The 57,671-nt window shown below is 45.0% G+C and carries 47 protein-coding genes (1 of these 47 running past the window's edge); 10 read left to right on the plus strand and 37 right to left on the minus strand.

The window, feature by feature from the left end; genetic code table 11:
- Positions 1–124: 124 nt before the first annotated feature.
- The 5 genes from B5G33_RS07795 to B5G33_RS07810 are packed head-to-tail and all read right to left on the minus strand — an operon-like array spanning position 125 to position 6,165.
- Positions 125–1,051: a Cof-type HAD-IIB family hydrolase gene (locus B5G33_RS07795; RefSeq protein ID WP_087417235.1), complete on the minus strand. Its 927-nt coding sequence runs from the start codon at positions 1,049–1,051 to the stop codon at positions 125–127.
- Complete coding sequence (locus B5G33_RS07800) at positions 988–1,353, minus strand: MGMT family protein (protein ID WP_087269662.1); 366 nt, start codon at positions 1,351–1,353, stop codon at positions 988–990. The genes B5G33_RS07795 and B5G33_RS07800 overlap by 64 nt, the downstream gene beginning before the upstream one ends.
- A gap of 1 nt (position 1,354) precedes the next feature.
- A complete protein-coding gene (locus B5G33_RS21885; RefSeq protein ID WP_242974583.1) occupies positions 1,355–1,966 on the minus strand; it encodes a 3'-5' exonuclease in 612 nt (203 codons plus the stop codon).
- Positions 1,881–3,536 (minus strand): ATP-dependent helicase, encoded by a 1,656-nt coding sequence (locus B5G33_RS07805; protein ID WP_242974586.1) that lies wholly within the window; start codon positions 3,534–3,536, stop codon positions 1,881–1,883. Before B5G33_RS07805 ends, B5G33_RS21885 begins: the two co-directional genes overlap by 86 nt.
- Positions 3,517–6,165 carry a DEAD/DEAH box helicase gene (locus tag B5G33_RS07810; protein WP_087417236.1) on the minus strand — a complete coding sequence of 883 codons (2,649 nt, stop codon included), beginning with the start codon at positions 6,163–6,165 and terminating at the stop codon, positions 3,517–3,519. The genes B5G33_RS07805 and B5G33_RS07810 overlap by 20 nt, the downstream gene beginning before the upstream one ends.
- Positions 6,166–6,413: 248 nt before the next feature.
- Between B5G33_RS07810 and B5G33_RS07815 the strand changes: the two genes are divergently transcribed.
- The 3 genes from B5G33_RS07815 to B5G33_RS07825 all read left to right on the plus strand — a co-directional run bounded on the left by B5G33_RS07815 (position 6,414) and on the right by B5G33_RS07825 (position 7,543).
- Complete coding sequence (locus B5G33_RS07815; RefSeq protein ID WP_087269257.1) at positions 6,414–6,743, plus strand: PadR family transcriptional regulator; 330 nt, start codon at positions 6,414–6,416, stop codon at positions 6,741–6,743.
- Positions 6,730–7,278 carry a DUF2812 domain-containing protein gene (locus tag B5G33_RS07820; RefSeq protein WP_087417237.1) on the plus strand — a complete coding sequence of 183 codons (549 nt, stop codon included), beginning with the start codon at positions 6,730–6,732 and terminating at the stop codon, positions 7,276–7,278. Before B5G33_RS07815 ends, B5G33_RS07820 begins: the two co-directional genes overlap by 14 nt.
- Before the next feature lie 88 nt (positions 7,279–7,366).
- On the plus strand, positions 7,367–7,543 hold the full coding sequence (locus B5G33_RS07825) for a DUF6440 family protein (protein WP_087269253.1): 177 nt from the start codon (positions 7,367–7,369) through the stop codon (positions 7,541–7,543).
- 90 nt (positions 7,544–7,633) lie between these two features.
- Here B5G33_RS07825 and B5G33_RS07830 read toward each other — a convergent pair whose 3' ends face one another.
- From B5G33_RS07830 to araA, 16 genes are all read right to left on the minus strand, one after another.
- Positions 7,634–9,358 (minus strand): IS1096 element passenger TnpR family protein, encoded by a 1,725-nt coding sequence (locus tag B5G33_RS07830; protein ID WP_087417328.1) that lies wholly within the window; start codon positions 9,356–9,358, stop codon positions 7,634–7,636.
- Positions 9,359–9,874: 516 nt separating this feature from the next.
- Positions 9,875–10,537, minus strand: coding sequence for a V-type ATP synthase subunit D (locus tag B5G33_RS07835; protein ID WP_087269247.1), 663 nt, complete (start codon positions 10,535–10,537; stop codon positions 9,875–9,877).
- A gap of 14 nt (positions 10,538–10,551) precedes the next feature.
- Positions 10,552–11,922, minus strand: a complete 1,371-nt coding sequence (locus B5G33_RS07840; RefSeq protein WP_087417238.1) for a V-type ATP synthase subunit B — start codon at positions 11,920–11,922, stop codon at positions 10,552–10,554.
- Positions 11,923–13,689, minus strand: a complete 1,767-nt coding sequence (locus B5G33_RS07845; RefSeq protein WP_087417239.1) for a V-type ATP synthase subunit A — start codon at positions 13,687–13,689, stop codon at positions 11,923–11,925.
- Positions 13,690–13,709: 20 nt separating this feature from the next.
- Entirely contained in the window at positions 13,710–14,030 is a 321-nt protein-coding gene (locus tag B5G33_RS07850) for a V-type ATP synthase subunit F (RefSeq protein ID WP_087269239.1), read from the minus strand.
- Entirely contained in the window at positions 14,023–15,000 is a 978-nt protein-coding gene (locus tag B5G33_RS07855; RefSeq protein ID WP_087269237.1) for a V0D/AC39 family V-type ATPase subunit, read from the minus strand. Before B5G33_RS07855 ends, B5G33_RS07850 begins: the two co-directional genes overlap by 8 nt.
- Before the next feature lie 27 nt (positions 15,001–15,027).
- A complete protein-coding gene (locus tag B5G33_RS07860; protein ID WP_087269234.1) occupies positions 15,028–15,621 on the minus strand; it encodes a V-type ATP synthase subunit E in 594 nt (197 codons plus the stop codon).
- A 54-nt stretch (positions 15,622–15,675) separates the two neighbouring features.
- A complete protein-coding gene (locus B5G33_RS07865) occupies positions 15,676–16,152 on the minus strand; it encodes a V-type ATP synthase subunit K (protein WP_087269231.1) in 477 nt (158 codons plus the stop codon).
- Positions 16,149–18,185 carry a V-type ATP synthase subunit I gene (locus tag B5G33_RS07870; RefSeq protein ID WP_087417240.1) on the minus strand — a complete coding sequence of 679 codons (2,037 nt, stop codon included), beginning with the start codon at positions 18,183–18,185 and terminating at the stop codon, positions 16,149–16,151. Before B5G33_RS07870 ends, B5G33_RS07865 begins: the two co-directional genes overlap by 4 nt.
- Before the next feature lie 33 nt (positions 18,186–18,218).
- Positions 18,219–18,527: a hypothetical protein gene (locus B5G33_RS07875; protein ID WP_087269225.1), complete on the minus strand. Its 309-nt coding sequence runs from the start codon at positions 18,525–18,527 to the stop codon at positions 18,219–18,221.
- Between the two features lie 182 nt (positions 18,528–18,709).
- Positions 18,710–19,948 carry an ABC transporter substrate-binding protein gene (locus B5G33_RS07880; RefSeq protein ID WP_087417241.1) on the minus strand — a complete coding sequence of 413 codons (1,239 nt, stop codon included), beginning with the start codon at positions 19,946–19,948 and terminating at the stop codon, positions 18,710–18,712.
- 138 nt (positions 19,949–20,086) lie between these two features.
- Positions 20,087–21,124, minus strand: coding sequence for an AI-2E family transporter (locus B5G33_RS07885; RefSeq protein WP_087417242.1), 1,038 nt, complete (start codon positions 21,122–21,124; stop codon positions 20,087–20,089).
- A 50-nt stretch (positions 21,125–21,174) separates the two neighbouring features.
- Positions 21,175–21,849, minus strand: a complete 675-nt coding sequence (locus tag B5G33_RS07890) for an RluA family pseudouridine synthase (protein ID WP_087417243.1) — start codon at positions 21,847–21,849, stop codon at positions 21,175–21,177.
- Between the two features lie 1,266 nt (positions 21,850–23,115).
- Positions 23,116–25,410, minus strand: a complete 2,295-nt coding sequence (locus B5G33_RS07895) for a hydratase (RefSeq protein WP_087417244.1) — start codon at positions 25,408–25,410, stop codon at positions 23,116–23,118.
- A gap of 163 nt (positions 25,411–25,573) precedes the next feature.
- A complete protein-coding gene (locus B5G33_RS07900; protein ID WP_087269211.1) occupies positions 25,574–26,662 on the minus strand; it encodes a PucR family transcriptional regulator in 1,089 nt (362 codons plus the stop codon).
- A gap of 192 nt (positions 26,663–26,854) precedes the next feature.
- Complete coding sequence (araA, locus tag B5G33_RS07905) at positions 26,855–28,360, minus strand: L-arabinose isomerase (RefSeq protein WP_087417245.1); 1,506 nt, start codon at positions 28,358–28,360, stop codon at positions 26,855–26,857.
- Positions 28,361–28,574: 214 nt separating this feature from the next.
- On the opposite strand from araA, the gene B5G33_RS07910 reads away from it, so the two are divergent.
- Positions 28,575–29,447, plus strand: a complete 873-nt coding sequence (locus B5G33_RS07910; protein ID WP_087417246.1) for an AraC family transcriptional regulator — start codon at positions 28,575–28,577, stop codon at positions 29,445–29,447.
- A gap of 94 nt (positions 29,448–29,541) precedes the next feature.
- On the opposite strand, the gene B5G33_RS07915 is transcribed toward B5G33_RS07910, so the two are convergent.
- On the minus strand, positions 29,542–30,654 hold the full coding sequence (locus tag B5G33_RS07915; RefSeq protein WP_087269202.1) for an ABC transporter ATP-binding protein: 1,113 nt from the start codon (positions 30,652–30,654) through the stop codon (positions 29,542–29,544).
- Between the two features lie 285 nt (positions 30,655–30,939).
- Here B5G33_RS07915 and B5G33_RS07920 point away from each other — a divergent pair, with 285 nt between their 5' ends.
- Positions 30,940–31,194, plus strand: a complete 255-nt coding sequence (locus B5G33_RS07920) for a hypothetical protein (protein WP_242974587.1) — start codon at positions 30,940–30,942, stop codon at positions 31,192–31,194.
- Positions 31,195–31,229: 35 nt separating this feature from the next.
- Here the strand turns inward: B5G33_RS07920 and B5G33_RS07925 are convergent, their stop codons facing one another.
- The gene (locus tag B5G33_RS07925; protein ID WP_330396663.1) at positions 31,230–31,667 is read right to left on the minus strand and encodes a helix-turn-helix domain-containing protein; all 438 of its coding nucleotides are present in this window, start codon (positions 31,665–31,667) and stop codon (positions 31,230–31,232) included.
- A gap of 111 nt (positions 31,668–31,778) precedes the next feature.
- Between B5G33_RS07925 and B5G33_RS07930 the strand changes: the two genes are divergently transcribed.
- Positions 31,779–32,033 (plus strand): HPr family phosphocarrier protein, encoded by a 255-nt coding sequence (locus B5G33_RS07930; RefSeq protein ID WP_087269195.1) that lies wholly within the window; start codon positions 31,779–31,781, stop codon positions 32,031–32,033.
- 161 nt (positions 32,034–32,194) lie between these two features.
- Here the strand turns inward: B5G33_RS07930 and B5G33_RS07935 are convergent, their stop codons facing one another.
- The 3 genes from B5G33_RS07935 to B5G33_RS07945 form a co-directional block, all read right to left on the minus strand.
- The gene (locus tag B5G33_RS07935; protein WP_087417248.1) at positions 32,195–33,544 is read right to left on the minus strand and encodes a glucose-6-phosphate isomerase; all 1,350 of its coding nucleotides are present in this window, start codon (positions 33,542–33,544) and stop codon (positions 32,195–32,197) included.
- Positions 33,545–33,606: 62 nt separating this feature from the next.
- The gene (locus tag B5G33_RS07940; protein WP_087269657.1) at positions 33,607–34,365 is read right to left on the minus strand and encodes a hypothetical protein; all 759 of its coding nucleotides are present in this window, start codon (positions 34,363–34,365) and stop codon (positions 33,607–33,609) included.
- 166 nt (positions 34,366–34,531) lie between these two features.
- Positions 34,532–35,233, minus strand: a complete 702-nt coding sequence (locus B5G33_RS07945; protein WP_087417249.1) for a 5'-methylthioadenosine/adenosylhomocysteine nucleosidase — start codon at positions 35,231–35,233, stop codon at positions 34,532–34,534.
- Positions 35,234–35,377: 144 nt separating this feature from the next.
- Here B5G33_RS07945 and B5G33_RS07950 point away from each other — a divergent pair, with 144 nt between their 5' ends.
- Positions 35,378–35,623: a TIGR03905 family TSCPD domain-containing protein gene (locus B5G33_RS07950; RefSeq protein ID WP_087269187.1), complete on the plus strand. Its 246-nt coding sequence runs from the start codon at positions 35,378–35,380 to the stop codon at positions 35,621–35,623.
- Positions 35,624–35,725: 102 nt separating this feature from the next.
- Here B5G33_RS07950 and B5G33_RS07955 read toward each other — a convergent pair whose 3' ends face one another.
- On the minus strand, positions 35,726–38,944 hold the full coding sequence (locus tag B5G33_RS07955) for a UvrD-helicase domain-containing protein (protein ID WP_087417250.1): 3,219 nt from the start codon (positions 38,942–38,944) through the stop codon (positions 35,726–35,728).
- A 201-nt stretch (positions 38,945–39,145) separates the two neighbouring features.
- Here B5G33_RS07955 and B5G33_RS07960 point away from each other — a divergent pair, with 201 nt between their 5' ends.
- Positions 39,146–40,510: an MATE family efflux transporter gene (locus tag B5G33_RS07960; RefSeq protein WP_087417251.1), complete on the plus strand. Its 1,365-nt coding sequence runs from the start codon at positions 39,146–39,148 to the stop codon at positions 40,508–40,510.
- Between the two features lie 64 nt (positions 40,511–40,574).
- Here B5G33_RS07960 and B5G33_RS07965 read toward each other — a convergent pair whose 3' ends face one another.
- The 6 genes from B5G33_RS07965 to dapF form a co-directional block, all read right to left on the minus strand.
- Positions 40,575–41,801 (minus strand): peptidylprolyl isomerase, encoded by a 1,227-nt coding sequence (locus B5G33_RS07965; protein WP_087417252.1) that lies wholly within the window; start codon positions 41,799–41,801, stop codon positions 40,575–40,577.
- 107 nt (positions 41,802–41,908) lie between these two features.
- The gene (gene mfd, locus B5G33_RS07970) at positions 41,909–45,457 is read right to left on the minus strand and encodes a transcription-repair coupling factor (protein ID WP_087417253.1); all 3,549 of its coding nucleotides are present in this window, start codon (positions 45,455–45,457) and stop codon (positions 41,909–41,911) included.
- A gap of 3 nt (positions 45,458–45,460) precedes the next feature.
- A complete protein-coding gene (pth, locus tag B5G33_RS07975; protein ID WP_087269172.1) occupies positions 45,461–46,078 on the minus strand; it encodes an aminoacyl-tRNA hydrolase in 618 nt (205 codons plus the stop codon).
- 10 nt (positions 46,079–46,088) lie between these two features.
- A complete protein-coding gene (locus tag B5G33_RS07980; RefSeq protein WP_087417254.1) occupies positions 46,089–47,042 on the minus strand; it encodes a TIGR03943 family putative permease subunit in 954 nt (317 codons plus the stop codon).
- A gap of 27 nt (positions 47,043–47,069) precedes the next feature.
- Positions 47,070–48,182 (minus strand): CobW family GTP-binding protein, encoded by a 1,113-nt coding sequence (locus B5G33_RS07985; protein WP_087417255.1) that lies wholly within the window; start codon positions 48,180–48,182, stop codon positions 47,070–47,072.
- 172 nt (positions 48,183–48,354) lie between these two features.
- Positions 48,355–49,197, minus strand: a complete 843-nt coding sequence (gene dapF / locus B5G33_RS07990) for a diaminopimelate epimerase (protein WP_087417256.1) — start codon at positions 49,195–49,197, stop codon at positions 48,355–48,357.
- Positions 49,198–49,399: 202 nt separating this feature from the next.
- Between dapF and B5G33_RS07995 the strand changes: the two genes are divergently transcribed.
- Positions 49,400–50,440, plus strand: coding sequence for a threonine aldolase family protein (locus B5G33_RS07995; RefSeq protein WP_087417257.1), 1,041 nt, complete (start codon positions 49,400–49,402; stop codon positions 50,438–50,440).
- A gap of 138 nt (positions 50,441–50,578) precedes the next feature.
- Here the strand turns inward: B5G33_RS07995 and B5G33_RS08000 are convergent, their stop codons facing one another.
- From B5G33_RS08000 to B5G33_RS08020, 4 genes are all read right to left on the minus strand, one after another.
- A complete protein-coding gene (locus B5G33_RS08000; RefSeq protein WP_087417258.1) occupies positions 50,579–51,622 on the minus strand; it encodes a type II TA system antitoxin MqsA family protein in 1,044 nt (347 codons plus the stop codon).
- A 337-nt stretch (positions 51,623–51,959) separates the two neighbouring features.
- A complete protein-coding gene (locus tag B5G33_RS08010) occupies positions 51,960–52,955 on the minus strand; it encodes a dipeptidase (RefSeq protein ID WP_087417260.1) in 996 nt (331 codons plus the stop codon).
- A 15-nt stretch (positions 52,956–52,970) separates the two neighbouring features.
- Entirely contained in the window at positions 52,971–53,876 is a 906-nt protein-coding gene (locus tag B5G33_RS08015) for a putative manganese transporter (protein WP_204247348.1), read from the minus strand.
- Positions 53,877–54,056: 180 nt separating this feature from the next.
- Positions 54,057–57,095, minus strand: a complete 3,039-nt coding sequence (locus tag B5G33_RS08020; protein ID WP_087417261.1) for a glycoside hydrolase family 2 TIM barrel-domain containing protein — start codon at positions 57,093–57,095, stop codon at positions 54,057–54,059.
- A gap of 251 nt (positions 57,096–57,346) precedes the next feature.
- Here B5G33_RS08020 and B5G33_RS08025 point away from each other — a divergent pair, with 251 nt between their 5' ends.
- On the plus strand, positions 57,347–57,671 hold the 5' portion of the coding sequence (locus B5G33_RS08025; protein WP_087417262.1) for a flavodoxin. It continues 152 nt past the right edge of the window; the window shows 325 of its 477 coding nt (coding positions 1–325); its start codon is at positions 57,347–57,349; its stop codon lies off the right edge, out of view.

Raw genomic sequence — 57,671 nt, forward strand, 5'->3', positions numbered from 1 at the left:
GTTTAGCTAATTATAGCAGAAAACAGGAGATTCCGCTTAAAAATTTCCTGCAAAATCTGTAAAAAATAAAGTGTGATGGAATTTACCTCTTCACTGGAATTTAAAATTTCAATTTAGCAAATTTTTATAATTCAAAACTTTCTATACCCAGCAATTTTTCAATTCCCCAGGCCACCCCGGCTCTGTCATTGGAAGGCGCGATCCAGTCTGCTGCCCTCTTACACTCCGGAGAGGCGTTCTCCATAGCAATCCCTATCCGGGCATAAGCAAGGAGCTCTTTATCATTGTCCCCGTCGCCAAAAGCCGCCAGGCCTTCTCTGTTTAAGCCCAGATATTCCAGCAGGAAACGGATTCCTGCATCCTTTCCCGAATCTCTGTGAGAAATCTCCAAAAGCTGAGGGACCGAAGAAGTAATATACACATCTTTTACATTTTCCTGAAGAGTTTTCCACAAATCCCTCTTCTTTTCCTCACTTTTCACCACAATGTCCAAACAGTCCAGCTTATCCTGGTTTTCCCTGATAAAGGTTTCCATATCTGCCACAGGCTCCCTGGTACTCTGGATATATGGAATAGCTCTTTCACTGGCCCCAAAGCTTACCGGGTCCTCCACATACTCTTTCTGAGCATAGGGCTTTCCCTTAATAAAAGCCTCAAAAACTACCTCTTCCTTCTCTGCACAGACCAGAATCTCGTTTACGGAATCACCGGAAAGCCTGGACTGTTTCAGACATTTTCTGTCAGAAAGCCTGTACACTGCAGCTCCGTTAGATGTGATCCCATATTGGATACCTTCAATTTCCAGAATGTCCTTTGGCAGAGAATCCAGGGACCTGCCACTGGCCGCCACTACCTGTATTCCTGCATCCAGAGCCTTCTTTATAGCCTCCCGATTTCTTCTGCCAAGTCTCCCCTGAGGGTTTAAAGTTGTTCCATCTAAGTCTAAAGCAATACATGTAATCTCCACTTGTTCCACCTCTTCTCCTGTCAGATTCCTCTCTTTTGAAATTCTTCCCGAAAGGCTTCTGCTTCCTCCAGAGTATTTTTCCATTGATATCGTTTTAAATCTACTTTCCACCCTTTTTCTGTCAGTCTGACCTCCACCCCCTCCTGCTCCAGAAGAAGTTTCTGCATATCAAAAGTCTCAAAGGCCGCCGCTCCTGACAGAATCCCCTGGGCGTTTACCACCTTATATGCGGGAATATCCTCCCCCATGAGATTTCTCCCCAGGCCATATCCCACCTGCCGGGAATTTCCCGGTTTTCCGCAGAGCAGGGCAATCTGTCCGTAAGTGGCTACTTTCCCCTGAGGAATGCTTTTTAATACCAGGGCTCCCCTTTTATAAAAATCCATTTTACTTTCCATGAGTCTCACCTGTCTCCTGAGAAAGGAACTCTATCTCTCCCAGAGCTTTCAAAAACTGTTTCCGTCCATAGCCAGGGAATTCCACCTCTACAGTCAGTTCATTTTGAGAGAGCAGTATTCCCTCCCCATACTTTCTGTGACGGACCCTTGGGCCAGGTACCACATTCCCAGTTTCCCTTTCATCTGGTTTCTCCGAAAGTTCTTCTCTTCTGCCCTCTGGCTCAGCATCTGTATTCCTCTTGTCTGGAGCCAATTCCTTTTCTGCTTCTTTCTTCTTCCGCAGTTCTTCCCGGACTTCTCTTCCCAGTTTTCGGAGATTTTCTTCCCCTCTTTCCCTCCTGACGTCTTCCTCCCAGTCCAGAAGCTCCGGAGGGATGCCCAGAAGATACCGGCTTCCTTCTCCGAAAACTCCCGGCTCTCTTGGGTTGACATAATAAGAAAGTTCCAGCTCCTCTTTTGCCCTTGTCATGCCTACAAAAAACAGCCGCCGCTCCTCTTCCTCCTGCTCCATAGTTTTACAGCGAAGAGGAATCAGCCCCTGATTCACACCGATCAGATATACCCGGTGAAACTCCAGTCCCTTTGAGGCGTGGAGGGTCATCAGCCGGACGCCCTTTAAAGATTCTTCTCTCCCCCATGATTTCTCCAAGGTCCATGCCATAGAGGGCCCCATCATTTAAAAAAGCTCTGGTCCCTTCCCAGAGAGACAATTCTTTTTTCTCACAGTACACTCTCAGCCATTCCAGAAGTTTCCCTGCCTGTTCTTCTCTTTCCTTATAGCCAGCCGAAGTGGGACCAAAGGCTTCTCCAAGACCGAAATAATCAAAGATTTCCCTCCACTTGGGAATCTTTGTCTGGCTGGAAGACCAGGCCTGAAAGCTTTTCATCTGCTCATATAAAAAACTCTTCCCTTTTCCCTCCTCCAGAAGGTCCCGGACTTTCTTTTTCGTAAGCTTCTCCCCGAATCCCGGATTCAGCAGCACCTCTTCCCCTGTCTGCCGGTCTCTGGGATTTACAGAAAACCGAAGGATTTTCACCACCCAGTCCAGGGCAGGAATATCCTTTACCGTCTGTTTTACCGAAATCTGATAAGGAATTCCCCTCTTTTCAAAAACCTTCTCCAGAAGCTCCCCCTGCCTCTGAAGACGGTAAAGGATTGCGGTATCCTCATAGCTCTCTCCTGTTTTATGTAAACTTTCAATCTGTTCCGCCAGATATTCTGCCTCTGTAAAAGGGTCATACTGCCGTTTTACCTTAATAAGCTTTCCCTCTTCCCGGCAGCCCTGGATCCTGGTTCCAAACTGCCGGAAATGGTTAGCCGCTTCCAGAATCCTTGCGTTAGAACGGTAATTTACCGGCAGGGAAAGTTCTTTTGCCGAAAACCTCCTTTTCAGGGCAAAAAAGGTACTGTCGCTGGAGCCTCTCCAGCTGTAGATTACCTGGTTTGGGTCCCCCACGGCAAAAAGCCTGGTCTCCTCTCCCACCAGAGCTTCCAGAAATTCCAGCTGGAGGTTATCGCTGTCCTGGATTTCATCTGCGATCACCCAGGCGGGGTGAAAACCTTCCTCTTTTATCAGCTCGGTGCTTACCAGAAGCAAGTCCGAAAAGCTCATTTTGTTCTCCCGCTGTTTCTCCTGTTTCAGCAGAGGGTACAGCCGGAACAGGTCGTCCCCATACCTGGAAGCTTCTCTTCCTTCCAGATAAGCCTTGTATTCCTGCTCCAGGCGCTTTTTCAGCCGGTTCTTATATTTGATATTCAATTTTTCTTCTTTAATGATCCTCTGGGCCAGCTCTGTTTCTTCTTCAGGTTCCATTACAGAGAAGTCCCTGTCCCAGCCGGCTTTTTCCACAGGGAGCTTTTCTTTTAAAAGCCTCAGGCCCACGCTGTGAAAGGTTCCGAACCCGGCTCTCTGCTTCGGAGAAAGTTCTGGCCCTCTGAGCAAAAGGCGGCTGAGGATCTCCTGGGCTGCCTTGTTAGTAAAAGTCAGCACCAGCATATCTTCCAGAGGCACTTTTTTCTCTAAATAAAGATACAAAACCTTTGCAATGAGCACCGTGGTCTTCCCGCTGCCTACATTGGCATTTACCACACAGGCCGGACTGTCATCCAGCACTGCCTCCTTTTGGTATTCATTAAGTTTTTCCCAGTCCTTATTCTCCCTTGTCTCCATATTTTCTGCGCAGCCTTCCTTTTATCTTTTCTGCATTTTCCCGGTCTTCCTCTGCCCGGACTTCTATTTTCATATCAGAGGGGCACACCGCATGCCATCTCAGGGTGTTCTCCAGTTCCCTGAGATTCTCTCCTTCCAGAAGCCAGTCCCGGTAAAATCCATTTTTCACCGTAAGTACCAGAGTATGGTCCTCCACTCCTACCTCCTGGATAGTTTTTAAAAAGTCTCCCCCCTTCTCTCCGTTTTCTTTCACGCTCTGGCAGAACTCCTGCCACTGTATAGGAAGAGTAAAAAACGAATATTCCTTTTCCATTACCGGCCTGGCCTCTTGTTCCGGCACTTTTACTTGTTCCGGAGGAAGGCTTTCCTCCAGGAGATTTTCCAGGCCCCACAGAACCATGGCTTTATCCAGGGTATAATCTCCCACGCAGGCGGGGCAGCCATCCTCGCAGGAACATCCCTTTACCATATGAATGGCCTTTTCCAGGATTTCAGGTACCAGATCATAAATTTTTTCCGAGTATCCCAGTCCCCCCTCATACCGGTCATAGATAAAGAGGGACACCTTTTCTTCCTGGAAAATATCCGGTATTCTGGCATTGTTGGAAATCACTGTATCAATATCTGAACTTTCTGTCATAGTCACCATCATGGCAGCATTCTTTACCGCAAAGGCCAGTCCCTCAAAATGGTTATTCAGCATCAGCTCCCCACTTTTCGCAGGCACCAGCAGATTTCGATAAACTCTTGTGACATTCTCCGGAATATGGATCCAGGTACTCTCCGTATCATAATCCTTCCGCAAAGGCCTTAGGAGGCTTACATAGCCCAGATTCTGATGATTATGGAACTGGAGCTTCTTGTACATGGAGATGACTTCCTCCACGTTAATATCCCCAAAATGGATCCTGCACCTTCCCAGCTCTTCCTCTCTGAAAGTCTGAAGGATCCTGGTCTCCTGGGTCCCTGAGGGTACCGTGTAATAATTTCCGGAAAAGGGAACTCCATAGGCGGTCCTGGACTCCAGATCCAGCTTCAGCACCTCATACAGCTCCCCTTCATGGATATATACCGCTCCCGGGTAAAGCTCATGGAAAGCCTGGGTTTCATCCATCTGAGTAATCTCCCGGTTTTCCTTTTCAAGAAGCAGCTTATATCTGGACTTGTCCATATTCCGCAGACTGTAGTCCCCTGCTGGAAATACCTCTCCCGCCCAGGCAAAACGTCCAGCCATACTCTCCACTTCTCCTGCATTTAAAAGCACCGGGATAATCTCCCCCAGATCCGGAAAAAGGCCCGCATCATCTAAAGACAGGGGCATCTCCGCCGCAGCCGCCCGGATATGGGCCAGTTCAATGAGAAGATTGTCCGGGTCCACAATAGCATTTTCGCTGCTTTTGGAAAACAGCCACTCCGGGTCCAGAGCAATATACTGGTCAAAAGGCTGATTTTCCAGGATAAGATAGTTTACGCATTTTTCCCCGTTTCTTCCGGCTCTTCCCGTCTGCTGCCAGAATGAAGCCCGTGTTCCCGGATACCCTGCCAGTACCGTACAGTCCAGACTGCCAATATCAATCCCCAGTTCCAGGGCATTGGTAGATACCAGGCCGGCCAGTTCTCCTGTGATCATTTTCTCCTCAATGCTCTTCCTCTCCACAGGGGTATATCCCCCTCTGTACCCGGCAATTTTCCTGGAAATCCCGTTTTCCTCCATTTTATCTCTGGCTTCCTTCAGGATAACCTCCACATTTCTCCTGGATTTTCCAAACACAATAAAATGATGATTCCCTGCTGCCAGAGCCGGTACCAACTCCGCTGCCAGCCAGGAGGCCGGCCTTCTGCCGTAAATCTTATCATTCTTTCCCTTAATTTCCGGTGGAAGGAGCAGCCGGTATTCTTTTTCTGGAGCGGCTGACCCGTCCTTATCCACCAGAACAAATTTTTCCCCGCAGATCCTCTCCGCCAACTCTGCGGGATTGGCAATGGTGGCCGAACTGCACAGGAATTGAGGTTTTGATCCGTAGTAGCCGCAGACACGCTTCATCCGCCGGAAAATATTGGCCAGATGAGCCCCGAAAGCACCCCGGTAGGTGTGGAGTTCATCAGTGACCACATATTTCAGATTGGAGAAAATAAAGTCGAACCCATAGCTGCTGTGATTTGGAAGAAAAGCAGAATTCAGCATTTCCGGATTGGTCAGGATAATGTTGGCACTTTTCCGTATCCTGCTCCGTTCCGCCTGCATAGTATCTCCATCATAAACCCCAGCGTTGATCCGTCCATTTCCGAAATATTCCAGAACAGGCTGCAACGCCCGGTACTGGTCGCTGGCAAGGGCTTTGGTAGGATAGACAAAAACTGCTCTGGTCAGAGGATTCTTTAAAATCTCCTGGAGTACCGGCAAAAGAAAGCTGAGGGTCTTCCCACTGGCCGTGGAAGTGGTGATCACCACGTTCTTTCCCTCCCGGGCCCTCTCAAACATTTCTGCCTGATGGCTGTACAGGCTGGGAATTCCTTCCAGTTTCAGAAACTCCCGGATATCCGGATGGAGAGAAGATGGAAACTCCTGAAAAACTGCCTTTCGCTCTGGCACGGTCTTCTGATAAACGGTAAAGTTTTCTATATTCATATGCGTCCTCCTTCTCTCCTGGTAAACTTCCGATGTTTTGCTCACAAATTTACTTATATAAAATTCAGTATATCGAAAATCCCTTTCTCTGTCCATACAGGAAAAAGCCGGAGAAAGCAGCTGCTCAGATCAGAAAAGTTCCATTTTCAGTTGACATCTATATATCCCAGTGCTATATTAAAATTATAATATCGCAGTGCGATACATCGCACTAAAAACTATTTATCTAATCTCCGAGGTGACCCTATATGAATACACATATCAAAAAAGTCTATGTACCTATGACCGAGACCGGGTTTTATATCCTGCTATGTCTTCTGGAAGAATCTCATGGATACGGCATTGTCCAGAAGGTAGAGTCTCTGACCCACGGAGAAATACGTTTAAGTCCCGGAACCCTTTACGGCAGTCTCTCCAAAATGGAAAAAGACGGCCTGATCCAATTCATACGGGAGGAAGAGAAACGGAAGATCTACAAGATTACAGATTTAGGAAGACAGGTCCTGGACCTGGAAATGAAACGGATAGAACGGCTGTATCAGAATATGATGGAGGTGCGTGAAAATGAAAGATCGTAAAATAAAATTCCGGTATTTTACTATTATGGAATGGGAAAAAGAGCAGGACTTCCTCCGCCAGGAGGGATTAAAAGGCTGGCGTTTTACAAAAGCCACATTACTGGGGATCTATCACTTTGAGAAATGCGAGCCGGAAGACGTGGTTTATCAGTTGGACTATAATCCTGACGGAATTGCTCACAAAGAACAATATGTCCAGATGTTCCAGGACTGCGGCTGGGAATATATCCAGGATTATTTCGGCTACAGCTATTTCCGGAAGCCGGCTTCTGAAATGGCCGGGAATGAAGAAATCTTCTGTGATGACGAATCCAGGCTGGAGATGGTAAAGCGGATTTTTCTCAGCCGTATGGTTCCCCTTATAGCCATTTTCTTTTTGCTGATTATTCCCAACCTGTATACCCAAAGTACGAATCATTCCTTAGCAGGGTATGCGCTGAACTGGGGATTCTGGATACTTTTTATCCTGTATCTCTTTCTTTTTCTGGTACTTGGCCGTCAGTTTTGGAAATACTGGAAAAAACTGAGCAGATAAGATTTCCCTCCTGTCCAGTTTCTGCTTTTATCTTTACCGGCAGCAAAAGGCTGGATTTTATTAAAATTTTCATTAAGGAGGACTATCGATGGATCGTTTTAAGAAAGTGTACCGGCAAGGCACTATTGAAGTGGTTGAAATCTGGGTCGATACCGAGACAGGTGTCAATTATCTGTTTCACCGGAATGGGAATGCGTCAGGTTTAACACCATTGCTTGACAAAGATGGCAAACCTGTTGTATCATCTGAGCTTTCTCATAAGTAGGTGCAAGGCCTAGAGCTCACCTCGATATCGTAGAAAAACCGGACAGAAAAGGCAGCCGTCTGGCCCTTTCTGTCCGATTTTAATTTCTCTTTATTTTTTCTTTCTGCCGCAGCAGTACTTATATTTCTTCCCGCTTCCGCAGGGGCATGGATCATTGGGATAGATCTTTTTTGTTCCGGGAAAGGCGACTACCTTACAATCCTTATCCGTCTCTTTCTTAGAATCTGCCAGCACACGGCTGGCATCCTGTTTTTCCGTTCTCATTGCTTCCACCTCATAATCCGTAAATCCCCGGTTCTCCCAGGTGCGGACATATGGCTGCAGATTTTTAATGATCTTTGTCAGCTTTATCTTCCGGCCTTTCCTGGTTTCTTTACAGTATTCCATAGCCAGAGAAGCACATTCTTCCGGCTCTCCATTCTTCTGCAGGGAATCCAGAACCGCATAGTATAGAATTAGACTGTGAGGCATATCCTGATCCATCTCCTCAGAAAAAAATTCCAGCATAGGCAGGGTATGTTCGTCTGGTTCCTGGCATTCTACTTCTCCGTACCGAAGAAAGTCTTCTTTATCCATGGGCAAATAATAAGGCAACTTCTCCTGGTCTTCTAAAAGTCGTACATATAGATCCACTTCTTCCAATTCTTCTTCCATAAGATATCCGTCTTTTACTGTCATTTCCCCGGGATACCGGGCAGCTATATCTGCCAGTTCTTTTGCTGTGATCTTCTTATGCTCATATCCCCGGTAAATCTTCGCCAGATCTTCAAGGCTTATCACTCCGTAAAGATATACAGCGCTTTTACAGTATCCGAAAAGTTCCCAGTGTCTCTCCAATTCCCTCTGAAAACTTCCCGTATAAATTTTTCGGAACTTTTCTTCTACATCTTTTGGCACTGTAAGAAACTCTCCGTCTCTAAGGCCGCAGTAAAAAGACAGGAGAGGTGATACGGAAACCAGTTCTGCCTGGATATAAATCCCTTTTTCCTCTATCGCCTCCTGGAAAAATCCCACTTCCTCCTGGGTTGATTCCGTCAGTACTTTCCTGAACTGTCCGGACTCCAGAAGACTGTTTTTCAGCCACTGGGCCAGCTCTGCCTTTTTGAATCTTGCCGGTTTTGGCAGATTGGCGTCTCGTGCGATTTCCAGAAGATCATCCTTTTTATAATTTTTGAAAACCTCCTCCAGAGACTCTTCCGGCTCTAACTCTCCAAAGTCCTCAAAATTCTCTTCTCCTCCGGCCCCTGCCATAGTTTTCAGGTATTTCCGGAGTTCCTCGTACATTTCCTTTTCACTATAAGGAAGACCATAATCTTCCGGATACGTACTTCCCTCAAACTTCGAGAATTTCATATGGGCCTTTAAATATTCATTGACCTTTTCCATTTCAAAAGGCTCCGCCTGGTCTATCACGTCATAAAAACCCCAGATCCCGCCGCAGTCCTCGATCATATTGGGGCCTTTAAATTTCACTACCTGGGGATAACGCTTATCATAATCCAGGATTTTTTCCACCAGTATGGTATGCTCCCAGTCATCTCCAAAATCATATGTATAAATAATCTTAGCCTTCTCATAAAACCACCGGTCAATCCCTTCCTGTACGGCCTCTTCATCTCCGGCTTCCGAAGGACCATTAAAATAAATTCTTTCCTTGGGGATCACAAAACTAAAAAGATGGTCATGGGTCCAGCCGAATATGTATTCAATCACATTGTCCAGATCTTCAAAACTTATTTTCTCCGGCACGATCACTCTTCTCCAGATGGGAGGGGAACTGCCCTTAATCGTTATCTTTAGTTGATATCCTTTCATAGTCTTCTCCCTTCATATAATTTTAGATTTTTAACTTCCGAATCTGTCCCTATGCCAAACGAAGGACCATGTAAAGTTCCTAATATCGCTATGGTAATTTTCAATTTAGTATTTTTCATATTTTCCTCTGATCCCCCATTTATATATAGAAAACGTCCCCTGTACTTTTCAATATCAAATTAAAAGATTTCCGCTCTGTTATTCATTCATTATATTAGCATACCATTCCTCTGCCCTCAATATCTTCCAGCCATGAAGTCACGGCAAACGCATGAATATGTTTACCAAAAATTTTCTGTTTAATGGTTAGACGGCGATGATTAAACGGTAACTAGCCTGCGGTATTAAGCCCTGCCGTATTTCAAAAAGGGAATAGAAACCCCCAGTGCTGCAGCATATTTTGGGGGATAAAAAGAGCCGCCGCATTAACTAAGAATATTCTCGACTTTAATGCAACAGCTCTTTCATTTTTGTCCCAGTCCTACTGTCTCGTATCCGGACAAAATTTTATCAATTTTAGTATTCTCTATCTTTATAATGATGAGCCTCTTCCAGCATCATATCCTTTACCTTCATCAGACGGATCTGGGTACTTCTCTCATTCTCGTCCAGTTTCATGGTAATATATTTGATATTCTCCTGGGTCTCCGGAATGATCACATGTTCCAGAGCGTTTACCCTTCTTCTGGTCTTCTCGATCTCCGCCGCCATAAGCTGGCAGGATTTCTCTACCTCGGCCAGGCGGAGCATATCCGGAAGGATATCTGCCAGAGATTTTACTGCATCATCCAGATCTCCGGAAGTAAAAGCAAATCCGTAAGAATAAATGTCGTTTGCGTCTGCGGTCCTGGTCCTGGTCTTAAACACCGGAATATCCACGCTCATAACATTTTTCTTACTGGCTTCCAGATATACCTCCTGTTTGGGAGACATAAGAGCCGTGTTCAGGATCTGCTCTGACATTCCAGCTTTGGCAATGACAAAGTTCTTGTTGGCAGACAGGATCCCTGCCTCCACTTTCTGTCTGAGAGCCATATTCTCCCTTACCAGATCCAGGAACTGACGCATCAGCTCATCCCGTTTATCCTTTAAAAGTTTGTGTCCCTTGGTAGCCGTTACCAGCTTTTTCTTCAGCCTGGTAAGCTCCATCCTGGTAGGATTCACCTGGGTAGCTGCCAAAGCCGTCACCTCCTTTATTTCCCATAGTACTGATCAAGGAATTTGTCGTCAATACGTTTCAGCTCGCTTCTTGGAAGAATGGATAACAGCTTCCAGCCAATATTCAGGGTCTCCTCAATATCTCTGTCTGTATTGTATCCCTGGGATACATACTCCTGTTCAAAGGCGTCTGCAAATTTGGCATAGATCAGGTCAATATCGGAAAGAGCTGCTTCTCCTAAGATTACCATCAGCTCCTTGGCTTCTTTTCCTCTTGCGTAGGCTGCGAACAGCTGGTTCATGGTATTGGAGTGATCTGCTCTTGTCTTTCCTTCACCGATACCTTTATCTTTCAGACGAGACAGAGAAGGAAGTACATCGATAGGCGGTGTAACGCCTTTTCTGTAAAGCTCACGGCTTAAGATGATCTGTCCCTCTGTGATATAGCCTGTCAGGTCAGGAATCGGATGGGTCTTGTCATCCTCAGGCATGGTCAGGATAGGGATCATGGTAATACTTCCCTTTTTGCCCTTCTGTCTTCCGGCTCTTTCATACATGGTCGCCAGGTCTGTGTACATATATCCCGGATATCCACGGCGTCCCGGTACTTCTTTGCGGGCTGCAGAAACCTCACGGAGGGCGTCTGCATAGTTGGTGATATCTGTCAGGATGACCAGTACATGCATATCCTTTTCAAAAGCCAGATACTCTGCAGCAGTCAGGGCCATTTTCGGAGTGGCGATACGCTCAACTGCCGGGTCGTTAGCCAGATTGATAAAAAGCACAGTTCTGTCAATAGCTCCGGTTTCCTTGAAACTTTCTGTAAAGAAGTTAGCTTCCTCGAAAGTAATACCAAGAGCTGCAAATACTACGGCGAAATTCTCTCCTGAACCTCTTACCTTGGCCTGTCTGGCAATCTGGGCTGCAAGCTGAGCATGAGGCAGACCGGAAGCTGAGAAGATTGGCAGCTTCTGGCCCCTTACCAGTGTATTCAGACCGTCAATGGCGGAAACCCCTGTCTGGATAAACTCTTCCGGATAGCTTCTGGCCGCCGGGTTCATAGGAAGGCCGTTTACGTCTCTTCTCTCATCAGGAAGGATTTCCGGACCATCGTCAATGGGACGGCCCAGGCCGTCAAATACACGGCCCAGCATATCTTCCGATACGCCCAGCTTCATGCTCCTTCCCAGGAACCGTACCTTGCTGTTGGAAAGGTTGATACCTGTAGAGCTTTCAAAGAGCTGTACCAAGGCATTGCTTCCATCAATCTCCAGCACCTTGCATCGTCTGGTCTCTCCGCTTGCCAGCTCGATCTCTCCCAGTTCATCGTAATGTACGTTCTCAACTCCCCGTACCAGCATCAGAGGGCCGGCAACTTCCTGTATGGTTCTATATTCTTTTGGCATTTAGAAGCCCTCCTTTCCTAATACATTGGATATTTCCTTGGCAAGCTGGTCCATGATATTCTTGTATTCCTCATCCAGCTTATCCTCTAAAGTATATTTAAAACGTCCGATTTTTTCTCTTACTTCCAGTTTCACCAGATCCTGAATGGAAGCGCCCTGGTTAAGGGCTTCCACACCATGGTCATAGTATGCCAGCACCAGCTTCATCAGCAGATACTGCTTTTTCAGAGAACTGTAGGTATCTACCTCATGGAACGAGTTCTGGTGAAGAAAGTCCTCACGGATGGATCTGGCTGCTTCCATCTTCAGCCGGTCACCGGCAGAAAGGGCATCCATACCTACCATCTTTACGATTTCCTCCAGCTCTGCCTCTTCCTGAAGAAGGCTCATCATTTTCTGGCGGTCAGACATCCAGTCAGAAGCTACATTCTCGTTAAACCATTTCTCCATATTGTCCAGATACAGAGAGTAGCTGGTCAGCCAGTTAATAGCCGGGAAATGTCTCTTATAAGCCAGGGAAGAATCCAGTCCCCAGAATACCTTTACAATACGAAGGGTAGCCTGAGATACCGGCTCGGAAATATCTCCTCCCGGAGGAGACACGGCGCCGATTACGGACAGGGCCCCTTCTCTCTTATCCTTGCCCAGAGAAATTACGTGACCTGCTCTCTCGTAGAACTGTGCCAGACGGGAACCCAGGTATGCGGGGTAGCCTTCCTCACCGGGCATCTCTTCCAGACGGCCTGACATCTCACGGAGAGCCTCTGCCCAACGAGATGTAGAATCAGCCATCAACGCTACCGAATATCCCATATCGCGGAAGTACTCTGCAATGGTGATACCTGTATAGATAGAAGCCTCACGGGCTGCCACAGGCATATCTGAGGTATTGGCGATAAGCACCGTCCTCTGCATCAGGGACTGTCCGGTCTTGGGGTCTTTCAGTTCCGGGAACTCGTTAAGAACGTCGGTCATCTCATTTCCGCGTTCTCCGCAGCCGATATAAACCACAATATCCGCTTCCGCCCATTTTGCCAGCTGGTGCTGAATAACGGTCTTGCCGCTTCCGAAAGGTCCCGGAACGGCAGCAACTCCTCCCTTTGCAATAGGGAAGAAGGTATCAATTACACGCTGTCCTGTGATCAATGGTTTCTCAGGAGGCAGTTTTTTCAGGTAAGGACGGCCCTGGCGTACCGGCCATTTCTGCATCAAAGTCAGTTCTCTGTCCCCCTGGTCCGTAGCGATCACTGCCACTACCTCTTCCACGGTGAACTCTCCTGCTTTGATCTCCTTTACCTTTCCCTTTATTCCGTAAGGCACCATGATCTTGTGGTTCACGATCTGGGTTTCCTGAACGGTTCCGATCACGTCCCCGTTTTCCACCTGGTCTCCCACCTGTACTGTGGGAACAAAATTCCATTTTAAATCTCTCTTTAAAGAAGGAACCTCTACTCCTCTTTTTAAGTTGGTCCCTGAAATCTTCATAATATCATCCAGGGGACGCTGGATTCCATCATAGATACTGGTGATCAGGCCCGGTCCCAGTTCCACGGACAGAGGCGCTTCTGTAGACTCTACCGGTTCTCCCGGTCCCAGTCCTGAAGTCTCCTCATATACCTGGATAGAGGCTTCATCCCCATGCATCTCAATGATCTCACCGATAAGGCGCTGGCTGCTTACGCGGACCACGTCAAACATATTTGCGTCCCGCATGCCCTCTGCGATAACCAGCGGCCCCGCCACTTTCTTAATCGTACCTTTGCTCATTGGAACGAATCACCTGCTTTCTAATTATTACTGAATAAAATATCAGAACCTACTGCCCGCTCTACAGAGTCTTTCACACCCTGAACTCCCATTCCCGTATTCCCGGAAACTCCGGGGATCTGGATAATAGCCGGCAGTACCTGTTCCTGATATTTCTCGATAGTCTGTTTGCACTCTGCTGCCAGGGCTTCTGTGATATAGATGATCCCATATCCTTTCCCTGCCAGAGCTTCTAATTTTTCTTCCGCTTCTTTACGGTTGGCTGCTGGATAAATGTCAAGACCCAGTGCGGCGAAACCGTAAATGCTGTCGTAATCCCCGATCACTGCAATCTTATACATACATATCCCTTACCCTTTCCCGGATAGAATCATCAGAAAAACCATTCTGCTTTCCTGACAAGATGATCCGTACCGTTTTAATCTCATTCTGCCTTGCCAGCACATAGGCCACCAGAGGGCCTACAGAAAACACCTCATATTTCTGCGGCTGCATATCCTGCATCAGACGATTGTCACACCACCGCTCAAAAGCTGAGGGGGACTCTGCAATAGCCTGGCCACCCTGGGCGTAGGCTGTCTGAGACAGATATTCTGTCACCGCCTCTATGCCCCCTGCTGCAGCTCTGGCAAGCTGATCTACATTTAATGATTCACATTCTGCCATTGCACGCTTCATAAACTCCACTGTCTTCCCGGTTTTCTGGGAACGGACGGCAATCCGGATGTCTGCCACTGCCACTACCGATTCTGCATAATCTTTAATGATCTTGTCCCTGGCCTTCTGCCCCGCCTGATAAATAGCATCCAGCGCCGCCCGGTCTATGATCACATCGCAGAGCTGCCCATCTCTGGTATGAAGAAGGGCTTCATAGGCTTCTTTGGCAGGTTCCGCCATGATTTGAGGCAGCCTGGAAAATTCCTTATTCTGAATGATCTCCAGCATCTCCTGGGGAGGAATACTGGTATCCTCATAATAAATATTCGTAGGCCGGCTCCCTTCCGGGGTGCAGGCTTCTTTAATAGCCGCTTTCAGATTATGGAAAAGATTGGGGTAGGACAGCACATCGAATACCGACATATCTACGCCCATCTCCTGGATAGTCTCCCAGGTCTTCTCTTCCTCTCTGTTCAGAATAGCCTCTCCGTTTCCGGAAGTCTCCTGATCTCCCCAGCCTTTTTCTTCCAGAAACTGGATGCACTCTTCCTCTGTGGCACAGCCTATTAACTGATCGATCACCGCCTGGTTAAACAGCTTTGTCTCCAAAGCCCGGATTCGCGCAACCGCATAGGTGTATTTGGTATTACTCAAATCGATTCCTCCTTCTGCGGTTACCGCTTATGAAAATAATACTTCATGAACTTTATCCGAAAGCTCATCTTTTCTGGAATTAAACATTGCCTGGAAACTGCAGTTCTCTTCGATTCCTCCATATATCAGGATAAAACCGCCGTTTATATCTCTGGTTTCCTCTGAAAGGACCAAGGCCCCTCCATTCTCTTTGGCAATCCTCTGAATTTCCTCTTCAAAGCCCTTAGGCATTCGCTCCAGATCTTTTTTCGAAAAGCAGATTTCTCCCGCCTGGCTGGCTGCGTATTTTCCGATCATCTTCCGGATGATCCGGAAATAAGTTTCCTCATCAGCCTCTGCCAGGGTATTGTAGGCTTTCTCCAGCACCTGAGCAATGATCTCCTGTTTGGTTTCCAGAAGTACTTTTCTCTTCTGAAGAGCACAGGAAGATACGGACCGCTCTTCAGCATTCTTTACCTCTGCCCTGGATCTTTCCAGGATGCGGGTACATTCTGCCTGAGCTTCTTCCTGAGCCGCTTCTCTGATTTCCACCGCTTCTTTCTTCGCCTCTTCCAGGATTTCATCTGCATTCTTTTGGGCTTCATCAAGAATCTGGCTCTTCATTTTTTCCAATCCAGTCATTCTCTCATTCTCCCTTTCCTGAACATTTCTTTTATCCGTCTTTCCGCCGACTGCTTAAAGCTGAATGTTCGTTACAGCCAGAATAGAGATCAGAAGGGACAGAATAGCATAAGTTTCTACCATTGCCGGGAAAAGCATGGCTTTACCAAACTGATCCGGTTTCTTTGCTACGATGCCGATAGCAGCTGCAGCTGTCTGGCCCTGGGCTCTTCCTGAAATCAGGCCGACGATACCAACAGGCAGGCAGGCCGCCAGGACCAGAAGTCCCTGCTGAGGAGTTAAATCCAAAACTCCGCCTCCCAGAAGTCCGATCTTGGACAGAGTGATAAATCCTACCAGCAGTCCGTAAATACCCTGTGTACCAGGCAGCAGCTGGATAACCAGCACCTTTGCAAATTTAGATGGATCTTCAGATACTACGCCTGAAGCCGCCTGACCGGCAATACCTACGCCGATAGCAGAACCTGCTCCAGCCAAAAACACTGCCAATGCAGCTCCCAATAATGCATAAACAATTCCTAACTGACTCATAACTGTGTTTCCTCCTTAACATCTACATATTTGGTGTTTGCAAAAAATGGTTCAAAGGGCCTTCCGCCGCCCTCATAAAATTTACCGAAAAATTCCACGTACTGAAGACGGTTTGTATGCACATACGCCCCCAGAAGATTGATTGCCAGATTCATGGCATGTCCTATAATAAATACTAAAATAAATATTATCGCTCCCAGGATGCCGTCTCCAAACATGCTTCCCATCTGGTTTACCACAGAGGCGATAACACCTGTGGCAAGTCCCAGGGCCAGCAGACGCGAATAGGAAAGTACATCACTGAGCCAGCCTGTTACGTTATACACGTCATAAAGTCCCAGGGCCAGGCGTACCACCACATTTTTACTGGAGCGTCCTGACATAAGGACCAGTCCCACGAGACCGATAACTGCCAATACTTTTCCTGCACTGCTCATGACCGGCGGGAAAACGCTGGGGTCCATCTGTGAAATAGAAGCAAACAGGCTGCTCGGTATCAGCATAAGGAGCAGACCGATCAAAAATACAAACCAAAGCACTACGTCACAGAAAAAGTCCAGATATTTCTTATCCCGCACAAGGAGATATCCCTTGATTCCCAATCCGGTGAAAAGGTGTATCAGACCAAAGGCCATAGAAAACAGAAGCAGCTTCATGGGGTCGTTCAAAGGAACAAACCACAGAGCCTTTACTAAGCCTCCTTCGGGAACATCCACATGGAAAAAGGTTCTTGCCACCACATCAATAGCGTCTCCGAAATATCCTCCGAAAAGAATACCCCATATCAAAGTGGAAATTCCCCCATACATAAACAGCTTCAGTGATTTCCTCATGGAGCTGCTCATCCTCGGAAATTTCTTTACCAGAATAAAGCACACTAGGAAGACCAGAAGTCCATAAGCTGCATCGGAAAGCATCAGTCCAAAGAAAAACACATAGAAAAAGGACATAATGGCCGTAGGATCTATCTCTCCTTTAGCCGGCAGTCCGAAGGATTCCACGATTCCTTCCACTGACTCTGTAAACTTATTGTTCTTCAGAAGAACCGGTGCGTCTTCCTCCTCAGGTATTTCCTCCACTTCCATACTCATAACAAATTTTTCATTAAGAGCCTTATCAAGAACCCCTACTGCTTTTTTCGGCACATATCCGCTGATAAGAAAGGTTGATTTGGACTGAGGTAAGGTGCCCAAAACCTCATACTTCTGCGCTCTGGCTCTGAAATAGTCAGAAACCAGCTTCAGATTCGTCCTTTCATAGGCGTATCTCCGTATCTCTTCCTGACAGCTTTCAATTTCTGCCTTCTGTCCCTGTATCTGGCTCAGAAGGCTTTCCTTTGCCCGTGCAGGAACCTGTGCTGTCAGCTGCGAGGGTTTGGAAAAGCCGCCTTTTCGCAGAGCTTCTTCTACCTTTTCTTCGTCTTCTCTAAGGCACAGAACAGCCACGTAAGTACCATCTTTTCCGGCAGACAGGATTGTCACATCTGCTCCTGCCCCTTCAGCATCTCCCTCAAGGATCATCCCATAAATTTCTTCCAGAGAAAGCTCTTGGGAGAAAGTTCCCAAAAGAAAAGCGGTTGTCCTGGTTCCCCGGTAAGCCATAGGCACATCCAGGTTCATCCAGGGTTCCAGACTTTCAATCTGATTTTCCAGCTTCTGGATATTTGCCCTGTATTCTCCGATTTTTTTCTGCTGGCTGATCACAGTAGCGGCCACACTCATGACCTTATCTTTTCGTTCCACTGCCTGCTCAAACACATTTTTGTCCACCAGCTTCTTTCCTTCCAGGCCGGCAAACATAGAGGTCTTTTCCGGCACATACTCTGCCAGAATCCCTAATGCCATATCCGCTGAAGCCGCATTTTTCTCAAACATGCTCCTTGCCGTCTGGGTATTCATTTTTTCAAGGCCATCCATATCCTCCTGGATCTGGGACACCTCCATGACTCCCATAGCCTGTATTTTTTCCAAAATGGCTTTTCTGTCTCTTTTCAGTGCGCAGATACTTACCTTTTGCATCTGCAAAACTGCCATACTTGCATCCCTCCTTTACTTACCGTTTTTTCGTCACAGCAGTTTCTGTATTACACCATCTACTGCTGTCTTTTCCAGCTCACTGGCCTTTTCTCTCAGCCGTCCGGCTTCTTCTCCCGCTTCTTTCTTTGCTGCCTCCATTTTTTTTGCAGCGGCGCTTTCAGCCTCTTTTAAAGCTTCTTCTGCCTGTCGGCTGGCTTTGGCAATCATATCGTTTTTTATCTGGGCAGCTTCTGTTTTGGCAGATTCTGTCATTTTAGCAGCCTCTTTTTTGGCTTTTTCTATAAGTTCTTCTGCCTTCTGCTCAGTGTCCTTGATCACCTGAATCGTGTCCTTTACCAAAATATCACCACCTTCATATAACCTGATATTACTATGGATTATGCATTTTGTCAATTTATTAACAGTTTTTTGCGGCATTTTCCACTACTATTATCCCTCAACCGACGTTTTTTACCCATTCAAAAAGAGAGATTGAACAATTTCTTTCAATCTCTCTCAATTTTTCTATATATTTTAACGGATTACCCATATAAATAACTGCTGTACTCCTCATTTTCCAGATTGCTGCTGTCAATCCACTGGTAACTGGTGTTGATAAAAGTATCCACCTCCAGATTCTGGTCTGCGCGAACGCCTGCTATCACCGCTGCATATCCCATACCGTAAGGATTCTGGGCAAAAAATCCCAATTCCGTGCCATTTTTCACTGCGTTTTGCTGCTGCTCACCGGAGTCGAATCCAATTACTGTAATCTCTTTTCCTGCAGCATCTAACGCATCCAGCACAGCCCCTGACGCATCTTCATTGGTGCAGAAATATCCTTCCACTTCAGGATAAAGTGTAAAAACAGCATCTGCCATCTTTTCCATGGTAAAATCATCATTTTCATGGGAAATATTTACAATTTCTATATTGGGGTGATTCTTGCTGATCTCATCAGTAAATCCCTTTTCTCTGTCCTGACTGGTCTGAGTGCTTTCTGTATGCGTCATCACTGCTATCTGGCCTTCATCTCCTATTGCTTCCGCCATCTTCTTGGCAGCTTCTGTGCCCGCTGCATAATTGTCCGTAGCGCACAGTGCCGAGATAGGTCCGCTCTCCACTCCTGAATCTAACATCACTACTGGAATATCATTTTCCGCTGCCATCTCCAGCTGGGCCTCACAGGACTGTCTGTCAATCGCTGCAATACATAAAATTGTAGGATTCTCGGAAAGCACTGTGTCGATCAAGTCAATCTGCTTTTCTACATCTGAGTCATCCGTGGGTCCGTCAAAAGAAACCATTATCTGATCTTCTCCCGTATACCCCATTTTTTCGTTAAGAGCTTTTACAGCATCCTCTATTCCGTCCCTGACAGTTGTCCAGAATTCATCTCTGGTACTCTTTAGCACTACAGCAATCCTGCTCCCTGCCTCTGGCGTCAATTCTTCAAGTGATGTATAGTCCACGGTTCCTGCCTGGTCTTTAAGAACCGACATAGTCAGGTCTTCTGTCATATCCCGATCCTGGCTGTCTTCCTGGTCTCCGGCTTCCTGATCCTCTTCTCCAGTACTTTCTGCGACCTGGGCATTTTCTTCCTTTTCAGCGGTTTCTTCCTGGCTCTCTTCTGGTTCCTCCTGGGAATCCTGTGGCTCCTGGGATTCTTCTGCCCCAGTATTTTCCTGGGCAGCTTCAGATTCCGGTTCCCTTTCTGCGCAGCCGCTGATCATTCCTGTGGTCAGCATGATACACAGAAAGGCCGCTATTGCCTTTTTCATGTTTTTACCCTGCCTTTACATGTTTATCATCCTGTTCAAAACTACGCTTTCATTATACACGAAACTTTTTATTAGTCTATAAAATTTCACATTGTTTATAAAAATTTTTTAAAGTCTTAGAAAAGTCTTTGTAATTATTCATTCCCGCAGCAAATCCCATTCCCTGAATATTCCATATAAAAGCAGAGCGGACAGTGGCCCCAGCACAAATCCGAATCCCCCGTATAGGATTACTCCCAAATATACCGAAAGAAGGACCAGCAGGGGAGAAAGTCCCACCTGGCTTCCTATAAGTCTTGGTTCCAGGATCTGCCGGATTCCTGCCGTAAGGATATAAAGCAGAAAAAATCCAATGCCCACAGCCGTTTTCCCCTGAAAAAGCAGAAATATCCCCCCAGGTATAAGAAATGTCCCAGTCCCCAGTATCGGCAAGGCGTCCATGATTCCCGTTGCCAGCCCCCAGCCAAAGAAGTATGGGACTTTCAGCATCCAGAATCCGGCAATACATATCAGACTGATCAAAGAGGTAATTTTAAACTGGGCTTTTAAATACCCTTTGGTCCCCTCCAGTAATTCTCTTCCCAGTTTTCCCGCCTTTTGAAAAAATCTTTTTTTCTCTAAAACACTCCTGATTTTCTCTCTTTCCTGGAGAAATAAAATAGCAGAAACAATTCCTACGATAAATGCGCTCAAAACTGTAATGCAGATTTTTACTGAATCCATTGCATGGTTCATGCTTATCCCATCTTCCATAAGATAGTCTTGAAACTCTCCCACCTGCCTGAAAATAAAATCTCTGCTTTCCACAGCCGGTATACCGGTAAGACTTTCCACACCCTGGCAGCACTGCCCCACCAGCTCTACTGCTTCGGCTTTTATCTGAGGATAGTATTTCATACAATCCCCTATTTTACTGGTTACATACTGGGCTCCCATAAGTAACAGTCCTATTCCTATAACTGTAAAAACCAGGATAAAAAAGCCGCCGAATCCGCTTTCTCTGATATGGAGTTTTTTACTCCACCTCTTTTCCGCAAAATATCGGGCCAGAGGATGGACAGCCTCTGCTAAAAGCCAGCCCATGAAAAAGGGGAGCATTACAGGAAAGACATATTTCATGCCCAAAATCACTCCTGCTATAACTCCCATTTGCAAAGCAAGTTTCTTTATTTTCATCTGACCCTCACCCCATCTCTTTTTTCTTAGTATAGGGAAAGAGCAAATACTTATACTATAGGAAAATTCCCATCTGGGTTTACCTGAAATTCCATCTTTTTCCCGGTCTGGGGATGACGGAAAGACAGCTTACTGGCACACAGCCCCATTTCCTTCCATTCACCTTTGCCATCTTCTTTTTCGTTATATTTTGTATCTCCTATGATTGGAAAGCCAGCATGAGCTAACTGTACCCTGATCTGATGATGTCTTCCGGTCTTTAAATCAATTTCCAAAAGACTTTGGCCCTCTTTTTCTTTCAAAACTTTATATTTCAACACAGCTTTTTTACTGTTTTTTGTTTTCTCTTCCACAACCCTGGAAAAATTGCTCCCAGGGATTTTCTCCATCTGGTTTTCCAGTGTTCCCTCTTTTTCTTCTGGCACTCCCTGGACACAGGCCAGATAAGTTTTTTTCATCTGCCCTGTCTGCACCTGCCGACTAAGGCCGGCGGCACTTTTCTGATTTTTCCCAAATACCAGGATTCCCTGAACAGGCTGGTCCAGTCTGTGAATGACTGCCAGATAACTGTCTTCTCCTTTTGTAACCAGATAATTTTTTATCCAGCTTTCCAAATCCATCATTCCCGTTCTTCTGGTCTGAACTGGTACTCCTCCTGGTTTCCTGCATACGATAATATCTTTGTCTTCATATAAAATTGTTTCTTCGATACTTAGCCTTCCCATAATACCTCTTATACAACTATTTTTTCACAAAGGAACAACCGCCATATCTTCAAATTTTTTCCGATACAACGGTTGTCCTAATGCTCTTCTTTATTCAATTTTTAAACCTCGTTTTCTTGCTTTCTTTTCTGATACTTTTCTTTAAAGATATTTTCTTTATTCAGTATCAATATTCTGATTGATGCTCTTTTAAATTTTCTTTAATATCAGTATCATTTGTATGGTTTTTAGTTACCATGTATCTTTATTTTTATCCCCTTGATAAATTCTATTCAGAACTTATTGAAAGTTTTATATCAATCTCTATATAGGATAATAAAAAGTTTCCAACAAATAGTTCGGGCTATTTTGTTTTTCAAACATTTCTTTATATATTTCTTATCAGTGTATCGAATCTTCTTCCCTAAGATTCTCGAATACAACAGGCTTATTTCTACGAATACAACTCATCATATCTTCTCATCTCTTCAACTTCTATACACTTTCAATTGATATATAAATACTTTGTTTTTTTAAAATATATTTCTTTACATATATTTTAAAATCTTTCTATTATTTTTGTGGTAAATATTCAATATGAGGACATCCTTGATATATTTACCTGAAACTTTTTATCCTATCTCTTTTCTGCTTTTTAAGGATTCTTCTGATTATTCTCTATTTCAGGTCTTTCTTTAGGGGAGTAATGTCTTACCACTCTCATATTGATAATTTGATTCATCCGTTCCCATTGGACTAAACCTCCTTATCTTTATTAAAAAACCTTTCACCAAACTTTTACTTTTTTCCTTGGACGATTAACTTTTAATTATTATCTATAAGTCTTATTTTGTATTCTCCATACACCTAAAGTTTTATAAACAACAATTACTTTTTAATCTTTATTCCTTGTGGCCATCTTCAAAATTGATTTCTCGTTTCTAATTTTGAAATGGTTATGAAGTTTTGATTTGGTGTTTTGTTTTTTGTTGATATTATAATACAACACAGCCCGAGATTTGTCAACCTATTTTTCAAAAAAAGTTTTATTTTTTTATATTATCTTTTCCATATTAATTTATGCTGTAAATTAAATGTACTTCTTCAAATTATATATACAATTATAATATTTTTAAAAATGCTGAACTATCTCAGAAAGAAGTCCCTGGAGAGTTTCTCTCCATCAACAGAAAACCGCCGCATAAATGCTGCTGAAAGTTCTTCTGCTCCAGCTCTGCTTTATACGGCGGCACTCTTTTGTTTATTGTTTTATGGTCAGTCTGAAAATCATTTGCCGGATCTGTAATAGTTGATCAGACATCCCTCCAGAATGATTTCTCTCTCATCTTCTGTCATGTCTCCCAGGCCCAGTGTAAATTCTTTCATCTGATCACCTACTGTATAGACTTTGATCTCTTTTCTTCCCTCTTCTACCGCTCTGCGGATATCCGGAATAAAGAGATAATCCCCTTTCTCAAATGGAAGCTCTCCTTCCGGAATCAGGAAAGGAAGCATGCCCCAGTTGATCAGGTTTGAGCGATAACGCTTTGTCGCATATTCGTTGGCAATATTGGCCCATCCGCCCAATACTTTCTGGCAGGAAGCTGCCTGCTCTCTTGCAGAACCGTCTCCAGGTTTCACTGCAAAGATCGTACTTCCCACTCCTGTATTGTCCTTATCGGCATCCGGATAAGACTCTGCAATCTTGTCCCACACCGGTTTCAGCTCTGAAAAAGCATCTGCCGGGTTCTCTCCTGCTTCTCTGGCTTTTTCTGCCACCTGAACTTCTTTGGCAAGCCCTACGTAGTCCGGGTCTTTTCTGGAAAGAGCAAACTCTGCCAGCTTCAGCGGGTTGGAACGGTAAGAAGAAGTTTCACCAGATGGGATCAGCTCATCGGTAGTTGTTACCGGATCATGAATCTCGGAAACGACTTTCAGTACAAGATTATCTGTAAGTCCAGGCATTTCCGGCCAGTCTTTAATATTGGGACCAAACTGGATCTCTACTGTAGGATCTGCCTTTCCTTTGCTGTCGAACACTCTGTTTTCATAAATAGTCTTGTCGAAGAAATACTGGGGATGTCTGTATTCTCCTGCGAATTCTGTAGCCGGCGTAAGCCGCCCTTTATTTGCTGCTGTAGCGGCGATTGAACGGGCATCCATAAGGGCCACAGAAGAAATCTGGCCGTTCTGTATCTTAGAGCCTTCTCTGTTAGGGAAGTTTCTGGTAGAATGACGGATGCTCAGTGCATTATTGGCAGGTGTGTCTCCTGCTCCAAAGCATGGACCGCAGAAAGCAGTTTTCACTACTGCTCCTGTCTGAAGCAGATCAGCCAGAACCCCGTTCTTGGCCAGCTCCATATAAATCGGCGTACTTGCAGGATAAATGCTTAAAGTAAAGGCATCGGAACCTATGCTTGCTCCTCTGAGGATATCTGCTGCATCACAGATATTTTCGAAGCCGCCGCCCGCACAGCCGGCGATGATTCCCTGCTCTACATACAATTTTCCGTCTTTCACTTTATCTTTCAATGTATACGGAATCTTGCCGTCCAGGCTGACCTGGGCTTTCTTCTCCACATCATCCAGAATATCCATGAGATTTGCGTTCAGTTCTTCTATTGTATAGGTATTGCTTGGATGGAAAGGCATGGCGATCATTGGGCGGATCTTATCCAATTCCACATATACAAGACCATCGTAATAGGTCACTGCCCCAGGATTCAGTTCTTTGTAATCCTGGCCTCTTCCATGGATATTATAGAAGTCTTTCACAGCGGAATCTGTCTTCCAGATAGAGGAAAGACAGGTAGTTTCTGTAGTCATAACATCAACGCCGATACGGAAATCAGCACTGAGGTTTTCTACGCCTGGGCCTACAAATTCCATTACTTTATTTTTCACATAGCCGTTTGCGAAAACAGCACCGATAATGGCCAGCGCCACATCCTGAGGTCCTACGCCGGGAACCGGTTTTCCGGTGAGATAGATTCCCACTACTTCAGGACATTTAATATCATAGGTTCTTCCCAGCAGCTGTTTTACCAGCTCCGGTCCCCCTTCTCCCATGGCCATAGTACCCAAAGCTCCGTAACGGGTATGGCTGTCAGAGCCCAGGATCATTTTTCCGCCTTCTGCCAGGATTTCTCTTGCAAACTGATGGATAACCGCTTGATGAGGGGGTACGTAAACTCCGCCATATCGTTTTGCACAGGTAAGTCCAAACATATGGTCATCTTCATTAATAGTACCTCCTACTGCACAGAGAGAGTTGTGACAGTTGGTCAATACATAGGGAATCGGGAATTTTTCCAGGCCTGAAGCTCTGGCTGTCTGAATAATTCCCACGAAAGTGATATCATGGGAGGTGAGCTTGTCAAATTTAATCTTCAGTTCGTCCATATTGTCTGAAGTATTATGAGCTTTTAAAATAGAATAGGCAATGGTATTCTTAGCAGCCTCCTTCTTATCCAGGGCTGTTTTACCATATTTATTCTGAATGATCTCTCCGGCCTGAGGGCTGTCCGGCAGAAGTTCTTTGCCATCGATCAGCCACGCACCACCGTCGTATAATTTTATCATGATACTTTCCTCCAATTTCAAAGGTTTTCTACTATTATAGAATCTATTGCTTTAAAAAGCAAGCAGTTTAGCACAATAAATCATTTGTATACAATAGTACAATCCTCAGGGATAAAGAACAGCCCGAAAGCAGAACTCCCCTGTCTCCGAGCTGTTTTCCTGGTTACATATCCTGTTTTTTCATAAAGTCCATATAACTGGACACCATAAGGGCAATCTTAAATGTCAAGGCATCATCGAATACTCTGATATCAAGACCTGTGCTTTTCTGGATTTTCTCCAGCCTGTAAACCAGCGTATTTCTGTGAAGAAACAGCTGCCTGGAAGTCTCAGAAATATTCAGACTGTTGTCAAAGAATTTGTTGATAGTATTCAGTGTTTCGTCATCCAGAGCGTCTGGCAGCTTTCCTCCAAATACCTCTTTTATAAACATTTCGCACAAGGGCATAGGAAGCTGATAAATCAGTCGTCCAATGCCCAGATTGTTGTATCCTACGATTGTTTTGTCTACGTAGAAGATTTTTCCTACGTCCATGGCCATCTTGGCTTCTTTGTAGGATCTGGATACATCTTTGATTTCATGGATAATATTTCCATAGGAAACACGGACCTGGGACATGGCTTCAGCATTGAGCATGTCTACAATGGTATTGGCAATCTTGTCGATTTCCTCGTATCCCTCGTTTTCCTCCAAACTGCGGACAATAATGATATTCTTTTCATCAATGGCAGTAATAAAATCATTTGTTCTGGAAACAAAAAGATTTTTCAGGATTTCCATAGAATCCTGGTCCTTCTCATTTTTGGTCTCTATAAGCAGGACCACCCGTTTTGCTTCAACGGCAATGTGAAGCTTTTTTGCCCGATTATAAACATCTACTAAAAGCAGGTTATCCAGTATAAGATTCTGAATAAAGTTTGACTTATCAAAACGCTCTTTGTACGCTACGATCAGATTCTGGATTTCAGCAACCGCAACCCTGCCGATCATATATGCGTCCTCATTGCTTCCCTTTGCAATAAGCACGTACTCTACCGCCTGATTGTCAAAAATCTTAAAGAAATGGTATCCTCTCATCACCTGACTGTCAGCCATGGAATCTGCAAATGCTCTCACATCTCCGAAGTCTTCATTTTCCACAGGAAAAGTTGAAGAATTTACTTTCCCGTCAACGTCCATAACGCACAAATCTATTCTGGTAATCGTCCGTAATTCATCTAATGTTTTCTGTATAATTTGACTTGAAATCATGTTTTTCTCCTTTATCTGGCTTTTCACGAATCTTTTTACTTATAATAATACCGTATTTTTTTTGAAATCGCAACAGAACCTGAGGAGAAAATCTCAGATTTCATATCAATCCAATATCTGTCCATTTATACACAGTACCGGGAGGCCGCCTTTATGCAGGCAGTCTCCCGGTCTGTAATGTACTTATATTTTCTAGATATGAAGTCTGAATGCTGCTGCATTCCAGCGGAGTTCATTTTTGAAATCTCTAATATTTGTGTCTTTGTCAATATATACTGCTTCGATACCCATTGCGGCTGCCCAGTCACCCATCTGTTCTGCAGTCAGATCATAGCTGAAAGCTGTGTGATGAGCTCCGCCGGCCAGTATCCATGCCTCGGCTCCTGTCTGCAGGTTGGGCTGTGGTGTCCAGAAAGCTGTAGCTACTGGAAGTTTCGGCATTGGTTTCTCTACTTTCTTGCAGTCTACATCATTAATGATCAGGCGGAATCTGTCTCCCAGGTCAATCAGGGAAGTAGCCACTGCTTTGCCTGTCTTAGAAGTAAATACCAGTCTTGCAGGATCTTCTCTGTCTCCCATAGAAAGAGGCTGGCATTTAATGCTGATAGGACCCTCTGCGATGGTCGGGCAGACTTCCAGCATATGGGCTTCCAGAATTCCTTCTTTTCCCGGAACCAGATTGTAAGTATAGTCTTCCATGAAAGAAGTTCCTTTGGCATCTTTCTTGCCCTGTGTCATGATCTTCATCAGGCGTACCATAGCTGCTGTCTTCCAGTCTCCTTCGCCGCCGAATCCATAGCCTTTTTCCATCAGTCTCTGGATAGCCAGACCTGGAAGCTGTTTTAAGCTGCCCAGATCTCCGAAGTGGGTTACAATGGCCTGATAATTCTTTTCTTCCAGAAATCTTTCAAATCCCAGCTCAATCTGAGCCTGAACAGCAACATGTTTTTTGAATTCTTCCGGATCTCTTCCTTCCAGGAGAATATCATATTTGCTGTAGTATTCTTCAACCAGAGCATCTGTGTCTGCTTTAGACACAGCTTCCACTGCTTCTGCAATCTCATTTACCGGATAAGCGTCTACTTCCCAGCCAAATTTGATCTGGGCTTCTACTTTATCGCCTTCAGTAACAGCTACATTACGCATGTTATCTGCAACTCTCATAACACGGATATGGCTGCTTTCAATAACACCGATAGCAGTCCTCATCCAGGATGCGATTCTCTCCTGAACCTCTTTGTCATCCCAGAATCCTACGATTACTTTTCTTTCAATTCCCATGCGGCTCACAATATGTCCGTACTCTCTGTCGCCATGAGCTGCCTGGTTTTCATTCATAAAATCCATGTCAATGGTGTCATAAGGAATCTCTCTGTTAAACTGGGTGTGAAGATGGAGTAAAGGTTTTCTGTACTCCTGAAGTCCCAGTATCCAGGATTTTGCCGGGGAGAAAGTATGCATCCAGGTAATAACACCAGCACAGTTTTCATCGGCATTAGCCTCATTGAAAGTCTGGCGGATCATAGCATTTGTCAGCAGGGTAGGTTTCCATACTACTTCAAAAGGCAATACCCCTGACTTATTCAGCCTGTCTACAATAATCTTAGAATGTTCTGCCACATGGTCCAGGCACTCCTGGCCATATAAATCCTGTGAACCTGTACAGAACCAGAATTTGTACTCTTTCATTTTTAACATAATGTTGTACCTCCCATTTCTTTTATAAAATCACAACGTACCTTGATATGATTTCAGTATATCTCCTGCTGAAAAAAAGAAAAGAAATCTGTTACTTGTTTATGGACATTTATTATCTTTTTTGTTACAGTGAACTTAACCTATCTATTCAGGGCATCCGTTTCTGCCCTTTTTGTAAAGAGCGGCAAATTTTCAGAAAGGCAGGTATCTTTTTATGCTGGCTAATTTTGAACTCAGGGAAAACAAAGGCCGGGACAGCGTATGGGCAGGAAGATATGAAAACCTCCACAATCTTCCCCACTGGCACATGGAATGTGAATTGTTGTATATAGAAAAAGGACAGGTTACAGTTTCTCTGAATAATACTGTCTATGAGCTGAAAAAAGGAAATGCTTTCTTTATTGACAGCAGAGAAATCCACTATATCAAGGGAAGTCCATCCAGTATTACAGAAATCATCATGTTTGACTCCAGAATCCTGGTAGAGATTGCTCCTGGCCACAGGCCCCAGCATCCTCAGCTCTCTCCCCATTCTTTTATAGCAGACTATTATCGAGAAATCAAAAAAGAACTCTCTCTTCAGGAACGGTATTTTGACCTGAGGGTCCGCAGCCTGCTGACCTTGCTGATGCTGGATATCTTCAGAAAGGAGCCTCTGGTCCACCGGGGAAAAAGCAGAGACAACACCTCCATGGAAAATTACAAGAATCTCCTGGGAGAGATTGAAGAAAAATGCAGCTACATCACTTTTGAGGACGCCGCTGCCTTTATGGGATTATCAAAGCCCTATTTTTCACGTTTTTTTAAGACGGTTTCCGGTATGACTTTTTCTCAGTACCTGAACATCATCCGGCTGGAAAAAGCCATCTATCTTTTAAACCACAATACCAGGCAGCTCTCTATTACTGATATTGCCTCCTGCTGCGGATTCGATACTATCCGGCATTTTAACCGGGTATTCCGGGAATTGACCGGTTTTTCTCCCAGGGAGCTTCCCGAAAACTATATACTTACCTCCCATTCTGTAAAAAGTATGGGGAAAAATTTCAATCCTACTCTCCCCAGCTCCCTGCTCCTGGAAGATTAAAAAAATATAAAAAGGGAAGCAGGTATGCCTGAGCATCCTGTTTCCCTTCTCTATTGGCATCAACGGAATTCCCCGTTGGTATCCATATTCTTTTTTAGTTTGTGATAACCTGCTCTGTCTCTTTGTCGAAGATGTGGATTTTTTCCATATCCAGAGCAAATTTAACTGTATCGCCAGATCTTGCTGTTGTACGAGGATTAACTCTTGCTGTCATAGAGAATCCTTCTGTATCAAAGTACAGGTAAACTTCAGCGCCAAGTAATTCGTAAACAGTGATCTTTCCTTCGATTACGCTGTTCGGGAATGCCTGGATACGAGCTTCGTCATCGTATACATGCTCTGGACGAATACCCATAACAACTGTCTTTCCGTCATATCCGCCGTCAATAAGAGCTTTCTTCTTGGAAGCTGGAACATGAAGAACAGTCTTGCCAATCTGAAGCTGAACATCGTCGCCTTTTACATGAACAGTTGCATCTAAGAAGTTCATCTGAGGAGATCCGATGAATCCTGCAACGAACAGATTGCAAGGAGCGTTGTATAATGTCTGAGGTGTATCAACCTGCTGAACAACACCGTCTTTCATAACTACGATTCTTGTACCAAGAGTCATAGCTTCTGTCTGGTCATGGGTTACGTAGATGATTGTAGCGCCCAGTCTCTCATGCAGTTTGGAAATCTCAGTACGCATCTGAACACGAAGTTTTGCATCCAGGTTTGACAGAGGCTCGTCCATAAGGAATACTTTAGGCTCACGTACGATAGCACGACCCATAGCAACACGCTGTCTCTGACCACCGGAAAGAGCTTTCGGTTTACGGTCTAACAGTTTCTCCAGGTCAAGGATCTTAGCTGCTTCTTTAACCATTTTGTCAATCTGATCTTTTGGAACTTTTCTCAGTTTCAGACCAAATGCCATGTTATCATAAACTGTCATATGAGGATACAGAGCGTAGTTCTGGAATACCATTGCGATATCTCTGTCTTTTGGCTCTACATCATTTACTACTTTATCGCCAATCTTTAATGTACCGCCACTAATCTCTTCCAGTCCGGCGATCATACGAAGGGTTGTGGATTTACCACATCCTGAAGGTCCTACGAAGATGATAAATTCTTTATCTGCGATTTCAAGGTTAAAATCCTTAACTGCTTCAAATCCGTTTGGGTAAGTTTTGTTAATATGCTGCAATGATAAACTTGCCATTTTTCATTTCCTCCTAAAATAGTTATATGTCCTGCTTTTGAACTGTACTCAGTATACCCCTATCCGTCTTTTTTTTCCATAGTTCAATTCAACAAAGATTGAGGTGACTCTTAGTAAGCATGGACAAAAACCTCCGCCCCCTTGTCATTTTGACAGTTTTTTGTAATTTCTGTAAGCAATCTGCACAATCAGCTATAAAATGCAAAGAAGCTTTACACTTTACCTTCAGTTTTTTATAATATAGCCGAAAAAGCAAAGAAGAAAGGAAATGCTATGTTTCGCATAATGGGTACAATTTATAAAGATACACATATATTGAAAAGCCTGGTAGTCTGTGATGATACCAAGGACAGCCGGACTAAGAAGGTTTTTCATGCCCTGGATACGATCTGTCATGAATTTGATCTTGGTTCCCCCATCTGGCTGGATGCCAATATTAAAGATTTTCAGAGATTTTCCAAGGTGAGGTTTTCTCAGGACAATTTTATAGAGGTACTGGATTTTGATTATTTCCAGCTGGAAATCATAGAAGAGGACTGAGAGCAGAAATGTGCCGGGACTGTTTCCCAAAGGAATCAACACCCCGGCTTTTTCCATGCGCTCTTTAATTTTGCTTCTTTTCGGAGCGTCTTTTTAGCGGCCGCTGCAATATCCGCGATCACCCGGATTTCATAGTCATCACAGTCGCTGAGAATGGTCTGTATATCCTGTTCAAATACTGCCTTAGACTGTACAACACTGTCTGCCAGCAGACTGTCTACTGATACATGGAGAGCATTTGCAAGCTTCACAATGGTAGATAGACTTACCTTTGTGGTACCGGTCTCAATATTACTGAGATGACTGGGAGACAGATTCACCTTCTCTGCAAGGCGTTCCTGGGTCATATCCAGGCTTATGCGCGCAGCTTTAATCCGCCTTCCTATAGATTTGTAGTCAATACTCATGTCTTCCTCCTTTAAATCTACACAGAGATATTTTAGCCACGGAAATAACAAATTATAATAATCCATATCCGTAAAGTACGGATGCAGATTAAGTTTTTTTCTTGAAACATTTAGATGTTTGCTATATAATACAGGCAAAATGTATATTTATGCAGCCAGTAAAAGGAGGGACAACAGATGAAAAAACAGACCATCACCATATCCGATTTAGAAAAATCCTGTAAACACCCATTTTCTGAATTGGTTGGTACTGCCTGTCGGTTTCAGAGCAAGATTTTATTGTCATGCGGCGAAACACAGATAAATGCCAAGAGCATCATGGGAGTAATGGCTTTTAACCTCTCACCGGGAACATCTATTGATATCATTGCAGAGGGCCCAGACGAAGATATGGCTGTAAAGGCTATTGAGGCCTTTCTGCTTTGTCGCTGAGCATTCTCTTTTCCATAGGAAATACGGGACTGCTGTATAAAATGTAAAATCCCTTAGGATCTTTCATTTTATACTGCAGCCCCGTATTTTTTTAGATAAGGGTGAGCGTCCTCCTGCAGAAATCTCTTCCAGGAAACCTTACACCTTTATACCGCCTTAAATTACAGTCTCTTTAACAGCTCTTCTCTTCTTTCCTCATATCCCGGTTTGCCCAGAAGAGCAAACATATTTTTCTTATAACTTTCTACTCCAGGCTGATTAAATGGATTCACTCCTGTAAGATATCCGCTGATACCACAGGCAAACTCAAAGAAATAGAATAACTGTCCCAGATAGAACTCATTCTGCTCTGGAATTTTCACCATAAGGTTCGGTGTATTTCCATCTGTATGAGCCAGAATCGTTCCATTCATAGCGCTCTTATTTACAAAATCCAGGCCCTTTCCAGCCAGATAGTTCAGGCCGTCCAGATCACTGGCCTCTTCTTTGATCACTACATCTGTCTTGGGCTCTTCAATTGCAAGAACTGTTTCGAACATGATCCTTGATCCGTCCTGGATAAACTGTCCCAGGGAATGAAGGTCTGTAGTAAAGTCTACAGATGCAGGGTAAATACCCTTCTGGTCTTTACCTTCGCTTTCTCCATAGAGCTGTTTCCACCACTCAGCCACATAATGAAGAGTAGGTTCATAATCTGCCAGGATTTCTACAGATTTGCCTTTTTTATGAAGGATATTCCGAACTGCGGCGTAAAGCATAGCATCGTTCTCCTCATATGGAGTATTTAAAGCCAGCTCTCTTCCTGAAGCAGCGCCTTCCATAAGCTTGTCTATAGAAACACCGCTCACTGCGATAGGAAGAAGTCCTACTGCGGTAAGTACAGAGAAACGGCCTCCTACATCGTCAGGCACTACAAAGGTCTCATATCCTTCTTCGTTGGCCAGAGTCTTCAAAGCTCCCTTTGCTTTGTCAGTGGTGGCATAGATTCTCTTAGCCGCCTCTTCTTTGCCATATTTGTTTTCCATCATTTCCTTAAAGAAACGGAACGCAATAGCCGGTTCTGTAGTAGTACCGGATTTGGAGATAACGTTAATGGAAAAGTCTCTGTCCCCGACTACCTCTGCCAGGCCCTTCACATATGCGCCGCTGATATTGTTTCCTACATAATAGATTTCCGGAGTTTTCCTGTTCTCTTTGCTCAGATTGTTGTAGAAAGGATGGCTCAGAAAATCAATGGCTGCTCTGGCGCCCAGGTAGGAACCTCCGATTCCGATAACCAGAAGTACTTCTGAATCTTCCTGGATTTTCTTTGCGGCTTTTTTAATCCTGTCAAACTCTTCCTTGTCATAATCTACTGGAAGGTCTATCCAGCCCAGAAAATCATTTCCCAGTCCTGTCTTTGATACCAGAACTTCTTTCGCTGTTTCTGTCATCTTCTTCATTGCCGCTACTTCTTCTTCACGGACAACGTTTGCTGCCTTAGAGTAGTCAAATGTTACCTTATTTCCCATTTTCATCTTCTCCTTTGCGAAAAATATTTCTTTCTTTAGTTTAGCAAATCCCTATCTGTTTATCAAGTTAGAAATTCTTTAATTACATCCTTTACAATGGCCTCCTCTTCCTTATTCAGCAGATGACTGTATCTGCTGTCTGCAGCGGCAGCTTCCAGGATCCCCTGTTCCATCTGCCTGGCAGCCTTGTCACGGCTGTCTTTGGGAGCCTGGCTTTCTTTCTCCTTTTCCTTCTTTTTCTGGGTCCGGTTCTCACGAGTACCGGAATTCCGGGCATTTTCCAGGGGAATAATCTTTGCCGGCTCCCGCCACCGGTTCTCCACATAGTCCAGAAGGCTTGTCTCTATTACATCTTCCTGGTAGCCTGTACCCAGTACCAGCCGCACAGCCAGGAGAAAAACCTCTGTGCAGATTCCTGCTACCATGGAAAAAGTAAATACTGTGGTCTCCCGCCCCAGAAAAGCTATGGGCTCCAGTCCGGTCTGGGGCGGCCAGGCATATAGAATCTGCAGTCCCACAAATAAAAAAGAGAGGATGAAAGTTCCCCAGGATATATTCTTCATCTGGCGGATGCTCCAGGCTCCTATCTTTCGTCCTCTCATTCTTTTTATTACATAAACCGAAGGGTTCTGTATTCTTGTGTTTTCTTTCAGAAGTTTCTGGTGTTCCAGCATAAAAGCCAGCAGCCACTTGTCCTTTTCCTCTCCAGGCTGCTTCAAATCCTTCAATACTCTTTTGTTGCTGTTATAAACTGCCAGCATACTTATAAGACAGAAAAGTCCCATAAGGCAGGCACCCCAGTAAAAAAACAGGCGCTCCATAATTCCTCCTTGATTTCGGCGGCAGACTGGCGGATATATCCCTTTTTCCAATCTCTGTCCGCTCTTTTTAGGCTTGTCCCCTGGCCGGCTGTAAGGGGAGGCCTTTGGTTTCATTATATAGCGCCTGATTCCTTTTGAAAACAAAAATCGCTCGACAAATTCTTTCCTAATCCAGCAGTCCCATCATGTTCTCTACCAGGCGAACGCTGTGGAGAATAGCCTGTTTTTCAAAGGTTGGATAGTCCATCTGGGCGCTGTCGTCAGCTTTGTCAGAGATTGCCCGGATCACCAGATAGGGAATATGGTTCAGGTAGGCAGCCTGTCCGATAGCTGCCCCTTCCATCTCTGTACAGCTTCCATCGGTAATGGAAATGATCTCTTCTTTTTTCCCTTTGTCAGCGATAAACTGGTCCCCGCTGACTACCCGTCCTTCCCAGACGCCGATTTCCGGATTTACCTGGGCGCAGACTTTAGCCGCCAGTTTCCGCAGTCCTTCATCTGCCGGAAAGGCCAGAGTATCCATTCTGGGAATCTGTCCTGCCGGATAGCCAAACTCTCTGGCATCTACATCATGCTGCATGGTATCTGTGGACAGGACAATGTCTCCAATATTGATCTCAGCCCTGAGAGAACCTGCAATTCCTGTATTGATCACAGCATCTACCTGGAAATCATCTGCCAGGATCTGGGTGCAGATACCTGCATTTACTTTACCGATACCTGAACGCACTACTACAGCTTCATGTCCCTTTAACTGTCCATGAAAAAATTCCATACCGGCTTTTTCTTTAACCGTCACCTCTCTCATCTTTTCCTTTAACATAGCCACTTCTTCTTCCATGGCTCCGATAATTCCTATGACTTTCATTGTATATACCTCTTTCTTATTTTCTTTGTGAACTGTAACCTATTTTACACTTTTTCCTCTGGTTTTTCCACAGCCGTTTTACATTTCTTTCCGCACATGCTATAATGACTTGGTCAAAAGAATGCGGGTAAGGAGGTATAAAACATGGTCTATAAAACAAAAGGGGTCTGTTCCCGTTCTATCGATATTGAGCTGGACGGCGATACCATAAAATCTGTAAAATTCAACGGAGGCTGCAACGGAAATACAAAAGGCATTGCCAGCCTGGTCCAGGGAATGAAAATTGATGATGTGATTGCCAGACTAAAGGGCACTGACTGCGGTGGAAGAGGCACTTCCTGTCCGGACCAGCTTGCCAAAGCTCTAGAACTGGCAAAAGCAGAGCAGTAATTCAGAGTCTGCTCTTTCAGCTGCACGAGATGAAAGGCTGTCCCATTAAGCCTGTTTCCGGACTCCGGCTTAATGGGGCAGCCTTTTGCGTTTATGATCTATTTACTCCTTCAGAAAATTGAAGAGATTCATCTGTTCCCCTGAGATTTCCTGTCTCTGTTTCCCTGCCTTTTCTTTTAAAGCAAGTTCTTCCGGTATATCTTCCAGGAAGGGGGAAGGTTCTTTTGCATAAGTGAGGATCAGCTGGTCTTTTGCTCTTGTCATGCCTACGAAGAAAAGTCTTCTCTCCTCTTCCAGGTCTGTGGGGTAGTCTGCCTTTTCCAGCGGAAGGGTTCCTTCCTGTGTTCCGCAGAGAAATACAAGGGGAAATTCCAGACCCTTAGAGCCATGAAGCGTCATAAGGGTAACAGCCCCGGCACTGTAGTTTTTTTGAGGCCGGCGGATAAGGTCTCCTTCCTCCCCAAGAGACAGGTCACGGAGGAATTCCTCCATAGTAGAATATTGAAGGGCGGTCTGATAAAGTCTGGTCACAGCGGCATTTTTCTTCAGGTTCATGTCCTCCTGCCAGGATTTCAGGATTTTTTCCGGCTTATGTTTCTTTATCTGGGGCAGATATTTTCTCTTTGCCTCCTGGTATACACTGTCCCCCACCTCTGTGTCAGGTAAGTCCCAGAGGAGTTTTAATGCAAGTTCCTTTGTCTGAGGCTCCTCTTCCTCAAGGCTTTTGAAAAAACTGACTGTTCCTCTTACTGCGGAATCCAGCAGAAAATCCCCTCTTCCCACTGTCATATAGGGAATCCCTTCCTGAGACAGACATTTTTCCAGGATTCGGAACTGCCGATGGGTCCTGCAGAGAACGGCAATATCGGAAAAGCTTCTCTGTCTCCGTTCTATCTCAGCCTGAAATCCACTCTGAACGTCCAGCATGTCCAGACCGCCGGTCTGACGGTTAATTTCTTTTGCCACAAAGATTCCTTCTGAGAAATCTGAGGCAGCTTCCACCACCCGGATTTTTTCTCCTTCTCCTCTGTAAGCCCTCAGATGTCTTGCCTCTCCTGGATTGCGGGAAATCACTGCCATAGCAGCATCTACTACTGCGGAAACAGACCGGTAGTTTTCTTCCAGGCAGATCATTCTGGTATCGGGCCTGTCCTCTCTGAGGCGGTTAAAGCACTGGGAATCTGAACCACGGAAGCCGTAAATAGCCTGGTCAGGATCGCCGATAACAAAAAGCTCCCTGCCTCCTTTTGCCCATTCCAGCATAAGGCTGTACTGGACAGGGTTCACGTCCTGAAATTCATCTACCAGGAGATATGTAAATCTTTTCTTATAATCCTGATCCTCAGAAAACCGGGCCAGGCTCAAAGCTCTCAGGAGCAGATCATCAAAATCAGCCAGATTTCTGTCTTTTAAAAGTTTCTGGTAATGGCTAAAAGCCTCTTCCCAGACCCGGTCATTAAATCCTCGTTCTTCCGGCGCAGATTTGTACAGGGAGATTTCAGAAAGAAAGTCTCTTACGGATATCTTCATATTCCAGGTATCTATGGTCTCCTGAGCCAGTTCCTTTACCTGAATCTCATCTGCAAGAGTAAAGTTTTCTCCTTCTTCTTTAAGGATATCCAGGCAGATGGAATGAAAGGTTCCGATCTGAACCTGTTTCAGGGCTCTTTTATTTCCCAATTCCCGCTCCAGACGTTCCCTCATCTCCTGGGCAGCTTTATTTGTAAAGGTCACCGCCGTGATCTCCGAGGGTTTTACTTTCCTTCTCTCTATAAGATAAAGTATCTTTTCGATCAGAGTCTTGGTCTTTCCTGTACCTGGTCCTGCAATAACCGCAGTAACTGGATGAATACTTTCCACTGCTTCCTGCTGCCGCTCATTTAATACAGGACGGGCTTCCACACCTTTTCCCGTCACTCTGTTTTCTTCCATGGCTGAGGAACTTTTGGCCGGTTGTAACTGGTCTGGATTCTGTTCTGGTTCAGCCTGAAGAGCTGTCTTGCTCTCCTCCTGCTCCCCTTCTGTCTGGGAGGATACTTCCAGCCCGAAGCCGTCAAAAAGGCTTATCTGGCCCTGGGTATCTTCAAGTTCACTTCCCCGGAAAAGTTTAATGGTCCCGTATTCTCCATCAAACCCAGGATGACGTTCCACCTGGCCTTCACGAAGTCTCCGGATACCTTCTCCTATAAAGTATCCTGCCTGCCTCTGGATATCTTCCACCGGCACCTTCCGCAGGATCTCAAACTCCGGCCCCAGAGTCTTTAACATTTCTCCATAGAGCCTTTCAGTCTTGGCACTTCCTGCAGAGTGGCCTGTGGCCTGGGCGATCAGCTCAGGCAGGGGCATAAGGGATTCAAAAGCCCTGGCGTTTTCCCTGATAAAGCCTTCCGGGCGGTCTGCCAGCTCTTCAACCCGGTGTTCCACTCCAATCGTCAGTTTTCTCCCGCATACCGGACAGCGGCCCTGATATTCTTTGGTCTGAGCAGGGGAAAGGCAGAGATGGCATTTTCTGTGACCGTCATAATGATATTTTCCTTCTTCCGGGAAAAACTCGATGGTTCCCTCCAGGCCTTCTCCTGTCTGAATGGCCTTCCAAAGGCCTTCATAAGAAAGCTCTGTATCCATCAGATTAGCCTCTCTTCCCAGTTTTCCCGGAGAATGAGCGTCTGAATTAGAAATCAACTGGTATCTGTCCAGGGCAGAAACTCTCCAGTTCATAGGCGGGTCTGAAGAAAGTCCTGTCTCCACTGCGTGAATATAAGGGGTCAGGTCTTCAAAACACTCCTCCACGGTATCAAATCCGGAGAAAGCTCCAAACATAGCAAAATGAGGCGTCCAGATATGGGCTGGAACGAAGATTCCCGTCTCTGCTGTCTCCAGCATAATCTCTAAAAGATCCCGACAGTCAAGGCCCAGAATAGGCCGTCCGTCAGAATGAATGTTTCCGATTTCCTCCAGCCTGGCAGAGAGGCGGTCTGCTTCTTCCAGGCCAGGAAGTATCAGAAGGTTATGTACCTTTCGAGTCTTGTCATTCTTTTTATAAATGGAACTGATTTCCCCGGTTACCACAAATCGCGGTTCTATATTATCCGGCGTCATGCCGTCCTGAATCTGATATTCCTTTTTCAGCCTGTACAGACCGTTTCCTTCAGGTTCCAGTTTTTCTTTAAGCTCTTCTCTCCACTGAGGGTGTGTAAAATCTCCCGTTCCCACCAGATGGATTCCCTTTTTCCTGGCCCAAAGTTCCAGATGTTCCGGGTCTCCTTCCTTGCTGGTAGCCCTGGAAAACCTGGAGTGGATATGTAAATCTGATATATACATGAATATAACCTTCTTTTCTTAATATTATGATACCTGATTGCTCCGCACTATGTGCTCCCGCAATCCTCAAAACATTTATAATATTATACTCCTCCCGTCGGGATAGGGGCAAGATTCTATGACTTTGGATTGCTTTTTTTCTTGTGCAGCACTATACTATGCATAGCTGAACGATTAAGACAGAAGGGGGACATTTATATCATGAGCAGTAATTCTTCAGCAGTTTCTATGACCACTGGTCCTATCTGGAAAAGGATCGTTTTTTTTGCCATACCGCTTTTCTTCGGCAATCTCTTCCAACAGCTTTATAATACAGCGGATTCTCTCATTGTGGGAAGATTCCTGGGCAGCACCGCTTTGGCTGCGGTAAGCTCCTCAGGAAATCTGATCTTTCTCATGGTGGGATTTTTTAACGGTCTTGCTATCGGTGCAGGCGTAGTGGTAGCCAAGTATTACGGCGCCAAGAAATTTCATATTGTCCAGAGAGCCATCCATACCATTATGGCTCTGGGGCTTATTTCCGGAATTCTTCTCACTGTTGTAGGCGTTCTGGCAGCGCCTCAGATTTTAGTCCTTATGGGTACGCCTTCAGAAGTCCTCCCCAATTCTATTACCTACTTCCGGATCTACTTCAGCGGTTCCCTGGCTTTCGTCATGTATAACTTTATGGTGGGAATCCTCCAGTCTGTAGGAGACAGCCGTCATCCTCTGATCTACCTGGTAATTTCCTCTATAGTGAACATTGTGCTGGACCTGCTTTTTGTAGGCGTCTTTCACCTGGGAGTAGGCTCTGCAGCTCTGGCCACCATTATCTCCCAGTTTATCAGTGCTTTTCTCTGTCTGTGGCAGCTTATGAGAAGTCCTGAAGAATATCGGGTACGCCTTTCCAAAATCCGTCTGGATTTTCTGGTCCTGCGGCAGATCATCGCAAACGGCCTTCCGGCAGGACTGCAAAACTCTATTATTTCTCTGGCAAATGTTGTGGTCCAGTCCAACATTAACAAGTTCGGAGAAATGGCTGTAGCCGGCTGCGGTTCCTACTCTAAAGTAGAAGGCTTCGGATTTCTTCCTATCACCTGCTTTGCCCTGGCCCTTACCACTTTTATCAGCCAGAATTTAGGAGCAAAGGAATACCAGCGGGCCAAAAAAGGTGCTGTCTTTGGGGTTGTCTGTTCTATTACCCTTGCGGAACTTATTGGCCTGGTGATTTATGGACTGGCCCCTGTGCTGATTTCTGCCTTCAGCAGCACTCCGGAAGTAATTTCCTATGGCACAGCTCAGGCCCGTGTAGTCACCTTATTTTATTTTCTCCTTGCCTTTTCCCACTGTATGGCCGGAATTTTACGGGGTGCAGGAAAGTCCACCGTGCCGATGCTGGTCATGCTGGCATGCTGGTGCATCATCCGGGTAACTTACATAACGATCACCGTAAAGCTGATTCCCGATATAAGGGTGATCTTCTGGGCTTATCCTTTGACCTGGACTTTAAGTTCTATTGTATTTTTCATCTATTTTCTGAAGTCAGACTGGATCCATGCCTTTGAAAAATCTCGTAACCGTATATAAAACTGCTGAAAAACCCCCTGTGTAAAAGCCTCTATCTCTTTTACACAGGGGGCTGTTTTTTTGGTTATTCTGCCGCTTCTTCTGAACTTCCGTCCTCTGTCTGCGTATCTGTGGAGCCTTCTGTCTGGCTCTCTTCAGATGCAGCTTCTTCTGTCTCACCTGTTGTATCCTCTACGGCCTCAGTATCGCCTGTACTCTCTGTGGTATCGGCGGTACTGTCTTCTGTAGTTTCTTCTGTCTCAGGCTGTTTAATGGTATACTGCTCTGTATCTGTAAGCGTGACTTTCTCCCACTGGTCGTTATTAACAGTTATATCTGTCTCTTCTTTCCACTGGTCCAGAAGATCATTATATGCTTCCTGCTGTCTTTCAGATACAATGGATTCTTTCTCCTGGTCTGTAGCCTCTCTGTCCAGAACGCTGTCCATTCTTACTACGAAATATGCGTTCTCTCCTTCCACTACCTCACCATAAACCTGTCCGTCCTGAAGGGTTTTTGCTGCTTCTTTCAGTTTATCATCCAGAAGTGTGTCATCATCACCGAAAGTATTGTCTACTGCATTAAGGTCCTCGCTGACACCTTTGGCAATAGCGTCCATATCTGCACTGGCCGGATCTGCAGAGGCCTGAAGCTGATCCAGGATAGCCTGGGCCTGGTCTTTCTTGGCCTGTTTTTCTTCGTCTGTAAGAGGTGTTGTAGTTCCGTCGTCATTCTGGGTATCGCTGATATCAATCCTGCAGTAAGTAATCCTGCTCTGGGCAGCCTCAGAATCTTCTACATTTGTATCTACATCTGCTACCATCGGGTCATACATCTTTGTCTGATAGGTATAAAGCTCCAGAAGTGTCTCCACATCTGACTGAGTAACTGATAAAGTCTGGATGGTTTCTTCTGTATTGGCATCCATAAAGGCCTTGGCCGCCTCTTCAATCTTACTCTGCTCTTCCTCTGAAATGGACACATCATAATCTGCTGCATGCTGTTTCTGGACCAGCATGTTCTCCAGTTCATCCAGCACATTTGCCTTGGTCGTATCTCCGTAGGTCTCTCCTTCTCCTGAATCCTGAGACCAGATTCCAGTGGTGCTGCCTCCCATCATAGAATAATAAGATAGCATAGTCGCCTGATTCATCCTCAGCATCAGGTTTCCGGTTCCTACAGTTATGGTATCTTCCCCGGAAGTAAGGAGAGGCTGGGTCCCATCCATAGGAGTATTACATCCTGCCAGAGCCGCTGCTCCCAATGCTCCCGCCAGAAGAACACCTGTTATTTTCTTAGCTGCTTTATTCATAATCTCCTCCTGTAGTTACAAAAAATGTCCTTTTCCCATTATAGACGCTTTTATTCTCCGGGGCAAGAGCCATTTTCCCCGAAGAATGTGAACATACTGTGAAAGCCTTATTCCTCCGCCAATGGAAGAAAATCTGTTAGGATACTTTTCAGAAGCACCAGCACATCCAGGGTTTCTTTTGGTTTTCTTCCTTTAAGGGAAACCTGGAAATAAGGCGGCTCTTCCAAATGCATCTTCAGATTATTCTTATATTTTTCCAAGATTCCAGGAAATCCTGCCGGGTCCAGTTTTGCCCGTTTAAACATTGTAATTTTTACGTCTTTTCCTGTCTGCTTGATTTCTGTAATATAAACCTTATGGGCAAGAGCCTTAAGGGCTGCTATTGCCAGAAGATTCTCCACTGCTTTAGGAGGCTCTCCGAACCGGTCCATAAGTTCTTCCAGCATATCTTCATACTCTTCCTGCGACTCAATAGCTGCAATACGTTTATATACATCCAGCTTCTGATATTCATTGGGAATATATTTCGGCGGGATAAAGGCGTTCAGTTCCAGATCAATGGCAGTCTCAAAGTCTTCCTGTTGTTTAATGCCTTTTGCCTCTTTCACTGCCTCGTCCAGCATTTTACAGTACAGGTCATAACCCACTGCCTGCATATGACCATGCTGCTCAGCACCCAGAAGATTTCCCGCTCCACGGATTTCCAGGTCCCGCATGGCAATCTTAAATCCGCTGCCCAGATCTGTAAATTCCCGAATAGCATGGAGCCTTTTCTCTGCAACTTCTTTGAGCATTTTATTTCTGCGGTACATAAGGAAGGCATAGGCTGTTCTGTTAGAGCGGCCCACACGGCCACGAAGCTGGTAAAGCTGAGAAAGTCCCATCTGGTCTGCATCGTGGACAATCATGGTATTGGCATTGGAAATATCCAGCCCTGTCTCAATAATAGTAGTGGATACCAGTACGTCAATATCCCCATTAATAAAGCCATACATGATCTTCTCCAGCTGGTGCTCCCGCATCTGCCCATGGGCAAAGGCCACATTAGCCTCCGGTACCAGTTTTGCCACCCGGTTGGCGATCTCGTCAATGTCATTCACCCGATTGTATACATAATACACCTGACCGCCTCTGGCCAGCTCCCTGGTTATGGCCTCCCGGACCAGTTCTTCATTGTATTCCATAACAAATGTCTGGATAGGCATTCTATCCATAGGTGCTTCTTCCAGTACGCTCATGTCCCGGATACCGATCAGGCTCATGTGAAGGGTTCTGGGAATAGGTGTGGCAGTCAGTGTGAGAACGTCTACATTTTCCTTTAGTTTTTTAATCTTTTCTTTATGGGTAACCCCAAAACGCTGCTCCTCGTCAATGATCAGAAGTCCCAGATCTTTATACTTTATATCTTTGGAAAGGACACGATGGGTGCCTATGACAATATCCACCAGGCCTTTCTTAAGGTCTTCAATGGTCTTCTTCTGTTCTGCCGGAGTACGGAACCTGCACAGAAGGTCAATACGCACAGGGAAATCCTTCATTCTCTGGACAAAGGTATTGTAATGCTGCTGGGCCAGAATGGTAGTGGGCACCAGATATACCACCTGTTTGCTTTCCTGAACCGCCTTAAAGGCAGCCCGGATGGCAATCTCCGTCTTGCCGTATCCCACGTCTCCGCAGATCAGACGGTCCATGATCTTAGTGCTCTCCATATCTCCCTTGGTGGCCTCTATGGCTGCCAGCTGGTCTTCTGTCTCCTCAAAAGGAAACATTTCCTCAAATTCCCTCTGCCATACGGTATCTTTTCCATACTGATAGCCGGACTGGGCCTGCCTTGCAGCGTAAAGGGCCACCAGATCTTTGGCGATATTCTTGACTGCGCCTTTTACCTTTGTCTTTGTCTTATTCCAGTCCTGGGTTCCCAGTTTATTCAGCTTAGGGGCTTTAGCGTCAGCTCCTGCATATTTCTGAAGCAGGTCCAGCTGATTGGGAAGGATATACAGGGTACTGTTATCTCCATACTCAATCTTAATGTAGTCCTTAGCTACCCGGTCTACATCAATCTTCTCAATTCCTCTATAGATTCCCAGTCCATGATTTTCATGGACCACATAATCACCAACGCTCAGCTCGCTGAAATTCTGGATACGTTTGCCGCTGTATTCTGTCTTCTTTCTCTTTTTCTTCTTTTCCTGTCCGAAGATATCTGTTTCCGTGATCAGCACAAACTTGATGAGAGGATACTCAAAGCCTCTCCTGGCGTGGCCAAAAGCTGTCATGATTTCTCCCGGAGCAATGGTCCGGTCCATATCTTCTGTGTAAAAGCTGTTCAGTCCTTCCTGGCTTAAGTCCTTTGCCAGTCTGGCAGCTCTGGTACGTGAAGGGGAAAGAAGTAAAACCTGATATCCATTTTTCTTAAAGTATTCCATGTCCTTAACCAGCAGCTCGAAGCTGTTGTTGTAGGGACTGACAGATTTTACTGTAGTATAAAACTGCTCCCGGATATCCCAGTCTCCTCTCTGCTGTTCCATGGTACACAGAGATACGCAGTTTTTCTTATTTATGTTCTGGATCACCTGGCGGCAGGGCATGAGCAGGTCTGTCTGTCCGGCCAGAAGATATCCTTTCTCCAACCGATGCTCCATGCTCTCCCGAAATTCTGTTTCAATGGCATTACCCTGTTCCGTCAGTCGATTGGTCTCATCCAGAAATACCAGAGTATCTTCTGCGGGAAAATAATCCAGAAAAGTTACCGCATTCTTATAAAAATACCGTACAAAATGTTCTGCTGCTGAAAAGTCCTGATACTCTTTCAGGCTATCCACAGCCTCTTCTACCATCCGGGTAAGCCTGGCCCCTTCTTCGGTCAGAAAATCATCTCGGAATTTTTTTACCATGGCTTTTTTCTCTTTTTCGATGGCCTTCAGACCTTTTTCCAGGACCTCCTGGTCCAGGACCATCTCTGCTGCCGGGTAAATAGTAACTTCTTCCAGATTTTCTATAGAACGCTGGCTTTCCGGGTCGAAACTTCGTATAGAATCAATCTCATCTCCCCACAACTCGATCCGCACCGGATTATCCAGAGTCAGAGGAAAAATATCTATGATGCCGCCTCTGACAGAAAACTGTCCCGGAGCCTCTGCCTGGGCGTTTCCCTCATATCCCATACCCAGAAGCTGTTTTCTCAGTTTCCCCAGTTCTACCGGACTGTCGCTTTTAAAGACAAGAGTATGGTCCTTTATAACCTCCAGAGGAAGAAGGTAGTCCATGCAGCCGCCTATACTGGTGATCACAGTAACCCCTTTCTTCTCCAAAAGGGCAGCCACCGCCTTCATCCGGTCTCTTGTCAGCAGATTTCCATGTACATCGGCCTGAAAGAAGATCAGGTCCTTGGCCGGATAGAGGTAAACCTCCTGGTCATACATCCGGTAATCTTCGTAGATTTCCCTGGCTTTCAGATCGTTCTCCGCTATGATGAGACAATTCATATTTTCTCTTTTAGCATCTTTCTGCATACCGCGAAAAAGCCCATACATCATATGGGCTTTCTGTGATTCCACACAGCCGGAGAGCTGAAGGACTCCCCGGTTTTTCGGAAGTCTTGACCGTATCTCCCGGTACTCTGTTAAATTTTCCAATGGCTGCATAAATACCTGCATAATCTACTCCTGCGGGCTTTCCGCCTCTTCCTGGGTTTTTGCTTTTTTCTTTTTGGCAGCTCCGTTATAGTGGTTCATAGCCGCTTCTATCCCTTGGGAAAGAATCATCTCCACCGCCTCTGCCGCCTGTACAACGGCCTGATCCACCAATTCTCTTTCCTGAGGTGAAAAACGGCCCAGCACATAATCTGCCAGGTCCCATCCCTTAGGTTTCGCTCCCACGCCGACTTTCACCCGGTAAAAGTTCTGAGTGCCAAGCTGGGCGATAATGCTCTTAATTCCATTATGGCCTCCGGCACTGCCTTTTTTGCGGATACGTATCTGCCCCGGCTCCAGATCGATATCGTCATAAATGACGATCATCTCTGATTCCGGATCCAGTTTATAATAGTTTACGAATTCCCTGAGGGAGTCTCCGCTTAAATTCATGTAGGTAAGGGGCTTTGCCAGAATCACCTTTTCTCCGTTGATAATTCCCTTGCCGTACATAGCCTTATGGGCAATCCCTCCCTGAGGAATCCTGTGACGTTCAATTAATTCATCTATGGTGTCAAATCCCATATTATGTCTGGTCTTTTCATACTGTCTCCCTGGGTTTCCAAGGCCTGCTATCAAAAACATATGATTCTCCTTAATTAAAATATACCAGCTCCTGAGCCAGAGGTTCTGCAGGCTCCAGAGAAATGGCAGTAAGCACCGGTCCTTCCTTATGATAAGACTCTACATATTCATATCCTACCTCAGCTACCAGCTTCACCCATTTTCCTGTCTTCAGGTTTTTTGCCTCTGGTGTTCTGCAGATATATCCAATAAAGCTGGTGTCATCTGCACAGCAGGTCATGGCCATCCTTCCTGGCACAAAAACATTTTTTGGCAGTTCTCTGGATTTCAGCACCATGGCTGTAAAGGATACTTTTTTACCTTCATAAGTCTCCGGATGGTCCATGGCGTCAATAAACCAGATGCCATAGTCTTCATCCATAATGTCAATGACATCTGCTTCCACATCAAAAGGCATTTTCTCAGCGAAAATATCTTCAATCTCGCCTTCATCATCCTCAAAAATAATTTCGGCAGACTGATTCACTACCTTCACGCTTCTTCTGAAAGAAGCCAAGGGCATGTCCTTTGTACAGCGGTTAAAGAGAACCATATCTGCTCCTCTTACCATTTCTACAAACAGAGACTTCATGTTATTCATGTAAATCTGGAAGGTACTGGCATCTACAGTAACGATCTGCTGTACAAGGCCCCAGTCCTTTGGAAGCTGCATCTCTTCAAACTTGCTTACCTGCCACATACCGTTGTATTCAACGATCACCCGCTCTGGCCGATAGAATGCATCATAAGCCACCAGGCGCTCTGGCGTCAGGTCTTCAAATTTATCGATAACTTCTACGCTGGTCCTGCTTTTCTTCAGTTTTTTAGGGTCAAATTCCACCTCTCCCTCTTCACAGAGGATAAGAAGCGTGGGACCATCTATCTGAAAATAATCCTGATCAATCGTAAAATCCAGGAAGGTACTCTTGCCGCTTTCCAGGAATCCTGCCATAAAATATATGGGAACTCTGATTTCTTCTTCCATATCTTTGTCCAATCCCTTCTATAATTATTATACGCCAAAGAGCTCGGCCAGTTTATCCTCTGCAAGCTTGGAACCAATGACGCAAAGCCTTCCTGTATAATCTGGAGCGCCCTGACGGATATCCGCCTCACCGGGAACCATATCGAAATAAATCCACTGTCCGTCTTTGCCTTCTACCATGCCTTTGGCCCTCAGCACCATTCCATAAGATCCATCCTCAGACAGAGTATCCAGAATCTTCTGGATTTCCTTCTGAGAATAAGCCTTTACAGTCTCTTTACCCCAGCTTGTAAAGACTTCATCTGCATGGTGATGTCCATGATGATGGTCATGGTCGTGATGATGCTCGTGGCTGCATTCTTCATGGTCGTGATGATGCTCGTGGCCGCATTCTTCATGATCATGATGGTGTTCATGGCTGCATTCTTCATGGTCATGGTGGTGATGATCGTGGTCACATTCTTCATGGTCGTGATGATGGTGATGGCCGCCGCATACCGGGCAGGTTTCTTCTTCCATCAGCTCTTTTTCCAGGGAAGTATTATGCTCCATAGTGTTCAGTATCTTTTCTCCTGAAAGCTGTGCTATAGGTGTGGTGATCACAGCTGCAGTCTTATTTAAGGAACGTATCAGCTCTACTGCCGCCTCTACTTTCTCCTGAGTTGCCTTTTCTGTGTCTGTACGGCTAAGGATAATGGTTCCTGCATATTCAATCTGATTACTGAAAAATTCTCCGAAATTTTTCATATACATTTTGCATTTTGTCACATCTACCAAAGTGGTAAAGCTGTTTAACTTTATGTCAACTGAATCTTCAATCTTCTGCACAGCTTTGATCACATCGGAAAGTTTCCCTACTCCTGAAGGTTCAATGATAATCCTGTCCGGGCTGTATTTTCCGATTACTTCCTTTAAAGCTTCTCCAAAGTCTCCTACCAGAGAGCAGCAGATACAACCGGAATTCATTTCCCGTATCTCAATGCCTGCTTCTTTCAAAAATCCGCCGTCAATGCCGATTTCTCCAAATTCATTTTCAATCAGTACAACCTGCTCTCCTTTATAAGCTTCTTTTAAAAGCTTCTGGATCAGTGTGGTCTTTCCGGCTCCCAGAAATCCAGAAAAAATATCAATTTTTGTCATTGTGAAATCTCCTTTCTGCTATGATATGTGCAGTTTATACATGGGAAAAGGGGACGAAAGTACTGCTCCCGCCCCTTACTGCTGTATACTTCAATGTTCTTCGGTGGTTTCTAAAACCATCCCGCTGTGGCTAGTATATCACATCTTTTTCAAAAAACAAGTCCCCAACAACTTAGATTCCCTGAAAAAAGTCCTCAAACAGCTGGATTTTACATATCCGCTTTACGCTTCCGATCATCTTTACTTCCCAGTCTTCGTCAATCTGAGTCCAGAGTTTTCCTCCCGGCATGTGGACCATAACGTCAGAATCAATGAGCCCCCGCTTATATGCCGCTCCCGCTGCAGCACAGGCGCCGGTAGCAGAGGCCAGGGTATAGCCTACTCCTCGTTCAAAGATTTCAATTTCAATATTATTTTTATCTAATATTTTCACGATTTCGGTATTGATTCCCTCAGGAAAACATTCTGCCCTTTCAGAATATTTTCCTATCCGGCATACGGTCTCTCTGTCCGTATCTTCCAGCACAATGACACAGTGAGGATTTCCTGCGGAAACACAGGTACAGTCATATTCTTCCCCTCCGAAATTAAAAAATTCATGGACTGCCTCTCTGTCGGGGCCTGAAAGTCCCAGGGCTTTGCTGGAAAAGCGGAGTTTTCCCATGGTCATCTGGATCCGGTTCCCCTCTCTGTTCAGATATCTGATCTGGGAAATCCCGCTCTTGGTGTATAATTCAAAAGATTCTTTCTGTATATCTCCAATAGTTTTCAGATAATGGGCAAAGATCCTCAGGGCATTTCCTCCCTGCTCCGCCTCTGTGCCGTCCGGATTAAAAACCCGCACATACATATTCCCGTCTTTTTCATAGGGACCTGCCACAATACCGTCAGACCCGATACCAAAGTTCCGGCTGCAAACCCGGACGATTTTTTCCTGGTCCAGCTCCTCCTGATTTTTCCGGATATCATATACCAGATAATCGTTTCCCAGACTGTGATATTTATAAAATTCCATAGATGATTCCTTTCTTTAATATCTGATATAGTTATTTTATACACTGAGCCTGGGACTGTCAAATACAGGATTGAAGGTTTCCAAAGGAGAGAATTTCCTCTGTGCAGAAAAGATTTTTTATGTTAAAATGTATCTACAGCTTGTCTTTTGGGCTATCCGGAAGTAGTTTCCGGAATTTTCACACAGGAAGAGAGGTATACTCATGTATAGTTTTCAGAACGACTACAGCGAAGGCGCCCATCCGAATATTCTCAGGGCCCTGGAAACCATTAACTATCACCAAAATAACTCTTACGGACTGGATGAACATTCCAATGCTGCCCGGGAACTGATTCAAGAGGCATTGGAAGATTACAGCGCAGATATCCACTTTATCTCAGGCGGGACTCTGACGAATCTCACTTTTATTTCTCATGTATTAAAGCCTTATGAGGCAGTGATCAGCGCTCAGACAGGGCACATCAACACCCATGAAACAGGCGCTATCGAAGCTACCGGACACAAAGTCTTCTCTATTTCCACAGAAGACGGCAAATTAACACCCGACCTGATCCGTCCGGTTCTGGACCTTCATGAAAATGAGCACTGGGTAGAGCCCAGGCTGGTTTATATATCAAATCCTACAGAAATCGGCACCGTATATACAAAAGAAGAGCTGGAAGTTCTCTACGGATTCTGTCAGCGCCATCATTTGTATCTGTATATGGACGGAGCCCGTCTGGCTGCTGCACTGGCAGCAGAAGAGGTCTCTCACCTGACCTTCCCGGACCTGCCTAAATTATGTGATGCCTTTTATATCGGAGGTACCAAGTCAGGAGCCATGTTTGGAGAGGCCCTGGTCCTTATCCGGGAGGAATTTAAGGATCATTTCCGCTTTAACATGAAACAGCGGGGAGCTATTATGGCAAAAGGATGGATGATCGGCGTTCAGTTTGAAGAATTGTTCAAAGATAATCTTTACATAGAATTGGGAAAGGAAAGTATCCGGCGCATGGAGCCTATCAAGGAAGTCTTTGCGGAAACCGGAATCCCCTTGCTGTGCGATGCTCCTACCAATCAGATTTTCCCCATTTTCCCCAATGAACTGGCTGAGGAAATCAACAGTAAGTATCTGACTACTTTCCAGTGCAAGCCGGATTCAGACCATACCTGCCTTCGATTCTGCACTTCCTGGGTTACCAATGAAGATGCGGTTTCTGATTTTGTAGAAAGCTTTAGGGATATGGTTATTAAGTATCGGTAGCATAAGTTTTACTGGCTAATTACATTAACACTAAAAAAGATTATTCCGTAATTTCAGCTTTTAAGCTTCGATTTACCGCGGAATAATCTTTTTTTATCAGCTCCTCTTACCCTCGTTACACAAAGGTAATGTCATGTATTAAAATTCCCTTATCTTCTTTGCTAGAGAGAACGGAATAATATCTCCAGGTCTAGTTTCGATATATGCCTTCTCTTCATGCATATAATCAATAATTTCTTTTGCTTTATAATTTTTGAATTTTTTAATCACTTTATCTATGATATTCTTTTCGTCATCGTTTAAAATAGAATAATCCATCCCTCTAGTCGGATATATATGCAACATAGAATCATAATTATAGCTCTCTTCTTCACGAACGTTTAGGTTCTCCAGATTCATAAGACTATAATGTCCAATGGGAAGCGCCCCCATATCATTATGTCTATAAACCATACCTGTCATAGCACATCCGTTCAGCTTATAAGAAAAAGCATCTACATACCAGAGCATTTTCATGAGTTTTACTTTAAATAAATTAGAAACATTTTCAGCAATGTATGAAATCACAGCCTCGATTTTATCAATATCCAATGTTGTAAATCCATTGGAGTCAGAGGGTTCTTCATAATTGACATATTCTCCTTCAAATGCCTGTCGTGTCAAATACTCTTTTCCATAAGAGTCCAGCTTCTCTATAATATTTTTTCTTACCTCCACTCTATTTGCTCCTGAAAATTTAGCAGCATTCTTCTTCAAAAATTCTAAAGCTTGTAACGGATTATCCTTAATCAGCCGAAGCATTGTATCGTAGGCTTCATCCTGAATTGTTTTGCTCTCATATCTTGAAATTGTAGCTTCTCCCCATCCAAGTAATCTTGCAAGATCAACTTGTGAAAGGCCATAGCTTTCCCTTATTGAAACTATCTCATCAGATGTAAGTAAACCATGCTTAATGCGATAGGCGTTACGTGCATTGAGAAGATTTTCGTTGGTCATGGTTCCAGTTTCAAATTCATTTTCTTCTTCATCTGCATTTACACAAAAATAAAACCTCTCCTCATAGTTCACTTCATCACCCTTCAGCAAGATTGTTGCAAAACGTTTTCTTTCTTCAACTTCATGAGCCTTTCCACATAGTGGACAATCCATATGGATCTTTCTAATTAAAACACCAGTCTCCATTGTCCTACCTCCTTTTCGTCTCCGATTATGCATATGGTGTCGAATGTTCCATGTCGTCTTTTTTATTTTTGCGTATCATAACAAGATCCGTATCTATATTAAAGTCGTCATTTCCCAGAAGTGCTTTTAGCTCTTCCAGAAAAGCAATGACATCTCTTTTTTTCGACTGTGTACTAAGAAAAATATCGCTCACCCCCAGCGAAAAGTTCTTCACTATCAATTGATTGTATATGCTTTAATTGATAGTTTGTCAAGGGGTTTAAAACAGCAAAGCCGGAAATAAACACTCTACATTCAAAAGTATTTATTCCCGGCAGCTATACAAGTCTATATAAAACTATCCAAGGTTCTCCCATAAAAACCTGTCCGCATTTTTCCAAAAAATTTTTTCTGTCAGCCTATAAGAAATTCCCGCCTTTTCCATAGCTTCTGCAAGTTTTTCCATTCCCCCGGCATCTTCCATCTCCGGGGCCTCTTCTATCCCGTCAAAGTCAGAGCCAAGGCCCAGGCACTCCTCCCCTCCCACATTCACTATGTACCGGATCTGCCGGATCAGCTCTTCCATGGATGCTCCCGGCTGGCCGGGCCTCCAGTCTTTACGCACAAAGCTGACACAGTAATTCAGTCCCAGAATCCCTCCCCGCTCTGCCAAAGCACGGATCATATCATCTGTGAGATTTCTGGCAGCTTCCGGGGCAGCTCCTCTGGCATTGGAATGAGTGGCTAAAAATGGCTTTTTATAATATTTCGCCACATCCCAGAATCCTCCGTCAGACAAATGAGAAACATCCGGGATCATTCCCAGGCTTTCCATCTGTTCCAGGGACCTGATCCCTTTTTCTTTCAGTCCCCGCTCATCTCCCCAGCTCCAGGGATGGTCTTTAAAAGGATTCCCCTGGTGATTGGGATATCCCAGATCATTTTCATGATTCCAGGTTAAAGTAGCAATCCTGGCTCCCTGGTCATAGAGCCACTGTAAATGCCGGGAGGATTTTTCAAAAATGGTGCCTTCCTCCAGGGAAAGGAGAGCAGATATCCGGCCCTCTTCTCTATTCTTTTGGATATCTGCATAGGAATAAACCTGAGCGATCTTATCCTGATTTACTTCCAGCTCCTTTTTAAACAGCTCTATCATTTCTTTCGCCGCTGCAAAACAGTCCTCTGTATTTTCTTTGTCCAGAAAAATAGCAAAGGTCTGAAGCTGGTAGTCCCCTTTTTTCATTTTCTCCAGATCTACCTGAAGGCTGCTGGCAGAAAGGAAAAGATCCTTTCCTTCTTTCCTGCCTTCCCAGATAGCGCTGATGGTATCGCAGTGAAGGTCATAGACATTCATAGTTTCCCTCCGATTTTAAAAGGCAATGCCGAGAATTTCAAACAAAATTCCCCAGAATACGCTGATGCCATAGAGCAGACCGATGATTCCCAGGTTTTCTTTTGCTCCCCGGTTGGTACGGCACAGCACCAGGATCCCTACGCCGGCTCCTGCCAAAAGGCCTGCCATCATCTGTCCGGTTCCCAGGATTCCTCCCAGATACATCTGGGTAATGATCACAGAACCGGCACAGTTGGGAATCATTCCTACCAGACCTGCCAGCAGAACGCCCAGTACAGGCTGGCTGCTGATGATCGCTCCAATCTGGTCCTCACCCAGAACTTCCACCAGAAATCCGATAACCAGGGTTACCAGAAAGATAAAGAGGGTGATCTGAAGAGAATGGATTATAGCAGATTTCAGAATACTGCCTTCTTCGCAGTGGCAGTGTTCATGTTCACATAGATCATGTATATCTTTCTCATGATGTTCCCTGTGAATGTGTTTGTGCTCATGATATTCTTTCCGTTTCCTGCTTCCTGCCCTCCAGAGGATATCCAGAGCAAAGCCTGACACAGTTCCAATAAGTATCTTCACTCCCAGTATCTTTAAAATCACTGAGATTTCCACCGCCTCTGAAATGAAGATCGGCAGCATCTCATCAGATGTGGAAAGAAAAACCGCCATAAGAGTTCCCACTGAGATTACTCCTCCCGCATAAAAACTGGAGGCAGCAGCTGAAAAACCGCACTGTGGAAATACTCCGGCGATTCCTCCGATAAGAGGGCCCAGCTTTCCTGCTCTGCGTATCATCTGCTGAGTGGTCTCCTGGGTTTTGTGCTCCAGATACTCCATCACCAGGTACGTAAGAAACAGAAAGGGCACCAGACGCAGTGTATCGCTTACAGCATGCATAAGGGTATGCCAAATCAGTTCTGTCATATTAATCTCCTTTTTGATCTTATATACTATATACTTCGTGTACAAGGTAGAGTATCAATTTAGCACAAAAATTTAAAAAACACAAGAGTGGAACTGCTGCGTTAAACATATGTCAGGAATATTTATACATTTTATGCGAATTTGTCGAGCACAGCTTTGAGACCATAGGCTCAAAGAAGCTTAAATACCTTTAAAGGAGAAAGCGAACTCCATTTTTCCTTCTGTATTCAATAGAAATTCCGGATGTGTGGGGCTTCCCCAGCTGTCATCTCCGGCAATACCCATCTGTCCCAGAGCTGCCCGTACTACTGTATAATGTACCTCCGGCAGTTCATAAGGATGTCTGGCATTTTCCATCTCATGAGGCGTATAAGGCAGGGCGGAAAACATCATGGGACCGCTCTTCTCGTCCATTTCAAAAAGCATTCCTCTGCCTTTCCGGTCTGTTACTTTCGCATACCGGACGCCGGCCTTGGCTCCGCACTCCTGAGGCACTACATAAGCGGCCATATTGTCTTTTACCAGGTTTCTGTAAATTCCCAGCTTTGCCCCTTTCTGCCTGTCTGCATAGGTCTCAGCCGGTCCCAGTCCATACCATTCCAGATGGTCATAGTCTGCATTCAGCTTAAACATTACGCCAAATTCCGGCATATCTCCCAGTTCTTTCACCGGGTCATAGGAAAGGACGGCTGTCACTTTTCCTTCTCCGTCTACCTCATAGGAAAGCTGGCACTGAGATACAGGCCTTGTAGGAAGAAGGTATGTAAAAGTAACCTTTGCAGTATTCTCCTTAACCTCCAGTTCAGGTTTTATGATCTTCGCATAGGTGTTTTCCCGGTAGTCTTTATGGGTGGCATAGAGGCTGGCAATCTTCCACTGTCCGTATCTTGCAGGCATAAAGTTGCCGTTGTCATTGTCCGTAGGAGCTCTCCAGAAATTCGGCTTTGGAATTGCCTCAATCATTTCCTTCCCCCCATATTTATAGGAAGCCAGTCCTCCATTAAGACCGGAAAAGATTACCTCAAAGTTCTCTCCCTTAACACCGATATTATGAGTACTTCTGATGACTTCAATCTTTTTGGCAGATTTCTTTTTCTCTGCCTGGACACTATAGACATACTGGCCGAAAGCCACTTCATGACCTGCGGCTGCCCATACTTTGTCTTCCTTCAAAAGGAAAGCCACAGTGACTGCATACTCCCCTGGTCTGGTCTCCTGGGGAACAGGAAGGGCATAGGTCTTTTCGGATAAGGGTTCAACATCCGTCTCAAGTCCTGCTCTGCGGATGATCTTTCCATCTCTTTCTACAGTTACAAGGCAGTTAAAGGTATTGGTATTTACAAAAAGATTCTTGTTGATAACCTTAACCTCTCCAGCTCCCACCTGAACGGTAATGTTCTGATAATTGAATTTTACTTCCTGCATCTTAGGTGAAGGATTTCTCTCTCCTCCATGAGCAATGCCGTTAGCGCTGAACTCATAGTCTGTGGGACGCTCTCTGAAGTCTCCTCCGTAGGCCTGAAATTCTTTTCCGTATCTGTCTTTTTTATACAGCGTCTGGTCAATATAATCCCAGATAAATCCACCCTGATATAAAGGCTCGGTATCTGTCAGGTCTGTATACTTATACATAGCTCCGCAGGAGTTTCCCATAGCATGGGTATATTCACAGCAGATAAAAGGCTTGCTCCTGTCTTTCTCTAAGAACTTCTTAATGTTCTCCACTGAAGTATACATCTGGCTTTCGATATCGCTGGTATCATTGTATCTCCGGTCATGGAATACTCCTTCGTAATGAACCAGACGGGTAGGATCCTCTTTTCTGAAAAACTGGGACATTTCAAAGATATCCTTTCCTCCGAAAGATTCATTGCCGCAGGACCAGATCAAAACAGCCGGATGGTTCTTATCTCTCTGATACATGGAGTTGGCGCGGTCCAGCATCATATCCAGCCATTCCGGTCTGTCACAGGGAACTACTCCTGAAATATCACCTGTCTCTTCCACAGTATCCCAGGAACCATGGGATTCCAAGTTCGTCTCATCGATAAGATACAGTCCGTACTCATCGCAGAGACGATACAGTGGAGACGCATCTGGATAATGACAGGTGCGGATGGCATTGATATTATTTTGCTTCATGGTCTTCAGGTCTTTGATAAGTTCTTCTTCGGACACATGGCGCCCGGAAACAGAACTGAATTCATGGCGGTTCACACCCTTGAATACAATACGTTTTCCATTCAGAGTCATGATATGGTCTTTTATTTCAAATCTGCGGAATCCCACCCGTTCCGGGATATATTCCTGAAGGTTTCCATCCTGGTCATATATCTGGATAGTCAAATCATAAAGCTGAGGCTCTTCTGCACTCCACAGCGCTGGATTTTCGATCTCCATAGTAAGTCCGCCCTTGTCCAGATCATACTCTCCTTCAAAGGTCCTGCCGTCTTTGGACAGGCAGACCAGGGCTTTTCCCTGTCCCCAGGCTTCTGTGCGGATTTCCAGAGTGCCTCTGGTCAATGTCTCGTCAGGTATGGCCCGGATTCTCAGGTCTCTGATATGTACATCGGGAACCGTGTACAGATATACGTCTCTGTAAATTCCGGAAAATCTGTAAAAATCCTGGTCCTCGCACCAGCTGCTGGAAGTCCATTTAAACACCTGGGCTGCCAGCTTGTTTTCTCCTTCCTTTACATATTCTGTCAGTTCAAATTCTGACGGAGTAAAGGTGTCCTCACTGTATCCCACAAAATGTCCGTTCAGCCAGAGAGCCAGACCGCTTTCCGCACCCTGAAAGGAGATAAAAAGCCTTCTGCCCTTCATATGTTCCGGAACTTCAAAATATTTCACATAGCTGGCCACCGGATTAAAGTTTTCCGGGATCTCACCTGGCTGAATCTCTTCATGTCCTTCCCAGGGGTACTGAGTGTTAGCGTACTGAGGCACATCGTAGCCTTCCATCTGAATGTGAGCCGGCACCCGGATATCCTCCCAGTTCCTGCAGTTATATTCTTCCGTCTCAAATCCCTGTATGGCAGAATTATAATTTCTGGCATAGTGAAACTTCCACAAGCCGTTCAGGCTTTCAGTAAATACACATACTTTTTCTTCTGCATCCTCTGCTGATGCATAATATGGATGGTCGGAATGAGCTTCCATTCTTCCTTCCTGAAAATAACGCGGTTCTTTTACTTTCTGATAATCAAATGCACCCATGGTCCATTTCCTCCTGTTGGATTGTTCTATGCTTACAGTATAATACAAAGAGGCCCGGCAGTGTATCACTTGTTTAACTAAAGAATATAAGATTTCGAAACAAATATAGAAATGTCTCAACAGAGTTTCCCCAAAAAGGATTTCTGTACGTGAAAGGCATTTTCTACAATACCATATAAGCATTAGACTTTTCCTATTCCTGATCCTATAATAGAAAGAAAAAGACAAAATATAAGATTGGAGGAACAGACATGAGTAAAAAATTAGTAGCGTATTTTTCCGCAAGCGGCGTAACGGAAGCTGTAGCAAAGAATCTGGCTCAGGCCGCAGAGGCTGATCTGTATAAAATCCAGCCGGCTATTCCCTATACTGCTGCAGATCTGGACTGGATGAATAAAAAGAGCCGCAGCTCTTTGGAGATGAACGATCCTTCTTCTCGCCCGGAGATCATGAAAGAGGATCTGGATGCCGGCAGTTATGACGTAATCTTCCTTGGTTTTCCTGTATGGTGGTATGTAGCCCCTACTATCATTAATACTTTCTTAGAGTCCTGTGACTTTGCCGGAAAAACTGTAA

The organism is Blautia sp. An81 (genome assembly GCF_002161285.1).
Classification (GTDB): Bacteria; Bacillota; Clostridia; order Lachnospirales; family Lachnospiraceae; genus Blautia; species Blautia ornithocaccae.

Bases quoted from the DNA above. Each gene is read 5' to 3' on its own strand.
- B5G33_RS07920 (WP_242974587.1), top strand. From the start codon at position 30,940: ATGGGTACAATTTATAAAGATACACATATATTGAAAAGCCTGGTAGTC.
- B5G33_RS07845 (WP_087417239.1), bottom strand. From the start codon at position 13,689: ATGAGCAAAGGTACGATTAAGAAAGTGGCGGGGCCGCTGGTTATCGCA.
- B5G33_RS07805 (WP_242974586.1), bottom strand. From the start codon at position 3,536: ATGGAGACAAGGGAGAATAAGGACTGGGAAAAACTTAATGAATACCAA.
- B5G33_RS08020 (WP_087417261.1), bottom strand. From the start codon at position 57,095: ATGGGTGCATTTGATTATCAGAAAGTAAAAGAACCGCGTTATTTTCAG.
- B5G33_RS07870 (WP_087417240.1), bottom strand. From the start codon at position 18,185: ATGGCAGTTTTGCAGATGCAAAAGGTAAGTATCTGCGCACTGAAAAGA.
- B5G33_RS07860 (WP_087269234.1), bottom strand. From the start codon at position 15,621: ATGACTGGATTGGAAAAAATGAAGAGCCAGATTCTTGATGAAGCCCAA.
- B5G33_RS07980 (WP_087417254.1), bottom strand. From the start codon at position 47,042: ATGGAAGAAGAAATCAGAGTTCCCATATATTTTATGGCAGGATTCCTG.
- B5G33_RS07895 (WP_087417244.1), bottom strand. From the start codon at position 25,410: ATGATAAAATTATACGACGGTGGTGCGTGGCTGATCGATGGCAAAGAA.
- B5G33_RS21885 (WP_242974583.1), bottom strand. From the start codon at position 1,966: ATGACCCTCCACGCCTCAAAGGGACTGGAGTTTCACCGGGTATATCTG.
- B5G33_RS07965 (WP_087417252.1), bottom strand. From the start codon at position 41,801: ATGAATAAAGCAGCTAAGAAAATAACAGGTGTTCTTCTGGCGGGAGCA.
- B5G33_RS07955 (WP_087417250.1), bottom strand. From the start codon at position 38,944: ATGTATATATCAGATTTACATATCCACTCCAGGTTTTCCAGGGCTACC.
- B5G33_RS07930 (WP_087269195.1), top strand. From the start codon at position 31,779: ATGAAAAAACAGACCATCACCATATCCGATTTAGAAAAATCCTGTAAA.
- B5G33_RS07890 (WP_087417243.1), bottom strand. From the start codon at position 21,849: ATGGGAAGGCTAAGTATCGAAGAAACAATTTTATATGAAGACAAAGAT.
- B5G33_RS07935 (WP_087417248.1), bottom strand. From the start codon at position 33,544: ATGGGAAATAAGGTAACATTTGACTACTCTAAGGCAGCAAACGTTGTC.
- B5G33_RS07800 (WP_087269662.1), bottom strand. From the start codon at position 1,353: ATGGATTTTTATAAAAGGGGAGCCCTGGTATTAAAAAGCATTCCTCAG.
- B5G33_RS07940 (WP_087269657.1), bottom strand. From the start codon at position 34,365: ATGGAGCGCCTGTTTTTTTACTGGGGTGCCTGCCTTATGGGACTTTTC.
- B5G33_RS07840 (WP_087417238.1), bottom strand. From the start codon at position 11,922: ATGCCAAAAGAATATAGAACCATACAGGAAGTTGCCGGCCCTCTGATG.
- B5G33_RS07820 (WP_087417237.1), top strand. From the start codon at position 6,730: ATGAAAGATCGTAAAATAAAATTCCGGTATTTTACTATTATGGAATGG.
- B5G33_RS07915 (WP_087269202.1), bottom strand. From the start codon at position 30,654: ATGGCAAGTTTATCATTGCAGCATATTAACAAAACTTACCCAAACGGA.
- B5G33_RS08010 (WP_087417260.1), bottom strand. From the start codon at position 52,955: ATGAATGTCTATGACCTTCACTGCGATACCATCAGCGCTATCTGGGAA.
- B5G33_RS07880 (WP_087417241.1), bottom strand. From the start codon at position 19,948: ATGAAAAAGGCAATAGCGGCCTTTCTGTGTATCATGCTGACCACAGGA.
- B5G33_RS08000 (WP_087417258.1), bottom strand. From the start codon at position 51,622: ATGGAGACTGGTGTTTTAATTAGAAAGATCCATATGGATTGTCCACTA.
- B5G33_RS07850 (WP_087269239.1), bottom strand. From the start codon at position 14,030: ATGTATAAGATTGCAGTGATCGGGGATTACGACAGCATTTACGGTTTC.
- B5G33_RS07985 (WP_087417255.1), bottom strand. From the start codon at position 48,182: ATGACAAAAATTGATATTTTTTCTGGATTTCTGGGAGCCGGAAAGACC.
- B5G33_RS07865 (WP_087269231.1), bottom strand. From the start codon at position 16,152: ATGAGTCAGTTAGGAATTGTTTATGCATTATTGGGAGCTGCATTGGCA.
- pth (WP_087269172.1), bottom strand. From the start codon at position 46,078: ATGTTTTTGATAGCAGGCCTTGGAAACCCAGGGAGACAGTATGAAAAG.
- dapF (WP_087417256.1), bottom strand. From the start codon at position 49,197: ATGGAATTTTATAAATATCACAGTCTGGGAAACGATTATCTGGTATAT.
- B5G33_RS07950 (WP_087269187.1), top strand. From the start codon at position 35,378: ATGGTCTATAAAACAAAAGGGGTCTGTTCCCGTTCTATCGATATTGAG.
- B5G33_RS07900 (WP_087269211.1), bottom strand. From the start codon at position 26,662: ATGATTTCAAGTCAAATTATACAGAAAACATTAGATGAATTACGGACG.
- B5G33_RS07945 (WP_087417249.1), bottom strand. From the start codon at position 35,233: ATGAAAGTCATAGGAATTATCGGAGCCATGGAAGAAGAAGTGGCTATG.
- B5G33_RS07825 (WP_087269253.1), top strand. From the start codon at position 7,367: ATGGATCGTTTTAAGAAAGTGTACCGGCAAGGCACTATTGAAGTGGTT.
- B5G33_RS07995 (WP_087417257.1), top strand. From the start codon at position 49,400: ATGTATAGTTTTCAGAACGACTACAGCGAAGGCGCCCATCCGAATATT.
- B5G33_RS07795 (WP_087417235.1), bottom strand. From the start codon at position 1,051: ATGGAAAAATACTCTGGAGGAAGCAGAAGCCTTTCGGGAAGAATTTCA.
- B5G33_RS08015 (WP_204247348.1), bottom strand. From the start codon at position 53,876: ATGACAGAACTGATTTGGCATACCCTTATGCATGCTGTAAGCGATACA.
- B5G33_RS07810 (WP_087417236.1), bottom strand. From the start codon at position 6,165: ATGAATATAGAAAACTTTACCGTTTATCAGAAGACCGTGCCAGAGCGA.
- B5G33_RS07815 (WP_087269257.1), top strand. From the start codon at position 6,414: ATGAATACACATATCAAAAAAGTCTATGTACCTATGACCGAGACCGGG.
- araA (WP_087417245.1), bottom strand. From the start codon at position 28,360: ATGTTAAAAATGAAAGAGTACAAATTCTGGTTCTGTACAGGTTCACAG.
- B5G33_RS07960 (WP_087417251.1), top strand. From the start codon at position 39,146: ATGAGCAGTAATTCTTCAGCAGTTTCTATGACCACTGGTCCTATCTGG.
- B5G33_RS07885 (WP_087417242.1), bottom strand. From the start codon at position 21,124: ATGAAAATAAAGAAACTTGCTTTGCAAATGGGAGTTATAGCAGGAGTG.
- B5G33_RS07925 (WP_330396663.1), bottom strand. From the start codon at position 31,667: ATGGATTATTATAATTTGTTATTTCCGTGGCTAAAATATCTCTGTGTA.
- mfd (WP_087417253.1), bottom strand. From the start codon at position 45,457: ATGCAGGTATTTATGCAGCCATTGGAAAATTTAACAGAGTACCGGGAG.
- B5G33_RS07910 (WP_087417246.1), top strand. From the start codon at position 28,575: ATGCTGGCTAATTTTGAACTCAGGGAAAACAAAGGCCGGGACAGCGTA.
- B5G33_RS07830 (WP_087417328.1), bottom strand. From the start codon at position 9,358: ATGAAAGGATATCAACTAAAGATAACGATTAAGGGCAGTTCCCCTCCC.